This is a genomic window from Actinomadura sp. KC06, assembly GCF_004348735.1.
Classification (GTDB): Bacteria; Actinomycetota; Actinomycetes; order Streptosporangiales; family Streptosporangiaceae; genus Spirillospora.
Genome location: NZ_SMKT01000032.1, coordinates 1 through 55048, shown reverse-complemented (window position 1 = coordinate 55048; position 55048 = coordinate 1). Strand labels below are relative to the sequence as shown.

Genomic DNA, 55048 nt, shown 5'->3' with positions numbered 1-55048 from the left:
GCACGTCCAACTCGGTCGCCAGCGCCGCCAGCTGACCAGTGATCAATTCGCTCTGCTCGGCATCGATGACCCAAACGGCGTCATAGTCCGAGGCGAATCGGTGCGCGTACTCGATCGCTGTCTGCGTCTTTCCGAAACCGCCTCCGCCGTAGAGGACTACCACTCCGCTGATCGACACGGTCAACGCTTCGCGAATCTCCACGAGCAGCGAGTCCCGTCCGGCGAAGGACGCGTTTCGAGCGGGGACCCGCCACACTTGCGGCCCGGCGCCGGGCAGCCGCGGCCCCAGCCCGCGCGGGACGCCGCTGCGCCCTGGGCCGGGGAAGACCGGGCTGCTCGCGGGGTGCCCGGGCTGCTCCACGAGCTCCAGCAGACGGCGTCGCGCCTGGTCCTCCTCCAGACCGAAGAGGTCGAGCGTCGTCATCGCCCGCAACGCGGCGGGGAATCTCTCCCTGGGAAGGTTCTCGATCCGTACCGGCACCAGCCGCGGGCCGTACTCCTTGATCGCGATTGTGGACGTCCACTCATCGGTCGTGAAACGGTCCTGCTCGAAGTACGACGCGGAGAAAAGGGCGAGCACCTGGTTTGCGGAACGCAGCGCTTGGTCCATGCGGAGCACGAAGTTCTCGCCCGGTCCCCAGTCCCACACATCGAGTTCCACATCGTGTTCCGCCTGTTCGAGCTGCCAGCCGATCCACTCGGCCCACAGCCGGTCAGGTCCGGCGTAACTGATGAAGAATCTCTTCCGACCTGCGTCGTCGGTCGTGCTCACGCCGTCAGGATCGCCTAACAGCAGAAGTGCCGCCAGTCAGAACGGGTTGAGCGGCCGTATCAGGTCAGTTCCCGCCAGTGTGACACGCGGGGTTGACGCATTCATTCGGGCCGAAACGTCGCCGAATGGATCAAGCGGGTTGGCCGCGATGCAACTTTCATTCTGCCTTAGCCTGACTACGCCATGCCATCCGGTCCGATTCCGGATGAGGCCAAACACGTCGGGCGGCAGGCGCGGGCCGGTCGGCGTGCGTGGAACGTCAACTAGCGTGCGGTGAAACACAAGAGGGCCTGCGGACGGTGATCGATACATTGACCGGCGTGGAGCCCGGGAATGACGACCAGCCTATCCGTGAGATGAGCGCACCGAGCGCGACCGGACAGGTCGTGACCGTCACCGGGCCTGTCGATCCGCGTTCCCTCGGGCACACGGTCACCTCCGTCCACCTGGTCAGCGACCTGAACGGCCTCTCCGAAGCCGACGCGAACGGTCTCTCCGAAGGCGGCGCGAACGGCGTCTTCGAGGCAGGCGTGGACGAGGAGCCTGTGAGCATGGAGCTGCTCGGCGCGCTCGCCCTGGGCGCGCTGAACCGGGACGACCGGCGGCTTACGGCGGCGGACGTCCGTCCCGAGCTCGCCGACTTCGCCGCCCTGGGCGGCGGTGCCGTCGTCGAGGTGACCGGCGCCGACCTCGGCCGCGCGCCGCGGGTGCTGGCCGACCTCGCCCGGGCGACCGGGGTCGCCGTGGTGATGGGGTGCGGCGGATACTCCCCGTCCCGGACGCCCGGACTCGCGGACAGGACGGTCGAGAGCCTCACCGCCGAGATCATCGGTGAACTCCGTGAGGGCGTGGACGGCGTCCGGGCGGGCGTCATCGGTGAGATCGAGGGGCTGGACCCCGATCGTCCCGCCGACCGCGTCCTGGTCGCCGCCGTCGCGCACGCCGCCCGGCGCACCGGGGCCCCCGTGCTCATCGACCGCGCCGCGACGGCGGCCGCCACGCACGGGCTCCTCGACCTGATGGACGCGTCCGGCGCCGGCCTCGGCCGCGTCGCCGTCGGGCACTGCGACGGGCTCGCCACCGACGCCGACGCCCTCGCCCGGCTCGCCGATCGCGGCGTGTTCCTGCAGTTCGACGGGCTCGGCCGCCTCCCGACCGTGAACCGCGAGGTCGACGACCAGGACGTCGCCGCCGCCGTCCTGGACCTCGCCGAGCGCGGCCACGCCGAGCAGATCCTGCTGTCGCCTCGCGTCGCCCGCAAGATCGACCTCAAGGCGTTCGGCGGCGGCGGATACGGTTTCGTCGCCGAGCAGTTCGTCCCCTACTTGGGGTATCTGGGGGCGGACGAAGCCCTGCTGAGCACCCTCACGGAGTCGAATCCGCGCCGCTGGCTGACCATGACGGAGGGCCGCGGATGAAGCGGATGAAGCCGATGGACCTGCCGTCGGCCGTTCCCGACCTCGCCGGTCAGGTGCTCACGGTCACCGGGCCGGTCGATCCTTCGGCCCTCGGCCCGACGCTCATGCACGAGCACCTCTTCGTCGACCTGCGCCGTCCGGCCCACGCGCTGCGTCCGGGCGAGGACTCCCCGCAGGCGCGGGAACCGCTCACCCTCGCCAACCTGGCCCGCACCAGGCACGGGGCCGTCAACGCGGACAACGACGTCCTCGCGGACTTCGACGAGATGCTCGCGGAGGTGCGCGAGTTCCAGCGCGCCGGCGGCGGGACGGTCGTGGAGGTGACCAACCTCGGCATCGGCCGCGATCCCGGCTCGCTGCGGCGGATGTCGCGGGCGAGCGGGCTCCACATCGTGATGGGCGCCGGCTGGTACACGCCGACCTTCCACCCGCCCGACATGGACGAGCGGACCGTCGACGACCTCACCGCCGTGATCGTCCGCGACATCGTGGACGGCGCCGACGGCACCGGGATCCACGCCGGGATCATCGGCGAGGTCGGCGCGGAGTGCGCGCCGCTGACGTCCGGCGAGCTCAAGAGCGTCCGGGCCGCCGGGCGGGCGAGCCGCATCACCGGCGCTCCGATCACGTTCCATGTGGGCGGGGTCGGCGAGGAGAAGTTCACGGTCCTCGACATCCTGGACGAGGAGGGCGCGGACCCGTCCAACGTCGTCATCGGCCACGCCGGGACCTTGGCCGTCGACCTGCCCTTCGCGCGGCGGGTGCTCGCGCGGGGCGTCTTCATCGAGTTCGACTTCCTGGCCTCGCCGGGCAGCCCGTGGGGCCATCTCGTGCTGCTCGGCGACCACAAGATGGCCCGCGGCATCGCGGACCTGGTGGAGGACGGGTACTCCGGGCAGATCCTGCTCGGTCACGACGTCTGCCAGAAGATCCAGCTCAAGCGCTACGGCGGGCAGGGCTACAGCTACATCCCCGACCATTTCCTGCCGGCGCTCCGGCGCCTCGGGGTTCCGGACGAGGCCGTCCACAAGATCATGGTGGAGAACCCGGCCCGCGCGCTGACTTTCACCGCCCCGGCCCCCTGACGAGCGCGGCCGGGCTCAGTCGGCCAGGGCACGGCGCAGGGCGGCGCCGAGTTCGGCGATCTGCCGCCGCGACACCGCAGACCAGCTCCACCTGCACCACAGCAGCGTCGCCCGCCGCCTCGAACAGATCGGACGGACCCTGGGCGCCGACCTCACCGAGCCCGCGGGCCTGACGCGGGCCAGGCTCGCCCTCACCGTGTGGCGGCTGCTCCGCGACTGACGAGTGGTCGGGCGTCAGCGCGGGGCGAGGCCGTCGAAGATGATCCCGAGCGCGCGGGAGCGGACCGGCTCGTCCAGGCGGAGGTGGGCGGCGGCGCGGGAGGCGCCGACGAGGAGCGCGTAGACCTCGTCCAGGCGGACGTCCGCCCGGACCGCCCCGGCGTCCTGGGCCCGACCGAGCAGGACGCCGACGGCCTCGCGGAGGTCGCGCGGCCCCTGGGCCGCTCTGCCCTCGGCGTCGCCGCCCGCGTCGGTGAACGCCTCGATGATGGCGAGCTTGCCCGCGGCGTCCGCCACGAGCCGGCGGAAGAAATCGAAGAACGCCCGGCCCGGATCGGCCGAATCGGCGAGGCCCCGCGCCTCCCCGCACAGGCGGTCGAAATGCTTCACCAGAACCGCTTCCACCAGCACCCGCTTGGTCGGGAAATGGCGGAAGACGGTGGCGATGCCGACTCCGGCGAGCCGTGCGACCTCCTCGGTGGAGGCCGCCGAGCCGCCCTTGCCGAACACGTCCTCCGCCACTTCCAGGATCCGGGCCCGGTTGTCGCGGGCGTCGGCGCGCGTGGGTTCCATTGACATCCGAAGTCTCCACTCCGTATATTCGGAGTCTCCACTTCGGAAGCCTACCGTGTCATCGGGAGGGATCATGGCGCCCAGTCCTCGCGAGGTGTTCCTCGAGCTCGTGTGGGGAGTCTCGGAAGGCCGCTGGGACGAGCTGCCCGACCTGTACGCGGAGCAGACCCGCGTCGAGCATCCGTTCTCGCCGTTCGAAGACGGGCCGATGCGCACCCGCGAAGAACTGCGCGAGCACTTCGCGGCCGGCAAAAGCCTGCCGCCTCCCCGCCAGGAACCGGCCGACATCATCGTGCACGAGACCGCGGATCCGGAAGTCATCGTCGCCGAGTTCGCCTACCGCGGGACGACCGAGACCGGGGAACCATTCCGGGTGCCGTGCATATTCGTCCTCCGCGTCCGCGACGGAGAGATCGTCGCCTCCCGCGACTACATCGACCACATTTCTTCAGCCCGCCGCCGCGGCGCACTCGACGATTTCATCCAGGCCATCCCTCACTCCACCTCGTAGTCAGGGGTGATCCGCGCCCGGTAGAGCCCGGTGAACGGCGTGGCGCCGGGCGCCACGCTGAGGACGGCTGACTTCACGCGGGTGGCGACCCGACTCACCCTGGACGGGTTGAGCGGTGGTGGCGCCATAGGCTGCGGGCCGTCACCGTTCCGGCCGTGAGGACGCCGAAGGCGGCGGCGATCCACCAGATTCCGATCCGGTCGATCCAGTCGGACAATGCGCCTTGGATCTCGGTGGCGGTCCGGACGACGGGGGAGTCGGCCTCGGCGCCCGCGTTGACGCGTGTCTCGTACCAGCCGTAGTAGGCGACGTAGGCCCCGGCCAGGAGCAGCAGGGCACCGCTGACGCGGGAGACGTACGGCAGGATCCGGCGGGTGCGCGCCACGGCGGCGTCGTGCGCCAGCGCCACCAGCATCGACAGGAACCCCACGACCAGGCCCATGCCGACGCCGTACGCGGCGAACGCCGCCAGCCCGGCGACGATGCCCGTCCCGTCGGACACCAGCCCGGTGACGGCCAGGAACGGTGCGATCGTGCAGGACAGGGACGCGACGGCGTACGAGGCGCCGTATCCGTACAGCCCGGCCAGCGAACCCGACAGCCCGCCCGCCTGGAGGCGCGGCAGCCGGAGCATCAGTTCCCGCCCGGTCACCAGCCATCCGCCGAGCGCGACCAAGACCAGGCCCATCACGATGGTGACCCAGGGCAGGTACTGGTGGATCGAGCTCGTCAACGCCGAGATCAGCAGGCCGAAGGCGCCGAAGACAGTAACGAACCCCGCGGTCATCGCGGCCGACAGCCGCAGCGCCCGCCAGACGCCGCCCGCCCCGGGCGCGGCGATCAGCAGCGTCAGGTAGGACGGCAGGAGCGCGAAGCCGCACGGGTTGAACGCCGCCACCAGCCCGGCGGCCAGCGCGAGCGAGATCTCCTCCATCGACCGGTCAGCCGAGGAGTTCGCCGACGTGCCGGTTCAGCTCGGACTCCCCGAGCGGTCCGGAGTCTTTGCTCGTCGTCCCGTCGGGCTTCATGAACAAGAAGGACGACTGCGAGGTCACCTTGAAATGGGAGTACACCTTGCCGGTCCGGTCGTCCAGGTGGGTGAGGTTCTCGGTGCCCGTCCGGGAGACGAAGGCGCGCAATCGGCCTTTGTCCTTCTCCAGCCCTCCGATGCCGACGAAGGAGACCCTGCCCTTGAATTTCTCGGCGACCTTGGCGACATCGGGGCCTTCGGCGAGGCACTTGGGGCACCAGGGGGCCCAGAACCAGAACACCACGGGCTTGCCCGCCAGACTTGTGCCGTCGAAGGCGTCACCGGCGAGCGTCTCGCCCTTGAACCGCAGCGTCTGGGGCGCGTCCTGGCCCGCAGGGCTCTGCGCAGCGGGGCTCCGGGACGCGGAGGCCGTCGGTTCGACGGCGGTCGTCTCATCGCCGGCGCCCCCGCATCCGGCGAGGAGCGACACCGCACTGATCACGATCGCGAGCGCCTTCTTCATGCGGGTCACGCTAATGGACGGCGCGGTTCCCGGTTCTTACGAAGAGATAACGTCCGCCTGTCCGTAATCAGCCCGTAAGGACGGCGATCCTCCGCAGAGATCGAGCAAAGTGACAGGCTCAAGGCGCTAGGGGGTTAATTGCCATTTCCCAGACTTTGGGAGGTCGATTGTGCGTAGTTACGTCGCGGAGTTCATCGGCACATTCTTCCTGGTCTTCACCGTGGGCTGCACCGTCCTGGCGAAGGCTCCGTTCGCCCCGCTGGCCATCGGCGCGGTGCTGATGGTCATGGTGTACGCGGGCGGGCACATCTCCGGGGCCCATTACAACCCGGCGGTGACGCTGGCGGTGCTCCTGCGCGGCCGGATCCGCTGGACGGACGCCGCCGCCTACTGGGCGGCCCAGCTCATCGCGGGCGTCGTCGCCGCCATCGCCGCCCGGTACGTGGTGGATCCGGGCGAGATCGCGGAGCTGTCGCCGTCCGGCCGCGCGCTCGGGACGGCGCTCCTGGCCGAGGCGGTGTTCACCCTCGCGCTCGCCTACGTCGTCCTCAACGTGGCCACCAGCCGGGACCACCCGGACAACAGCTTCTACGGGCTGGCCATCGGGTTCACCGTGGCGGCCGGCGCCTTCGCGGTGGGCGGCGTCTCCGGGGGAGCGTTCAACCCCGCGGTCGCCACCGGCGCGGCGACGATGGGCGTGTTCGCCTGGACGAAGCTCTGGATCTGGCTGCTGGCCGACCTGGCCGGGGGAGCCCTGGCCGCGGTGGCGTTCCTGGCCCTCAACCCCGAGGACCGCGCCCCGGCGGAGACCTCCGCGGCTTGATACCCATGCCGCCTCGCGAAAGGAACCTACGCGTGAGCGGACAATCCTTCTCCGTAGAGGAGGCCCAGCGTCAATGCGGGTGTCGCCATCATTCCGCCGCAGAATGATTTGCCCATGAGCTGTCCGGAACCCAGCAGTTCGCCGGCCGCGCTGAGGTTCGTGAACGGCTCGCCGGTGGCGTCGAGGACACGCAGATCGGAGTCGACGGCGAGGCCGACGGTGCTGGTCACCGATGCTCCCTGGACGCGGATGGCGTAGAACGGCCCTTCGTCGATCCGGGTCGGCCGGTGCCGCCGTCCGAACGGGTCAGGCCGTCCGGAGTCGAGTGTCGTGTTGTATTCGGCGACGGTCTCGGCCAACGCGGGGGCTGGCAGTCCGGTTTTCGCGGCGAGGCCGTCCAGTGTGGGGGCGCTGGTGAACATCGGGTGGACGTCGAACAGGTCGCGCAGTTCGTGGTTGGTCCGGCCGCTGATCATCGGTGGGGATTCGCGCAGGACCCGGGCGTCGAACACGACATAGCGGCGCAGCTCGGGCTGGTCCAAGAGGGCGTGCTCGCGTGCGTTGACGCTCGGCTCGTCCTCGGCCACGAACCGGCGGCCTTCGGTGTTGACGTAGATTTCCCAGGGCGGGCGGTCCTGCGGGTGGTGGATGTGGCGGAATTCCAGCTTCGCGCCGAGTCCCGGACGGTCCATCACCACGCCGAACGAACTCAGGTAGTTCTCGTGGCCGCGCAGCGCCGCTCCGGCGCGGCGTGCCGCCTCCAGTCCGCCGCCGGTGTTGTACGGGTAGGAATTGGCGCCGTAGGCCGGGCGCCCGCTCAGTTCGTGGAACAACTCGGGATTGGCGTTGTAGCCGCCGGTCGCCAGCAGTACCGATGACGCCGGGTAGGTGCGCTCACCGTCCGGAGCCGTCGCCGTCACGGCCGTCACGCGGCGGCCGGACATGACGAGCCCGATGAGTTTCGTGTTCAGCGACAGTGTGATGCGGCCCGCGGTGACCTGCGCGTCGAATGCCTTCCGCAGTATTTGCAGGATTGAGCGGCCGAAATCGGGGCCCCAGTAATAGCGCGCCACCGTGTACGGCTCATGCGCGAACCCTTCGACGGGGTGGTCCGGCATGAACTCCATGCCGTTCTCGGTCGGCCAGTCCAGCGTCCGGGCGGCGTTGTCGACGGCGAGGCGCACGAGCGTCGGGTCGGCTGTGTTCTCGCTGATGCGCATGATGTCGGCGTAGTGCGCGTCCGGCGAGTCGACGATGCCGCGCCGTCGCTGGAGCAGCGTCCCGGCCGCGCTGAGCTGCCCGGACGAGATGTTCAGCGACCCGCCCACCGCGTCGGCGGCGTCCAGGACGAGGACCGGCACCCCGCGCTCGGCGGCGGTGAGCGCGGCCATCATGCCGGCCGCTCCCGCACCGACGATGACGTGCGCCGGCGGTGTCACAGGCTCCTCCACAGGTCGCGCACGACGGCCGCGAGCGCCGCCGGGTCTTCGGTGAGGACGAACGTCCCGCCCGGGATGCGGGTGACGGGCGCGTCGAGGACGTGCCCGACCTCGTCGGCCAGCGCCGACAGCGCGTCGCCGTCCGGTGCGACGACGGCCGTCGGACGCCCCGGCGACCTCGCCCCGGCCAGGACGGAGCGCAGGTCCGTGTTCCAAAGGGCCACGTAGCCCTCGTACCAGACGCGCCCGGCCCGGACGCGGTCGGCGAAGGCGTCGAACACCAGATCAGGGTCGGCGCCCTCGGTGAACGCGCGGGCCATGAACCGCCACACGTCCGCGACGCCCTCGGGTGTGGCGGGCACCGGATTCAGCCGCTCGTACTTGAACAGCTTCGTCCGCCAGTCGAAGTACGCCGGGTACCCGACGAGACCGAGGCCCACGACGCTGTCCGGATGCTCGGCCGCCATGACCGCCGCCAGCGCCGCGCCGGTGTGGTGGCCGACGACGACCTTCGGCCCGGGACGCGCCTCCTGGACGGCTTCCCACAGCAGCCCCGCGTGTTCGGAGAGGCTCAGCGGGCGCGACGTGGCGTCGGACTCGCCGAGGTTCAGCATGTCCGGCGCGACGCACGGCAGCCGCGCCAGCTCCCGCATCACCGGCAGCCACAGCCGTCCGGACGCGGGCACCTGGTGCAGGAGCAGCAGGTCAGGGCCGTCGCCGGGCGTGGCGCGCAGGTGGACGTACCCCTCCGGCGTGCGGACGAGCCGGCGCTCCACCCTCGGCCCGTCCATCAGAAGCACAGGCAGCCGGGCTGGTCCGGGAGGGGTTCGGCGCCGTAGGCGGCCAGGTCGGGCGGCAGGATCGGGCGGTGCTCGGGCGTCCAGGTGAAGTCGACGTCGTGCTCGGTGTAGACGGTGCTGAGCGGGCCGCCCTTGGTGCGGAACAGCATGAGGTTGCCGGTGGGGGAGCCGAACGGGCCGTGCCACTCCTCCGGCGGGCGCCAGAAGTAGCAGCCCGCGCGCATCAGGCCGAGCGGGCCGGCGAGTTCCCCGGCCAGCAGGTACATCTCCTCCACGACCGGGTGCTTCTCCGGCTTGCGGCCCGACCGCAGCGGCATCGTGCCGAGCAGCCACGTCTCCTCGCCGTCGACCGGGTCGCGGCGCAGCCACTTGCGGCCCGCGCCGGGCGGGAACGTCGGATGGAAGTTGCCGCCCCACTCCCCGGCGAACCCGTCGACCTTGGTGACGAGGCGGCGCTCGTCGAGCATCCCGGCCGGGGCCTCGCCGTCGCGGAACCGCGGCTCGCCGGAGAAGAACGCGAGCACCACGGCGCCCGTCCGGGACGCGACACCGGACGTGTTCGTCCCGGCGGGGAAATGCGCGTAGGAGTATTTGCCGTATTCGACGCCGGAGACGGTCAGCGAACCGTGCAGGACGAGGAATTCCTCGTCCACGTCCAGATGATGGACGCCCTCCCCGCGCGTATACCCGGCCGGGTAGCGGACGAGGAGGCTGGACGCGCCGGTCTCCTCGTCCAGGCTGAGCAGTTTGCTGTCGATTCCAGGGTCGTTCCGGCCGTAGAGGCCGTCCTGCCACGGCAGGGCCTGCGACTGGATGAACTCGATGAACGGGCGTCCCACGGTCAGCTCCCCGTCCGGTCGGCGTGGAGAGGCGCGCGGGCGTCGTCGCGTTCGGCGGCGATGGCGAGCAGCCGCGCGATCGACCGGTTCAGCTCCTCGGTCAGGTCGGCGCCGGACGGCACCCCCAGCCGCCGCTCCAGTTCGCGCACCCGCGCGCGTTCCTCGTGCAGTTGCGCGGCCAGCTCGAACACCATGGCCGCGAGCTGGTCCACCTGGGCGGAGCCGAGTGCGCGGAGTTCCGGCACGGGGGGCAGGGGCTCGATGTCAGGCACGGGCGTCCTCCGGCTTGCGTGCTTCCAGGACGGCCCAGGGGAAGTGCCATTCGGCACGGTCGGGCCATCGCGTCGTCTCCAGGCGCCCGGCGCCGCGCTCGTCGAACGCGACCCAGCGCGCGTCCGCGAGCCCGGCGTCCGCGCACAGGGCGAGGCAGTCGGTGCCGAACAGCATCGGCAGGTACGGCTCGTTGTTGCGGTCGCCGTGCTCGACCAGCGCGAGGTCGCGGACGACGTCGCCCGTCGGGTGGAAGTCCAGGACGCGCAGCAGCCCGCCCGGGGCGAGGACGCGCGCGGCCTCGGCGAGCACGCCGGCGATCACCGGAGGCGGCAGCTCGTGGACGAGCATCGTCGCGGTGACGAGGTCCGCCGAGCCCGCCGGCAGCCCGGTGTCAGCGGCGTCGGCCTGGACGTACCGGATGCCGAGCCCTGCCGTCCGGCGCGCGGCCAGCCGCAGCACGGGCGCGGACAGGTCGACGCCGATCACCTCGGCGTCCGGCCAGCGCCGCTTGAACGGCCGGGTGCTCTTGCCGAACCCGCAGCCGAGGTCCACGATCCGCTCGTACGGCCGGTCGGGGACGGCGGTGTCGGTGAACAGGGTGTGGAACGCGTAGTCGTCGTTCTCACCCAGCATCACGAGCTTGGCGCCCGCCTCGTACACCAGGGCGTCGCGGTCGGCGCGCCAGATGCCGCCGGGCTGGATGTGGATGTCCACGTCGGTGTACCAGGCGGGCAGCCGCAGGTCGGGGTTCAGCTCCAGGCCGGGTGCGGACGCGGACAGGGCGTCCTCGGCGCCGGCCGCGTCGGTCGCGTCGACCGCCTCCTCCACCGCGCGCCACAGCATCTTCTGCGCGGACCGCTCCAGCCACGCGAACCATGGGTACACCGGCGCCGCGTGGACGGACGCGCGGTCCGGGTCCGCGCCCGCCTGACCGACGAGCGCCGGATACAGCGATCCGGCCCACTGGCGGCGGAGCGCGAGCGCGAAGTCCACCCGCGCGCGGCGTGCGACGTCGTTCATCGGGCCTCCTCAAGGCCGAGTCCGGAATCCACCTCGCCGGGGAAGAAGCAGGCCACCGAGCGTTCCCCGGACACCGTCAGCGGCGGCACGTCGGTCGCGCACACGTCCCGCGCGACCGGGCACCGGGTGTGGAACACGCACCCGGACGGCCGGTCGATCGGCGACGGCGGGTCGCCCGACAGCACGATCCGTTCCCGCGGCCGCTCGTCGGTCGTCGGCGTCGCTGACAGCAGCGCCGCTGTGTACGGGTGCTGCGGCGACGCCACGACCGACGTCGTCGGCCCCTCCTCCAGCACCCGCCCGAGGTACAGCACGACGACGCGGTCGGAGATGTGGTGGACGAGCGACAGGTCGTGCGCGATCAGCAGGAACGCCAGGTCGTCGGTCCTCTGCACCTCGCCGAGCAGGTTGACGATCTGCGCCTGGATGGACACGTCGAGGGCGGACACGGGCTCGTCCGCGACGATCACCGAGGGCCGGGCGGCGAGCGCGCGGGCGATCGAGATCCGCTGCCGCTGCCCGCCGGAGAACTGCGCCGGGTAGCGGCCGGCGGCCGACTCCGGGAGCCCGACCTGGCCGAGGACCTCCGCGACGCGGGCGCGGATCTGCTCTCGCGTCCCGAACCCGTGGGCGCGCAGCGGCTCGGCGACGATCCGGTCGACGGTCATGCGCGGGTCGAGGCTGGCGTAGGGGTCCTGGAGGATCATCTGGAAGTGGCGGCGCAGCGGGCGCAGCCGCCGCTCGGGCATGTGGGTGATGTCGCGTCCGTCGAAGGTGATCCGCCCGGTCTGCGGGGACGTGGCGCGCATCAGCGCGGTCGCTGCCGTGGACTTGCCCGATCCGGACTCGCCGACGAGCGCGAGCGTCTGCCCCCGATACAGCGCCAGCGAGACGTCGTCGACCGCGGTGAGCGTCCGCCCGCCGACCGGGAACCGGACGGAGACGCCGGACATCTCCATGATGGGCCGGTCCTTACCGGTCATGTGCGGGCCGGCCGCGGGCGCGTCAGTCATGGGGGTTCCAGCAGGCCAGGCGGTGCGAACCGGACACGGTCAGGACGGGTTCCTCCGTGCGGCAGGCGTCCTGCGCGCGTTCGCACCGCGGGTGGAAGGGGCAGCCGTCCGGGCGGGCGAACGGCGACGGCGGAGCGCCGGAGATCGCGGCGAGCGTCCGCGTCCGGTCGAAGTTCGGCGCCGCCGCCAGCAGCGCCGCCGTGTAGGGGTGGCGCGGGCGCCGCAGCAGCTCGCGGGTCGGGCCCTCCTCCACGACGCCGCCCGCGTACATGACCGCGACGCGGTCGCACAGCTCGGTGGCGACGCCGAGATCGTGCGTGATCAGGATCATCGACGCGCCGCGCGCCTGGATCTGGTCCCGCATGAGCTGCGTGATCTGCGCCTGGATGGTGGTGTCGAGCGCGGTGGTCGGCTCGTCGGCGAGGATGACCGACGGCTCGTTGATCAGCGCCAGCGCGATCATCGCGCGCTGCCGGAGGCCGCCCGAGAGCTGGTGCGGATACGCCCGGACGCGGTCGCCCGGCGAGGGGACGCCGACCGCGGCGAGCGCCTCGACGGCCTTCTCTCGGGCGGCGGCGCGGGACACGTCCTGGTGCCGCAGGATCGTCTCCACCAGCACCGACCCGATCCGGCGCACCGGGTTCAGCCCGGTCATGGGGTCCTGGAACACCATGCCGATCCGCGACCCGCGGACGCGCTCCAGCTGCTTCTCGGAGCGTCCGGTGAGGTCCTCGCCGCCGAGCCGGACGGTCCCGGTCCGCGTCAGGCCCGGCGGCAGCAGCCCGATCAGGCTGAGCGCGGTGAGGGACTTGCCCGACCCGGACTCGCCGACGAGCCCGAGGATCTCGCCGCGTCCGAGGCGGAACGACACGTCCTGCACGATCCGGGTGCCGCCGTCGTGGACGACCGAGAGGCCGTCCACGTCGAGCAGGGCTTCGTCCATCGTCTGCTCTCTCGGTTCGACGGGCGCGGCTGTCACGGGCCCACCGACTTCAGCCGCGCCCTGCTGCGGGCGGCCATGCCGTCGCCGACGAGGTTGGCGGCGGTCACGGCCAGGACGATGACGGCGGCGGGCACGAGCACCAGCAGCGGCGACCCGACCAGATGCTGGCGGCCCTCGGACAGCATGTTGCCGAGCGACGGCGAGCCGAGCGGCGCGCCGATGCCGAGGAAGGACAGCCCGCTCTCGGCGACCAGCAGGTCGGCGAACACGAACGCCCACATCACCATGATCGTGTGCCGCAGGCCGGGCAGGACGTGCGCGATCAGGATGCGGGGCCGCGTCACGCCGAGGAGCCGCGCCGCGCGGACGTACTCGCGCTGCATCAGCCCGCGCGTCTCGGCGTAGATCACGCGGGCGAAGATGGGCCAGCCCACGACGCCGAGAGTGATCGACAGCGGCAGGAACCCGCGGCCGACCGCCGCCATCGCCGCGACCGCGATGACGAGGTAGGGCAGCGACAGGCACACGTCGATGACGCGGGAGATCGCGGCCTGGACGTAGCCGGTGGTCGACCCGGCGAGGACGCCGAGCGTCAGGCCGATGACGGTGACGATGCACGCGGCGGTGGCGGCGACCGACGCCGTCCAGCCGAACCCGGCGATCGTCCAGGTCAGCAGGTCGCGGCCGACGCCGTCGGTGCCGAGCAGGTGGCCGTCCTCGCCGGGCGACAGCAGCCGCGACTCGACGCCGGTCTTCACGTCGGTGATGCCGCCGAACAGCAGCGCGACGAGCGTCCCGCCGACGAGCACGACCGCGATGCCGAGGCCCGCGATCAGCCGCGCCGACTCCGCGCCCGGCCGCCGGGGGGCGAGCCGGCGCCGCACGAGCCCGCGCGGGGCCTCCCGGACCGCCGTCATCGCCGCCCCCGCAGCCGCGGGTCGAGGACGCCGAGCAGCGCGTCGGTGGCGGTGTTCGTCAGGAACACCAGGCCCGCGATCGTGAACACGGCGGCCTGCACGATCGGGAAGTCGAGCTGCCGCACCGAGTCGATCATCAGCGCGCCGAGGCCCGGCCACGCGAAGATGACCTCGATGATCAGCGCGCCGGAGACCAGGATCGCGAGCTGGGTGCCGACGAGCGCGGCGGCGCCGAGCAGGGCGTTCGGCAGCACGTGCCGGAGGATGACGGTGCGCCTGGACGCCCCGGCGGCGCGGGCCGTCCGGACGAAGTCCTCGTCCATGGTCTCGGCGACGTTGGCCGACACGACGCGGGTCAGCCGCGGGACGAGGAACGCCGCGAGCGACACCGCGGGCAGGATCGCCGCCGAGGCCGTGGCGTTGCCGATGCTCGGCAGCAGCCCGAGCTGGACGGCGAAGATCTGGATGAGCACGAGCCCGACGACGTAGCCGGGCATGCCCTGGCCGATGAAGACGAGCCCGGAGGCGGCCGACTGCGCGCGGCCCTCGGGGCGCGCGCCGATCCACGCGCCGAGCGGGATCGCGATCAGCATGTTGAGCAGCACCGCCAGCATCGCGAGCTGGAGCGTGGCGGGCAGCCGGTTCAGCACCTCGGTGAGCGCGTCCGCGCCGGACTGGACGGACGTCCCGAAGTCGAGCTGCGCGGCGCGGACGATGAACGTGGCGTACTGCTGGGCGAGCGGCTCGTCCAGGCCGTACTGCTCCCGGACCGCCGCCACCTGGTCCGGGGTGGCGTCCTGCCCGGCCAGCGTCGTCGCCGGGTCGCCGGTGAGGCGCAGCAGGAAGAACAGCAGGGTCGACACCGCGAACAGCAGCACCACGAGCTGGGCCAGCCGGGACGCGAGCATCCGGGCCAGGCTGCCGGCCCGTCCCCCTTTGCGGACCGGCGCCCCGGCCGCCGCGGAGGTGCCCGCGGCGGCCGGGACGGATGCCGTGTCCGTCACTTCTTGGCCATCTGGTCGTAGCGGAAGAAGCGGTTGTTGTCCTTGGCGCCCTCAAGGGACGAGGACTTGCCGACGATCGTGATCTGGTGCACCAGGAACAGCGCCGGCGGGTTGTCGTGCATCTCGGCGACGACCTTGCGGAGCTGCTCGTCGCGCTTCTGCCCGTCCATGTCGGTGAGGGCGGCCGAGAGGTGGTCGGCGGTCGGCTTGTCGCAGAAGAACGTCGACGGGCGCAGGCAGGTGAAGTTGGTCATGGCCCGGCCCGCGTCCATGGTGGGCAGCGCGTTCCAGGAGAGGCCGAACGCCTGCGTCTTCCAGGTGTTGCCCGTGTAGTTCTGCAGCCATGTCGGGAACGTCATCTGGTTGAGCGTGAGGTTCACGCCGACCTTGGCGAGATCCTGCTTGACCGACTGGTAGATGTCGGCGTCTCCGGGGAAGGCGCCGACGACGACGTCCGCGCTCATCGCGAAGCCCTTCGGGTGCCCGGCCTCGGTCAGCAGCGCCTTGGCCTTGGCGGGGTCGTGCGGGTACGCCTGCACGTCCGGGTTGTGGCCGCGCACCTTCTCCGTCGGGCCCTGGCCGACCGGCTTGGCCTTGCCGAGCAGCAGGTTGTCGGTGATCGCCTGCTTGTTCACCGCGTAGTTGAGGGCCTGCCGGACCTTCTTGTCGGTGAGCGGCGAATCGACCGGGTCCTTGCCCTTGACGGTGCGGAACGCCAGCGACATGACCTGGTTGCCCGGGTTGACCTCCGCCTGGATCGACCCCTTCATCTGGTCGACCTGGTCGGGCGAGACGCCGGTGATGAGGTCCACCTGGCCGGACTGCAGGGCCTGCAGCCGGGAGGCGGGGTCCTGCATCGCCTGGATCTCCAGGCCCGCCTCCTTCGGCGCGCGCCAGGACTTCTCGAACGCGGTGAGGGTGATCTTGTTGCCGCCCCAGTTCTTGACCTGGAACGGTCCCGTCCCGACCGGCTTGGCGGCGATGCCCTTCACGCCGCCCGCGGCGAGGGCCTTCGGCGCCGGGATCATCAGCTCGGTCACCTTGTTCGGCAGCACCGGGTCAGGGACGGCCGTGGTGATCTCGACCGTCTTCGCGTCGGCCGCCTTGGCGGACTTGACCGTCGCCAGGTCGTTGGACACGACCGACCGCTTGGCCTCGGGATTCTGCTTCAGGAAGTTCACGACGTCCGCGACGCCCTGGGCCGTCAGCTTCTCGCCGTTGGAGAACTCGACGCCGTCACGGAGCGTGAAAGTCCATGTGGTGTCGGAGGTGTTCTTCCATTCGGTCGCCAGCCACGGCTTCACCTGGCCGGTGTCGTCCACGAACGTCAGCGGGTCGTAGATCGCGGCGTAGGTGTAGATGCCGGGGGAGACCGCGGAGTTGAACGGGTTGCCCTGGGACGCCGGAAGCGAGTCGACACCGATCTTCAGCGTCTGCGCGCCGGCGGTCCCGGAGCCGCCGCAGGCGCTGAGCGCCGCCATTCCCAGGACGAGGGCCATGCCGCCCCGCACTGCAATGCTTCTGCCCACCAGGCCCTCCATTTGTTCCACTGAACGGAACAATAAAATCGCTCAGTGGAACGGTAGATTGACGTCCGGCACAGTGTCAAGGGTTCGAAAAGAAGAAACATGCAGGTAACAGACCAGAATTACGCAGAGCGGCGGCGCGGGCGGATCAGGCGCACGCCATCAGCGCGCCGCCCGCGCCCGGAACGGTCCACGTTTTTCCCGGACCATCCCCGCGCAGCGTGACGGCGACGATCCCGCCGTCGTGCGGAGATCTCCGGGCCCGGACGGCCGGGTCGTCCACGGGATACTGATCGACTTCCACGGCGCAGCGGTCTGGAAGCTGGAGCGTGCTGATGCGGTGGAGCGTTCCGGCCGGACGGCCGAGCTGCGCGTTCAGCGCCCGGACCGGCAGCGGATGGTCCGTCACCCGCCGCGTGGGCAGCCGGGCCTCCAGCGCACCGCGCGCCGTCTCCAGATCGCCGGCCGCGAGGACGGCGATGAACACCGGGCCCACCGGCCCGCGAGGGCGCGGCAAGATGAATCCCGCCGGGGCGCGGTCGACCTGCGTCAGATAGAGCGCCTCCCCGGCCGGGCCCGCGACCTGCACGGCCCGCAGCCCGCCGCCCGCCCCGACCGGACGCGGCTCGGCCAGGACGCGCAACCCGGCGGCGCGGGCCCGCTCGGTCGCCTCGTCCGCGTCGGCCACGAGGATCTCGGCGGCGGCCCAGCCGAGCGTCGTGAGCGGCTCGGGCGTCCGCGCGCCCGGAAGCTCCACGACGTGGACCACGCCGCCCGTTCCGGTGCCGGACAGGACGACTGAGCGGCGCCCGTCCAGCCCGGGGAGAGGGGCGCCGGACGTCCGCTGCTCAGAGCCCGGCTCCAGACCGACGCCGTCCCGGTACGCGGAGACGGCGGCGTCCAGGTCGGCGGTGACGACGGTGACGGACGCGATCATTCCGGGGACGCGCCGTCGGGCCGTCCGCCGACCCGTTCGGTCAGGGTCGCGGCGGCCTCCTGCAGCAGCTCCACCAGCCGGTCGACCTCCCCGCGGAACCGCTCCAGCGGACCGGCGATCGAGATCACGGCGAGCGGCGCCCCGGTGGGCCCGAACACCGGCGCGGCCACCGAGCCCGCGCTCGGATCCCGCTCGCCGAAGGAGATCGCGTAACCGACCTCGGCGATGTGGGCCAGCTCGTCGCGCAGTGTGGGCGGCTGGGTGATGGTGTTGCCGGTCAGCTTGCTCATCGGCTGCGACGCCAGGTACTGCTCGCGTTCGGCGGGATCCAGGAACGCCAGGAACGCCTTGGACGACGCGCCCGCGTGCAGCGGGAACGCCGCACCGAGCTGCACCATCATCTTCACGTCGCGGTCGGGGGTGACCTGGTCGACGTAGACGCGGTGCCAGCCCGAGCGGGTGGAGAGCGTCGCCGTCTCCTGGGTCTCCTGCGACAGGCGCGTGAGGACCGGACGCGCCTCGGCGCGGATGTCGATGCGGTCGAGGTAGCCGAGCGCGAGGCTGACGATCCGCGGGCCGAGGCTGTACCGGCGCGTCGACGGATGGAACGTGATGAAGCCCTTGGCGCGGCAGCTCGTCAGGCCGCGGTGCACGACCGCCTTGGACAGCCCGAGCCCTTCGGCGATCTCGGTGACGCCGAGCGTGGGCTGCTCCGCCTCGCCGAGGAAGATGAGGATGTCGAGAACCCTGTCGATTCCCGTGACCGTCTGCCCCTTGACCGGTTCGGCGCTGCCGGCGCCGTCGTTGACGCGCACAGTGGACATCCCGTTCACCCCACCATGTGGAAGCTCTGGTACTGGACATACGCCTCGAACCCCTCGGGCCCGAGTTCCGTGCCGAGCCCGCTCGACCGGCGTCCCGCGAACGGCGCGGCGGTGTTGAAGCCGAACCCGTTGATGCCGACCGTTCCGGTGTCCAGGCGCGCCGCCACGGCGAGGGCGCGGGACTCGTCGGCGCTCCACACCGAGCCTGCCAGGCCGTAATCGGTGTCGTTCGCGATGGCGACGGCCTCGTCCTCGTCGGAGGCGGGGATGAGCGTCACCACGGGCCCGAAGACCTCCTCCTGGCAGATCCGCATGCCGCTGCGCGCGTCGGTCAGCACGGCGGGCGTCAGGTAGAACCCGGCGTCCAGATCGGGCGGACGCTTCCCGCCGGACACCAGCCGGGCGCCCTCGGCCAGGCCCGACGCGATCAGCCCCTCGACGCGGTCGCGGTGCGCGGCCGAGATGAGCGGGCCGAGCCGGGTCGCGGGGTCGAACGGGTCGCCGACGGGCAGCGACTCCGACACCGCGGCGACGCGGTCGGCGACCTCCGCGAGCAGCGGGCGCGGGACGATGACGCGGCTCTGGATGAAGCAGTTCTGCCCGCTGAAGGTGTAGGCGAGGAAGGGGAGCGCCGCGGCGAAGCGGTCGAGGTCGGCGTCGTCCAGCAGGACGGCGGCGGACTTCCCGCCGAGTTCGAGGACCACGGGAGTGAGCGTCTCGGCGCAGCGTGCGGCGATGCGCCGTCCCGCCTCGGACGAGCCGGTGAACCCGACGATGTCGACGCCCGGATGCCCGACGAGGGCCTCACCCGTCTCGCGCCCGCCGGTGACCACGTTGACGACGCCCGGAGGAAGACCGGCCGCGGCGGCGCACTCGGCGAACAGGAAGGCCTCCAGCGGTGCCTGAGGTGGCGGTTTCAGCACCACCGTACCGCCTAGCGCGAGGGTCGGTCCGATCTTGTACATGCCCATGGGGAGCGTCCCGTTGTAGGGCACGATCGCCGCCGTCACCCCGCGCGGGCCGCGCCGCACGATCGACCGCCTGACGCTGCCCGGGCCCCGCGGTTCGGGGACCGGGCGCAGCTCGTCCACGACGAGCGAGCGGGCCATCGCCGCGTAGTAGCGCAGCAGTTCCGAGGCGCGGTTCGCGCGTCCGGGCGCGCCGCCGACCGGGCGCCCGATCTCGTGGGCGAGCAGGACGGTCAGCTCGGCGTCGCGCTCCTGGACCAGGTCGGCGAGCCGCTCCATCGCGGCGGCGCGGTCCGCGGGCTCCCAGCTCCGCCAGCCGCGCGGGTCCTGGAAGGCGGCGCGGGCGGACGCGACGGCCGCGTCCACGTCGGCGGCGGACCCGTCCGGGACGCTCCCGACGACCGTCCCGTCGGACGGCGAGACGACCTCGACCACCGCGCGGGACCGTGCCGGGACGACCTTCCCGTCCACGAAGACGCCGTCGCGGTGCGCGATCTCGGGCGCGAGTGCGGGACGCATCTCACTCCTTCCGGTAACCGGCGGGCACGCCGGGGGAGGTGGAGAGCCACACGCTCTTGGTCCAGGTGTAGAGGTGGACGGCGTCGGTCCCGCCCTCGCGCCCGTACCCGGACGCGCCGACCCCGCCGAACGGCACCAGGTCGGACAGGACGCGGTACGTGTTCACCCAGACCGTCCCGACGCGGAGCGCGCCGGCGAGGCGGTGGGCCCGCCCCGGATCGCCGGTCCACACGCCCGCGCCGAGCCCGAACCGGGTGTCGTGGGCGAGGCGGACGGCGTCGTCCTCGCCGTCGAACGGCTCAGCGCACAGCACCGGCCCGAAGACCTCCTCGGTGAGCAGCGGGTCCCCGGCGGCGACGCCGCTGAAAACGGTCGGCGCGACCCAGTTGCCGCCCGCCAGCTCAGGTTCGTCAGGCGTCGCGGCCTGGGCGACGATGTGCGCGCCCCGCGCGGCGCCGTCACCGACGAACGCGCGGGTCTTGGCGGCCTGGGCGGCGGTGACCTGCGGCCCGACCTGGACGCCGGGCACGCGCGGGTCCCCGACGCGCAGCTTCTCGACGCGCCGCGCGACGCGGTCCAGGACGTCGGGGAACGCCTCGCGCTGCACGTACAGGCGCGATCCGGCGATGCACATCTGCCCGCACGACCCGGTGAAGCCCTCGACGATCCCGTCCGCCGCGGCGTCCAGGTCGGCGTCGGCGAACACGAGCTGAGGGGACTTGCCGCCCAGTTCGAGCGCGGACGGGGCGAAGTGCGCGGCCGCGGCGGCGCCGACCCGGGCGCCGGTGGCGTCCGAGCCGGTGAACACCACCAGCCGGACGCGCGGGTCCTCGACGAGCGCGCGGCCGAGGTCTCCGCCGCCGTGGACGACCTGCGCGACACTCTCCGGATGCCCCGCCTCGGCGAGGACCTCGGCGACGATCCGGCCGAGGAGCAGCGCGGTCAGCGGGGTCTCGGCGGCGGGCTTGAGGACGACGGCGTTCCCGAACGCCAGCGCGGGCGCGATCTTCTTCGCGGCGAAGAAGTACGGGACGTTCCACGGGATGATGCCCGCGACCACCCCGTACGGCTCGCGCGTCGTGTAGGTGTGGAACGGGCCCGAGACCGGCACGACCGTGCCGTGCGCCTTGTCCGCCCAGCCGCCGTAGTACTCGAAGCACGCGGCCGCCCGCTCGGCCTCGCGGCGCGTGTCGGCCGGCAGCTTGCCGGTGTTCAGCGTCTCCAGCTCGGCGATCTCGGCGGCGCGCGCCCGCATCCGGCGGCCGACCTCCACCAGAAGACGGCCGCGCTCGGACGCCGGTACGTCCCGCCAGCGCGGCGCGGCGTCCTCGGCGGCGCGGAGGACGGCGTCCAGGCCGCTCGGCGTCGTCGCGGGGACGTCCTCGATCAGCTCGCCCGTGATCGGCGACAGGACGGCGGTCAACGGCTCGCTCCTTCGACTGCGTCGAGCATGCTCATGGCGCTCACGTGGCGGAGTGCCGCCGCCGGGTCGGCGGCGGTCGCGGCCAGATCCCGGAGGCGCGCGAGGCGGGCGTCCCGGCCGGTCGCGTCGACGCCCGCGCGGACGGTCCGGGTCGCCGGCTGGACGACGCGGACGGCGGCATCCCGGCGGGCGGCGGCGTACGCGCCCGCCTCGGCCTCGCCGTCGCCGCCCGCCCGCAGCGCGGGGCCGAGCCGGGCGGCGAGGTCGAACGCGTCGTGGACGCCGGAGTTCAGCCCCATCCCGCCGGTCGTGCTGGACAGGTGGGCGGCGTCGCCCGCCAGCAGCAGCCGGCCGGCGCGGAACCGGTCGGCCACCCGCTGGTGGCTGCGGTACAGCTGATGCTGCTGGAGCGGGTTCGCGGCCCAGCTCCGATCCCCGACGAGCAGGTCGAGGGCGGCGGCCAGTTCGGGGTGGGTCCCGCCGGTCCCTTCGGCGGACGCGGCGGCGTCGACCGTGGTGCTGGTTGCGACGCGCCACACGTCCGGGGTGCGGATGAGTGACAGCCGCCCGTTGGGACCGCTCCAATAGGAGATGGGGCCGAGGTCGTCCACGACGTCCTCGAAGGGGAACGGCGTGGCGGCGACCAGGCTCTGCGACGGGTAGGTGTCGCCGGGGAAGCCGATCCCGGCGAGCTTGCGCAGCGCGCTGTGCGCACCGTCGGCGGCGACGACGTACGGCCCGGTCAGGCGCGTGCCGTCGGCCAGCGTCACGGTCGCGTCCGCCGCCCCGTCGTCCGCGCCGGTCAGCCCGGTGACGCGGTGCTCGTGGCGCAGGTCCACGTGCGGGGACGCCTCGGCCAGCTCGCGCAGCAGCCGCAGCAGCTTGTACTGCTCGTACTGGACGCGGAACGGGAACGGCGTCCGGCCCTCCAGCACGCTGTAGGAGAAGGTGGCGCGGTCGGGCAGTTGGAGGTCGCGGAACTGGAGCCGGTCCACCCGGACCCCGTGCGCGACGGCGTCGGCGGCGGCGCCGATCCGGTCGAGCAGCGCGAGGGTCGGCGGGTGCAGCGTCGAGCCGCGCCATTCCTTGCCGACCCCGGCCCGCTCGGCCTCCAGCACGGTGACCGGCACCTGCTCGGCGGCCAGGGCGAGCGCGGCGGCCAGGCCGACCGGCCCCGCCCCGACGACGATCACGGGCGCGGTCATCCGGCCTCCTCGGTGAGCCGGGCGAGCGCTCCCGTCGCGGATGTGAGCGCGGACGGCGCGTCCGCCGCGTGCACCAGTGCCCACGTCCCGGCCAGGTTGGACGACAGCAGTAGTGAACTGGACGGGGTCAGCTCGTCCAGCACGTCGAGGCTGGCGGCACCGGTCCCCGCGACCACGGCGGCATGCCCCGGCCCGGCCGTGCCGGAGTCCAGTGCGGCCCGCATCGCGTCGCGGACGTCGTCGGCGCCCGTGGCGTAGATCGGACGGCCGCCCTTGATCTCGTGCACGTCCACCTTCATCCCGGCGGCACGCCAGAACCCCGCGCACTCGTCGGTGAGCCAAGACGGGTACGGCGAAACGACAGATACGCGGCGGATGTCGGCGGTGTGCAGCGCGCGGACCAGGCCGCCCGCCGAGGTGACGACGGGGACGCCGGACCGCTGCGCGAGCGCGTCCGACCACTGCCGGTCGCCGTCCGGCCCGAGGCGGTAGGTCGCGCCGGTGCAGGCGACGAGGACGGCGGCCAGGTCGAGCCCGGACAGGGTCTCGATCGCCTCCCCGGCGTTGTCCCGGTACCAGTCGAGGCGGGCGCGCAGGTCCAGGCCGCGCGGCGCCGCCATCCGCGCGACGTACGGGACGACGCCCGGCGGCAGCAGCCGCCGGGTCTCGGGCTCGACGGTGGGGTTCGCGGACGGCACCACGATCCCGACGCGGACCGTCACGCGGTCAGTCCGCCGAAGACGCGCCGGATGAAGGCGTCCCGCTCCGCACGGGCGGCGGCGGGGTCGCCGTCGTCCGGTTCGAGCGCGTCCGGCGATGTGACCACGCCACCTGCCACGAGCTGGGACTCCAGCGCGGCCAGGCGGCGCCGTGTCACCCACAGCTCGGCGGCGAGCTGGACGCTGATGTGCATGAGCTGGTCGTTGACGCCCTCGCCGACGAAGGCGCCGAGCGGCTGCGGGCCGTCCACCCGCCAGGTGTCCTTCTCCTGGGTCATGCCGTGCACACCCACGTCGCCGTCCGGCCGTTGGTGAACTCCACCGTCGAGAACAGCCGCTCCAGTTCGGCGCCGATCCCTCCGTGGACGAACCGGAACGCGAACGGCTCGCCGTTGAAGCGGGTGTCGAAGTCGCGGTCGTAGGTCGCCCACGGCTCGGGCGGGGCGTCGGGCTGGCGCATCTCGTGGACGACGAGGACGCCTCCGGGCCGCAGCACGCGCCGCGCCTCCGCGACCGCGCGCAGCGCGATCTCCCAGGGGACCTCGTGCAGGATCGTGCCGAGGTAGGCGACGTCGAAGGAGCCGTCGGGGAAGCGCAGGTCCTCGGCCAGCCGCTGGGAGAAGACGACGTCGGCGCCGAGCCGGACGGCGCGCGCGTGCGCGTACCGCAGCAGCGGCGCGGCGGAGTCGACGCCCCACACCTCCGCGTCCGGCCAGCGGTCCTTGAACGCCACGGTCATGGCCCCGATGGAGCAGGCGATGTCCAGGACGCGCGCCACGGACCCGTCGGCGGGCCCGGGCACCGCATGGGCGCGGGCGATCTTGGCCTCGTCGCGGTCGTTGGTCCCGAGGTGGAAGACCTTCGTCCCGTAGTGGTAGACGTATCCGGCGAGCGGCTCGTCGTGGTAACCGCCGGGCTGGCGGTGGAAGTGGACGTCGGCGGAGTAGGCCGGGTGCTCCCAGTCATTGGCGAGTTCGAGGCGGCCGGGACCGCGTCCGGCGGCGTCGTCCAGCTCCGCCTCCAGCGCGGGGCGCAGCCGTTCGTAGGCGGCCGTCACCCGCGCCCAGTTCATGTCCTGGGTGGAGCGCAGCAGCCGATTCCGCAGGCCGACCAGCGGCACGGACTCGGCGGCGGCGCGCAGGTCGTCCAGGCTCTCCGGACGCCGTTCGGCGACCCGTTCCCGGACCGCCTCGGCCGCCACGGGGTTGATCTCCGCCAGCGTGAAGCGGCGCAGCCCCTCGACGAAGTCGAGGTGGCTCTCGTCGTCGAACCCCGGCATCGCCGTCATCGTGCCGAGCCGCCCGCGCGGCGCCGCCTCACTCGGACCTGACCCAGGACCCATGGACCGACCCCTCCATCCGATGTGGTCCGCTCAGCGGAACATGTGTTCCACGATTGTGGTGTGATGTGACCTTAACAATCGAAATGCCCCGATGTACATCCCTGACGGCTCAGGTGAGCAGCAGGCGGCGGGCGGCGCGGACCACCGCCTCGTCCACGAGGCGGCCGTCGTCGCCGACGAGGACGCCGGACCCCGCCGCCAGGCTCGACTCGTAGGCGGCGACGAGCGTCCGGGCGCGTTCCAGCTCGGCTGGCGACGGCGTGAAGACCCCGGCGGCGACCGGGAGCTGAGCGGGATGGATGCAGGCGCGCCCGCGGAAGCCGAGGCGCTTGAGGCGCTCGGTCGTCGCGCGGAAGGCGTCCAGGTCGCGGAACTCGGTGGAGACGGGCGCGAGCGGCGGGCTCAGCCCGGCGGCGGCGCACGCTGCGACGATCTGGGAGCGGGCCCAGAGCAGCTCCGACCCGTCCGGGGACGGGGTGACGCCGAGGTCGGCGGCCAGGTCCGCCTCACCGAGCTGGAGGCCGGTGACGCGCGGCGCGGCGGCGATCGCCGGGGCCGCGAAGACGGCCGCCGCCGACTCCAGCAGCGGGACGACGGGCAGCTCCGGCATCCCCGCCGCCGTGAGGACGCCGTCCAGCGCGTGCATCTCATCGGCGGTCTCGGTCTTTGCGGCGAGGACGCCGTCCAGGCCAGGCCCGGCGAGGGCGCGGACGTCCGCATGCCCGAGGCCGCCCGGATTGATCCGGACGGTCACGAGCGGACGCTCCGCGGGCAGGGCGCGCAGCCACCCGGCGACGGCCGCGCGGGTGCGTTCCTTCGCCGCCACCGGGACCGCGTCCTCCAGGTCGACGATCAGCTGGTCGGCGCCGGACCGCAGCGCCTTGTCCAGCCGGTCCGGACGGTCGCCGGGGACGTACAGCGCCGTCTTCATCCGATGCTCTCCTTGCCCGACGTCAGGGCCTTGGCGATGACGGTCCGCATGATGTCGTTGGTGCCTTCGCCGATGCTCATGAGCGGCGCGTCCCGGTAGAGGCGCTCGACGGCGAACTCCTTGGAGTACCCGTATCCGCCGTGGATCTGCATCGACGCGAGCGCGCAGTCGATCGCGGCCTCGCTGGCGAACGTCTTCGCCATGCCCGCCTGCATGTCGACGCGGTCGCCGGCGTCGGCGCGGGACGCGGCCCAGTACACCAGCAGCCGCGCCGCCTGCACCTTGATCGCCATGTCGGCGATCTTGAGCTGGACGGCCTGGAAGTCGTGGATCGGCCGCCCGAACGCCTCGCGCTGCGCCGCGTACCGCAGCGCCTCGTCGTAGGCGGCCTGGGCGATGCCGAGCGAGCGCGCGGCGATGTTGATCCGCCCGGTCTCCAGCCCCGACAGGACCTGCTGCATGCCGCGCCCCTCGACGCCGCCGAGCAGGTTCGCGGCGGGGACGCGCACGCCGTCGAACACCAGCTCGCACGACTCGGTGCCCTTGTAGCCGAGTTTCGGCAGGTCGCGCAGCACCTCGAAGCCGTCCTCGACGAGCAGCACGGACATGCCGCGATGCGCGGGCGTCGTGGCCGGGTCCGTCTTCACCAGGACGGGCAGCGGGCTGGCGTGCCGGGCGTTCGTGATCCACGTCTTGCGGCCGTCGACCACGTAGTGATCGCCGTCGCGGCGGGCCACGGTCGCGATGCCCTGCAGGTCGGTGCCCGCGCCCGGCTCGGTGAGGCCGATGCCGGTGCGGCGGCGCCCGGCGGCGAGGTCGGGCAGGAAGCGCTCCTTCTGCTCGGAGGTGCCGTGCCGGGCGATCATCCAGCAGGACAGCGAGTGGCTGCCGAGGATGCCGGCGATGCCCATCCAGCCCTTGGAGATCTCCTCGAAGACGAGCGCGAAGGAGACCATGTCGGCGCCGAGCCCGCCGTACTCCTCCGGGACGGTGAGCCCGAACAGCCCGAGCCCCTTCATCCTCTCCACGATCTCGGTCGGGTACCGGTCGGTCGCCTCCCACTCGTGGACCACGGGACGGATCTCCCGGTCGACGAAGTCGCGGAGCGTGTCGCGGAAGAGCCGCTGCTCTTCGGTGAGTTCGAAGTCCATCAGGCGTCCTTGACGAATATGGGGAGGTTGCGGCCGTCCGGGAGCGGGCGCCAGCCGAGCCGGACGGGGTCGTCGCAGGTCCACGGGCCGGGGCCGGCCAGCCGGGTGAGCACGATCGGGCCCTCGGCGAGCCTGACCCGGGCGATGACGTAGGGGGTCTCGACGTCCGGGGACGGCGCGCGGTGCACGACGGTGAACGAGTCGACGCTGCCGCGTCCGGACGCCTCGGCGAACGCCAGGTCCGTCCCGCCGCAGCGGGTGCACAGGTCGCGCGGGTAGTGCTGCGCGTGCCCGCACGAGCACCGCTGGACGAGGAGGCGCCGCTCCCGGGTGGCCTCCCACCAGTCGTCCTCGATCACCGGTCCACCCCCAGCAGGACGGTCGCGTGGCTGGACAGGATCCCGCCGGTGCCGTGCGCGAGCGCGATCTCCGCGTCCGGGACCTGCCGGTCGCCGGACTCGCCCCGCAGCTGCCGGACGGCCTCGATCAGCAGCAGCAGCCCGTACTGGCCGGGATGGCAGTACGACAGGCCGCCGCCGTTGGTGTTGAGGGGGAAGCCGCCGCCGGGCCGGATCCGCGCGCTCTCGACGAACGACGCGGCCTCGCCGGGCGCGCAGAACCCGAGCCCCTCCAGCGTCAGCAGCACGGTGATCGTGAAGGAGTCGTACACCTCGGTGACGTCCACGTCGGACGGGTCGAGCCCCGCCATCGCGAACGCGCGCCGCCCGGAGTCGAACGAGCCGGGGCGGAGCAGGTCGTCCGCCGAGGTCATGCTGGTGTTGGTGGCCGACTCGCCGTACCCGAGGACGATGACGGGCGGGCGGCGCAGGTCCCGCGCGCGGTCCAGGGAGGTGACGACGACGGCGCCGCCGCCGTCGGTGACGAGGCAGCAGTCCGCGGCGGTCAGCGGCGTCGACACCATCGGCGCGTCGAGCACGTCGTCCGTGGTGAGCGGGCCCTTCCCGTAGCGGAACGCCTTCGGGTTCAGCAGCGCCCACTCGCGGGCGGCGACCGCGACCTCGGCGAGCTGCTCCCGCTTCGCGCCGTAGGCGTGCAGGTAGCGCTGCGCGGCCATCGCGTAGTACGAGATCGGGTACAGCGGCGCGTACGGCGCCTCGAAGATCGCCTCCGGGGTGTGCGCGTCGGCGACTCCACCGAGCGAACGGGACCGGGCCGACCGCTGGTTGGACGCGAACGTGATCAGCACGGTCTCGCATTGCCCCGCGTCGATCGCCTGCGCGGCCCGCGCCACGAACATCTCGAACGCCGAGCCGCCCGCGAACGTCGAGTCCGTCCAGGACGGACGGATGCCCAGGTAGTCGGCCATCTGCGTGGCGGAGAAGCGGGACACGCCGGTCGTGGCGATGCCGTCGACGTCGGCGAGCGCGAGACCGGCGTCGGCCAGCGCACGGGTGACCGCCTGCGCCTGCAGCCGCAGGATCGACGCGCCCGTCACGCCGAGGTCGGACTCGGCCGCGCCCGCGATCGCCACGGTCACAGCCGGACCTCGCAGCCCGCGGGCGCGACGGCGACGCGTCCGCCGCCGTCGTCCTGGACGACCTCGACCTTCTGCTCGATGGTGAGCAGGCCGCCGTCGACGCCGGTGACGACGCCGGTGCAGCGGACGGTCTCGTCCGCGAAGACCAGGTTCTTGAACCGGAACCGCATCTTCGTCAGCCGCGCGGACGGCCCCAGCCAGTCCTGGACCTGCTCGGCGAGCAGCGCGCCGAACACCTGGCCGTCCACGACGGGGGCGGGCAGCTTCCGGGGCTCCAGGAAGGCGGGGTCGTAGTGCATGCGGTGCCAGTCCCAGGTCGCGCCCGCGTAGGCGACCATGTCGGCCAGCTCGAAGCGCCGGACCAGCTCCGGGACGGCGTCTCCCACCGCCACGCCGGTCATGTGATCTCCACGTAGATCAGGGTCTCCTCGTTGGTCGCGAGCGGCTCGCCGCGCTGGTCGGTGTACTCGGCGGCCGAGGTGACGACGAGCATCGCCTGCCCCCGGCCGTTGACCCGTTCGGTGATGTCGCTGATCCGCCAGGTCGCGGTGATGACGTCGTCCGGGCGGACCGGGCGGTGGAACGCGTAGGAGTTGCCGCCGCGGACGAGCCGCGTCCCCGGCACGTCGAGATGCCAGGAATGCCCGGCGAAACCGTCGTCGTCCCTGGCGAGCCCGGCGTACTGGTTCGTCTCGAAGATCAGCGTCGGCGGGGCGACCACGCCGTCGTACCCGTGCTCGCGCGCGTACGCGTCGTCGGTGTACAGCGGGTTGTGGTCGCCGACGGCCTGGGCGAAGTAGCGGATGGACGCGCGCCCGAGCTCCTCAGGAGCCGTGTAGACGACCTCGCGCCCGATCAGCGCCTTCATCTCGTCGGTCAGCAGGCTCATGGGAGCACCGCCGTGGGCACGACCTCGATGAGGAAGTCGGGGCGCAGCAGCGCCGAGCACACCACCGACGTCAGCGCGGGCGCGTCGCCGAAGTACTTCGCGCGGATCTCGGCGATCTCGTCGTAGCCGCCCACCGCGTCCGGGGTGATGTACTCCACGAGCCGGACGACGCTCCCGTACGGCGGCCGGTCCCCGAGCCCCGCCTCGCGGAGCGTCGCCGCGATGGACGCGTACGTGTACTCCGCCTGCGCGGGCAGGTCGCCGTCGAAGATGCCCTTCTGGGTGGCGGGTTCGAGCGCGCCGAAGCCCGACATGAACAGGGTGTCGCCCGCCGCGACGCCGGGCTTGTAGGTGAGGGTGTCGTACCGCTTCCAGCCCGGGTTGACCGTCCGGAGCTTCGCCGTGGACGCGATCGCGTCCAGCGACACCATCGCGCCCGGCATGACCGGCTGGTCGACGATGATGCCCGCCGCGCCGGGGAACACGCCGTCCTCGGTGCCGAGCAGCTCCTTGCGCGGACGCCCGCAGCGCGGGTACTCGGCGCGGGTCGCGCTCGCCGTGTAGTCGGTCGTCTGGACGAGCGAGCCGAGCCCCAGCCCGGCCGCTTTCAGCAGGTCGGCGGCCTGTTCCAGGCACTGCCGGTACTGCGCGCGGAAGTCGCCGCCACGCGGGTGGATGCTGGGCAGGTAGACGATCCCGCCCGCGATCCGGAGGCTGCCGCGGTGCATGCCGTCGTCGGGCGCGGCCTCGATCAGCTCGCCGCCGCCCGGATACGCGGTCAGCTCGACGGACAGGTCCTCGCCGCCGGGCAGCGCCTCCACCGCCACCGTCGCGACCGGCGCGCGGTGGCCGCCGAGCGCCGCGCGGCGGGCGGCCTCGACGTCCGGATACGCACCGAGCGCGGTCGCGGTCGCGTACTCCACGACGTGGACGACGTCGCCGGGCGCCGTGCCGGCCGCGGCAAGTTCGGCGAACGCCCGCTCGTAGGCGCCGCCGATCGTCCCGGCGAACGCGGGCAGCCGTATCGTCACTGTTCCTCCAGGGCCTTGAGCAGCGGCTGAATCGTGGTGAGGCCGGGCAGGGCGAGGATCCGATCGACGCTGCCGGGGGAGCCGATGTTGGCGAGCGCCTTGTCCCAGACGAGCGCGTCGATGCCCGGATCGTCCGGGCCGCCGCCGCTGCGGGGCACCTCGGCGCGGATCTCTTTGCCGTCGCGGGTGACGGCGCGCAGCCGTCCCGGCTGGTCGGCGGCGGCGCCGCCGAACGCCACGACCTCCGTCCCGACGCGGGCGGCGAGGGCCAGGACGTCGGGACGGTCGATCTCGTCGTAGGTCGCGGCGGTCACCGTCCCGTCGACGACCATCGCGGCGACGCTCCACGGCAGGCTGAACTTGGCGTCGTAGGACGTGCGCGGACGTTCCTTGCCGTCCCCGCAGACGATGGACGCGGCGTCGGGGTGCACCTCGGCGGTGATGCTCGCGACGTCCTTGCCGTGGAACTCGCGGGCGGCGTCGAGCTGGGCGTGCATGAGCTGGCAGGCGGGATACGGCTTGACGGTGATCCGGGTCAGCTCCCAGCGCTCGCCGAGCCCGTCCAGGACCGCCGCCGGCGGGACGCGGCGGCCGAGCAGCGCCCCGTACAACCCGTACTCGCCCTCGACGACCGAGCCGGGCCCGGACGCGCCGTGCGACGCGAGGGACGCGGCGAGCACCCCGCCCCGCGCGGCGAACCCCGGGTGCAGCTGCTTCGTGGACGCGCCCGTGTTGAGGAACTCCAGCAGCCCGCCCGCCTGGCTGCCCGCGATGCCGAGCGCGTCGACGGTCTCGGCGACGGTCAGGCCCCGCAGCCGGGACGCGGTGAGCGCCGCTGCCAGAACCCCGCACGCGGCGGTGGCGTGCAGGCCGCGGGCGTGGAATCCGTGCGGGGCGGCGGCGCCGAGCCGGCACACGGTCTCCAGCCCGGCCACGGCCGCCAGCAGCAGGTCGGACCCGGTGCGCCCGAGCGCCTCGGCCTCCGCGAGCGCGACCGGGACCACCGGCGCGGACGCGTGCACGAGCCCGCCCGCGTGCGTGTCGTCGAAGTCGAGCGCGTGCATCAGCACGCCGTTCGCGAACGCGGCCTCCGCGCGCGTCACGCGCGCCGCGCTCGGCGGCTGGCCGATGATCGTCGCCTCGGGACGCCCGCCCCCCAGCTCGCGCGCCGTCCGGACAGCCGGGTCCGCCGCGCCGCGCCGGGCCGCCGCGACGGCGCAGCCGAGGCCGTCCAGGACGTGCCGGACGGCGGCGTGCCGCACGGCCTCGGGGACGTCCTCGACGCCGAGCCCGAGCGCCCATTCCGCCAGCTCGCACGCGACCGTCATGCCGCCGGCTCCGGCCCGGTCGCCGCCTGCTCCGGGCCGAAGGCCCCGGCCGCGGCCAGCTCCGCGACGCGCTCCCCGGTGAGGCCGAGCACCTCGGACGTGACGTGCGCGAGGTCCTCGCCGCGCCGCGGGGCGCGCCGGTAGGCGGGCGGCTCGGAGCCCGCCCGCACCGGAGAGGCGAGGTTCTTCAGCGTCCCGTAGCGCGGGTGCTCGGTCTCCACGACGAGGCCGCGGGCGGCGGTGTGCGGCTCCGCGAGCGCGGCGGCGACGTCGTTGACCGGCGCGCACGGGATGGACGCGGCGTACAGCGGCTCCAGCCATTCCGCGACCGTCCGGTCGAGGAACAGCGGCTCCAGCAGGGCGAGGAGGTCGGCGGCGTTGCGCTGCCGGTCGGCGAACGTGGCGAAGCGCGGGTCGTCCGCCAGGTCGGAACGATCCAGGACGGCGGTGAGCCGCCGCCAGAACTTCTCCTTCGCGCAGCCGACGACGAGCCAGCCGTCCTTGGCGCGGAAGTTCTGGAACGGCACCAGCGACGGGTGCGCCGAATGCCGCGTCCGCGACGGCGCGAACCCCGCGTTCAGATGCCACACCCCCGGATACGTCAGCATCGAGATCGCCGTGTCGTAGAGCGAGACGTCGCAGTCCATGCCGATGCCGTCGCGCCTGGCCGCGTGAAGGGCGGCGATCATCGACAGCGCCGCCACGTATCCGCCCGAGTAGTCGACGAGCGAGAGCCCGGACTTGGCGGGCGGCCCGTCCGGTTCGCCCGTCAGGTCCATCCACCCGGCGAGGCCCTGCAGGATGTAGTCGTAGCCGGGTTCCTTAGATCGCGGCCCGGTCATCCCGAACCCGGTCAGCGAGCAGCACACGATCCGCGGGTTGAGGTGCTTCAGGTCGTCGTAGGTGATGCGGAGCTTGGCCGGGACGTCGCCGCGCAGGTTCGAGTAGACCGCGTCGGAGACCCGCACCAGCTCCTCGAACACCGTCCGCCCGGCCTCGGTGGACAGATCGACCGACACCGACCGCTTGTTGCGGTTGAACGCCTCGTGGAACAGCGAGTCCTCGCCCTCGGCGTACGGGGGGACGTAGCGTCCGACGTCGCCGCCCGTCCGCGGGTCCTCGATCTTGATGATCTCGGCGCCGAGGTCGGCCAGGTGCAGCGAGCCGAACGGTCCCGCGCCGTACTGCTCCAGCGAGACGATCCGCACGTCCTCCAGCGGCCTCATGCCAGCTCCTTGATCAGTTCGATGATCCGGGCCTGCGCCACCCGGGTCTCGGCGGGCGCGAGCCCGTGGGTGGGGGGAGTCAGCTTGATCGTGGTGGCGTGGCCGTCGTAGGCCGCGATGCGCTCGGCCACCTGGTCGGCGGTGCCGGAGAGGGTGAGCGCGTCGACCATCCGGTCCGGCACGGCGGCGGCGAGGCCATCCGCCCCGGTGCCGCCGCGGAACGCCTCGACGACCTTCTCCTGCTCGGTGGCCAGGTCGTGGAAGGCGAAGAAGTCGGCGTAGGTGCGGACCGAGGCGTAGAACCCGGCGAGCCCTGCCGCGCGGCGGCGCGCCTCGGCCGGGTCCGGGTCGATCGAGCAGGCCGCCGACACGACGGCGTCCACGCCCGGACGCAGCAGCGGCAGCGCCCGCTCCCGGAGCCACGCGGGGGAGCACAGCTCGTGCGAGATCCAGCCGTCGGCGATCTCCCCGGCCAGCCTCGTCATCACCGGCCCCATCCCCGCCAGGTACACCGGGAACGGGACGGCGGGGAACGGCCGCTGGTAGCCGCGCACCCGCAGGCTCGCCAGCTCGCCCTCGACGGTCATCGGCGCGCCGGACGCGGCGTGCGCGGCGAAGTGCCGGATGATCGCCACGGTCTCGCGGAGCCGCGCGGCGGGCCGCTCCCAGCGGACGCCGTGCCAGTCCTCGTTGAGCCGCCGCACGCCGGATCCGAGCCCGAGGACGAACCGTCCGCCGGACAGCTCGGCCAGGTCGAGCGCCTCCAGCGCGGTGGTCATCGGGCTGCGGGTGAACGCCAGCGCGATCGCCGTGCCCACCCGGACGCGCTCGGTGCCCGCGGCGACGGCCGCCGCCTGGACCGTCGCGCTGCGGTGCAGCTCGGGCACCCACACCGCGTCCGCCCCTGCCTCCTCGGCCGCGCGGGCGGCGGCGACCAGCTCGGCGAGGGTCTCGCCCCACGGCCCGTAGGTGATCCTCATGCCGTCAGCGGCCCGGTCTTGGCCTCGGGGAAGTAGTTCTTGTCGTGCGGCGCGTCCCGCTTGTAGACCATGACGGTGCGCGTCCAGGAGACGACCTCGTCGCCGTCCTGGTTCAGGCCGCGGGTGCGGGCGGTGATGATGCCCGCGTAGGGCCGCGACCCCGATTCGCGCATCTCGGTGATCAGCGACTCGGCGTAGACGGTGTCGCCGACGAACACCGGGTGGGTGAGCCGGATGTCCGTCCAGCCGAGGTTGAGCAGCGCGTTCTGGCTGACGTCGAGCACCGACAGGCCGAGCACGAGCGCGACCGTCAGCCCCGAGTTCACGATGATCCTGCCGCTGGGGGAGCGCCCGGCGAAGTCGGCGTTGAAGTGGTTCTGGTTCGTGTTCAGCGTCAGCAGCGTGAACCAGGTGTTGTCGCTCTCGCCGATGGTCCGGCCGAGCGGATGCCGGAACACGTCGCCGACGGCGAAGTCCTCGTAGTACCGGCCGATCTGGGCCTCGTGGACGGTCAAGCCGCACCTCCTCGGATGCGCCCCTGCCGCAGGGGCTCTCCCGAACCTAAAGGTCAGACTTTTATGGCGTCAACCCCTCGGACCCCTTGCGTGGCCGTTCGCATTCCGCTTAGCGTAACGGCGTTCCGACATGGATGGGGAGGTGGGAGGACGTGAACCAGCCGCAGACCGCGGATCCCGCGTACCGGGCCCTCGCGCTGCAGACGCGGACGCGAGCCGTGAACGGGCTGCCGCCGGCCGAGGCGCGGGACGCCATGACCGCGGCGATCGCACGAATCGGCGGCGAGGTCGCCGCCGCGAAACGCTGGGTCGGGGCTGACCTGCGGCTGGTGGTGCTGCCGGAGTACGTCCTCAGCGGCTTCCCGATGGGCGAGCCCATCGAGCGCTGGCGCGACATGGCCGCGCTCTCCCCGGACGGCCCCGAGTACGAGGCGCTCGCCGCCGTCGCCGTCCGCGAGGAGCTGTTCCTGTCGGGCAACGCCTACGAGAGCGACCCGAACTTCCCCGGCCTGTACTTCCAGGCGTCCTTCGTGATCGACCCGTCCGGCGAGACGGTGCTGCGCTACCGGCGCCTGCATTCGCTGTACTCGCCGTCCCCGTACGACGTCTGGGACCGCTACCTCGACCTCTACGGCATGGACGCGGTGCTCCCCGTCGCCCGCACCGAGATCGGGAACCTCGCCTGTATCGCGTCCGAGGAGATCCTCTATCCCGAGCTGGCCCGCGCGCTCGCGCTGCGCGGCGCCGAGGTGTTCTGCCACTCGACGTCCGAGGCAACGAGCCCGGCGCTCACCCCGAAGGCGATCGGCCGCCGCGCCCGCGCCGTCGAGAACCTCGCCTACGTCGTGTCGGCGAACAGCGGCGGCCTGCACGGCATCCCGATCCCCGGCGACTCGACGTCCGGCGGGTCGCAGATCCTCGACTTCGAGGGACGGGTGCTCGCCGAGGCCGCGGGCGGGGAGAGCGTCGTCGCCTACGCCGAGCTCGACCTCGCCGCGCTGCGCCGCAACCGGGCCCGTCCCGGCATGGGCAACCTGCTGTCGCGCGTCAAGCCGGGCCTCTGGGCGGACGAGTACGCCCGGCACGACGTGGAGCGCCCGAACGGGCTGGACGGACGCCCGCCCGAACGCGCCTGGTTCGCCCGCAGGCAGCAGGAGTCGATCGACCGCCTCCACCAGGCCCGCTGAACAGACCGAAGGGAAACCATGGGATCGATCCGCGAAGAGATGCCGCTGCTCGCCAGGCACGAGGGCAAGTGGAAGGGCACCTACACCTACGTCGACGCCGAAGGCGAGGTCACCGACCGGCACGACTCGCTGCTGACCTGCACCCTGCCCGTGGACGGCGAGCACGACTACCACCAGGTCAACGAGTACACGTGGGCGGACGGACGCACCGAGACGCGGGTGTTCCCCGGCGTCTACCAGGGCGCCGGCCGCTGCACGTTCGACACCGAGCGGCTGCGCGGCGAGTTCTGGGAGCTGGACGACCGCGTCATCTACCTGAACTGGATCTACAAGGCCGAGGGCGAGGACCTGCGGCTGTTCGAGCTGATCCATCTCAGCGAGGACGGCACGCGCCGCAACCGCGTCTGGCAGTGGATCAGGGACGGCGTCTGCTTCCAGCGCACCCTCATCAACGAGACGAAGGTCGGATAAGGGAGCTCAGTCGCCGAGGCGGGTGCGGTCGATGGACGTGTAGGTCTCGCGGAGGTTCTCCAGGTGGGCGTGGCACGCCTCGCGCGCGCCCGCCTCGTCCCGCGCCTCGATCCGGGACAGGATCTCGCGGTGGTCGTGGTCGACGCCGTACCAGAACCTGGCGGGCGCGTTCTCCCGCAGGAACCGCTCGTTGAGGACGCGGAACACCGGCTGCGTCACCACCTCCAGGAACGGGTTGCCCGCCATCTTCAGCAGCACCCCGTGGAAGTGCCGGTTCGGCGCGAAGGTCTCGGCCGGGTCGAGGGCACTCGGGTCGAACAGCGACTCGCGCAACTCGGCCAGGCCCTTCTCGTCGCCGCGCAGCGCGGCGAGCCCGGCGGCCGGGACCTCCAGCATCTCGCGGATCTCCAGCAGCTGGTCGACCGTGATCCGGGTGTCCAGGGTGAGCAGGTTGAGGCTGGTCGCGAGGTACTCGGTGATCTGGTCGGGCCGCGGGTAGGCGACGAAGCTGCCGCCCGCGACGCCGCGCGTGGTGGTGACGAGGTTCTGGCTGGCCAGCAGCCGCAGCGCCTCGCGGACCGTGCTCCGGCTGACCCCGTGCTCGGCGGACAGCACGGGCTCGATCGGGAGCCGGTCGCCGGGCTTGAACTCCCCGGCGATGATGCGGTCGCGCAGGCTGGCGGCGATCTCCGCGTACGCGGGCGCACGCCGGTCGGGTGCTCTCTCGGCGGTCACCCGGCCATCGTACCGGTAAACGTCAGACTTTCTGTCCGGAGGGCATTGACGGGCGCCGGGACCACCCGGCAAGCTCTCCGATAACGCTCATCGGAACTCAATTCCGATTTACGGAACACGGAGGTGGTGTCGTGGCACTCCGCCGGGGAGGCGCGCCGCTCTCGATGGCCGGGGGCGTGCGCGAGTTCGCCGCCGCCACGCCGGACACCGTGGCCGTCGTCGAGGGGGAGCGGACCCTCACCTACCGGGCCCTGGACGAGCGGGCGAACCGGCTCGCGCAGGCGCTGCTCGCGCGCGGGCTGCGGCCGGGCGACCGCTGCGCCGTCCGGCTCGGCAACCGGCTGGAATTCCCCGAGATCATCGCCGCCGCGGCCAAGGCGGGCCTGGTGCTCGTCCCGCTCGGGACGCGCCTCACCGAGCCCGAGACCGCCTACATCCTGGAGCACTCGCAGGCCCGCGCCCACATCTCCGACGAGGAGCCGCCGGTCCCGATGGACGTCGTCCTCCGGATCGGCGCAGGCGGCGGGAGCGGCACGAACGGCATGGCCTCCTACGACTACGACAAGGCGCTCGAATCCGCGTCCGCCGCCGACCCGATGGCGCCCGTGGACGAGAACGACCCGTGCTGCCTGTACTACACGTCCGGGACGACCGGGAAGCCCAAGGGCGTCCTCAGCAGCCACCGCGCGCGGACGCTCATGTGCTACCTGTCCGCGATGGAGTGGGGCCTCGGCGCCCGCCGGGTCAGCCTCGCCGTCGCGCCGATGTACCACGGCGCCGGGATGGTCTTCGACTACGCGCCCGTCGTCGCCGGCGGCACCGTCGTCATGCTGCCGAAATGGGACCCGGAGCACATGCTCGTCCTGGCCGAGCGGCACCGGGCGCAGTCGGCGTTCCTCGTCCCGACCCACGCGCAGACGCTCCGCGAGTCCGGCGCGGCCGGGCGGCACGACGCGTCCAGCCTCGACACCCTCTACTTCAACGCGGCCGCCTTGCCCGCCGTGCTGAAGGAGTGGGTGACGGAGACGTTCCCGCACGCGGGCGTCCACGAGCTGTACGGGTCGACGGAGGCGGGCATCGTGACCAACTGCCGCCCGGACGACGCGTCCCGCACCGGCTCGGTCGGCCTGCCCTGGTACATGACGGAGCTCCGCGTCGTGGACGACGCGGGCGAGCCCGCCGGGCCCGGCGAGCGCGGCGAGCTGTTCAGCCGCTCGCCGTTCCTGATGAACGGCTACCTGCACGACGACGCGGCCACCGCCGCCTGCACGACCGATGACGGGTTCCTGGCCAGCGGCGACATCGTCGTCCGGGACGAGGACGGCTTCGTCTACGTCGTCGACCGGAAGAAGGACATGATCATCTCCGGCGGGGTGAACATCGCGCCCCGCGAGGTCGAGGACGTCATCGCCGCCTTCCTCGGCGTCGCCGACTGCGCCGTCGTCGGGCTGCCGGACGAGCGCTGGGGCGAGCGCGTCGCCGCGTACGTCGTCGTCCGGCCCGGCGCGTCCGTCACCGCGGACGCGCTGGACGCGCACTGCCGGGAGAGGCTGTCCGGCCCGAAGGTGCCGCGCACCGTCGAGTTCCTGCCCGTCCTTCCCCGCAACGCCGCCGGCAAGGTCCTCAAACGCGAACTGCGCGACCGCTGACCACCGGCCCCGCCCCATCGGCTCCGTTCGAATTCCCGAATACCGAAAGAGGTGCTCTTCCTTGCGACCCCATGTCGAACTCATCCAGGAGGCCGACTACATCTGGCACGGCGCCGAACTCGCCGGCGGCGAGGGCCGGGCCAGCGAACGCCGGCTGTCGGTCGACGAGGAGGACGGCTCCTGCTCGCTCCGCGTCGACTTCCACACCGACTGGGGCCGCGGCCCCGGCATCCACCACGCCAACACCGAGTACTACGTGCTCGAAGGGTCGATGACCTACGGCGGCAGGGAGATCGGCAAGGGCGGCTACGTCTACGCGCCGAAGGGCGTCCCGACGGAGGCCATCACGTTCCGCGAGGGCACCCGGCTGCTGCACTACCGCGAGTACGGCGACGCCGGGTTCGACCCCGTCGAGAACACGAACGCGCCGCGCTGGGAGGGCGCTCGCGAGGACGTCCTCGTCGTCGACTCCGAGGCCATGAAGTGGGACGCGGTGCCGAACCCCGGCCCCATGCCCGGCCTGTTCATCAAGTACCTGCACGTCGACCCGGTGACCGGCTTCTACACGCGGCTGGTCCACGCCCAGGAGGGCTGGACCGACCACCGCCTCGCGCACCACCCGTGCTACGAGGAGGCGTACACCGTCCAGGGGCACATGGAGTACAACTTCGGGACGCTGGACCTCGGCACGTACTTCTTCCGTCCGGCGCGCGTGAAGCACGGCCACTTCACCAGCATGGAGGGCGGCGCGACGTGGCTGCTGCGCTCCGACGGCGAGCTGTTCAACTGGTACACGCAGAGCGAATGGGTCCGCTGGGGCGGCGAGGCGATCAACTGGGGGCCGGGGGAGTCCCGGCTGCGCTGGTCGATGTCGGCGCACGACCTGGGCGCCGGGAGCCCCGGACGCAGCGACCGGGACCTGGCCGACCTCCAGGCGTCCGTGCGCTACCAGCGCGAGCAGGGGGAGATCGACGAGGACTACGTCCAGCACGGGACGGGCACCGACAAGAGCCTCCTCGCGATCGCGAAGGCCATGGACGCCGCCCGCCTCCAGGGCGGCCACGGACACGACCATGATCACGATCACGACCACGATCACGATGACGCGTTGAAGGCCGACTGGGGCGCCGAGCCCGCGTCCCTCGAACACCCCGCCGACCGCACCGACGAGCAGGCGCACGTCTGGGGCGCGGGCCGGAGCTGGCAGAAGGGCGACCCCATTCCGGCGCCGATCCTGTCCAGCCGCCCCGTCCGCAGCCGCAGCGCGGGACGCTGGAACGGCGACGGCATGTGACACGCGCTCCGCAGGGAAATGCCCGGGCCGTTCGGCCCGGGCATTTCCCTTATGCGGTTCAGGCGGCGGATTCACCGCCGAGGTAGAGCGTCTTGACCATCGGGTCGGCCTCCACTTCGGCGGCCGTCCCGGAAAGGCCGATGCGGCCCCGCTCCAAGACGTAGGCGCGGTCGGCCAGCCGCAGCGCGATCAGCGCCAGCTGCTCCACCAGGAGCACCGAGATCCCGCGTTCGGCGTGCAGCCGCTTGATGTAGGAGAACAGCTCGGCCGCCTTGAGCGGGGCCAGGCCGAGGGACGGCTCGTCCAGGACGAGCAGCTTCGGCTCGCTCATCAGCGCCCTGGCGATCGCGAGCATCTGCGCCTCGCCGCCGGACAGCGTGCCGCCCGCCTGGTCGCGGCGTTCGGCGAGGCGCGGGAACAGCTCCAGCGCCTCGTCCATCAGCCGCTGCGTCCGGGCCCGGTCGCGGCGCCGCGAGAAGCCGCCGAGCTGGAGGTTCTCCAGCACCGTGTGGTCGGGGAAGATCCGCCGGCCCTCGGGGACGTGCCCGATGCCGAGCCCGGTGCGCCGCCATCCGGGGACGCGGGTGATGTCCGCGCCCGCGAAGGACACCGTCCCCGCGGACGGTTTGAGCAGGCCCGACAGGACCTTCAGCGTCGTGCTCTTCCCGGCGCCGTTCGGGCCGAGCAGGACGACGAACTCGCCCTCCCCGACCGTCACGGCCACGTCGTCCAGCACCCGGACGCCCCCGTACCCGGCACGGATCCCGGCCATCTCCAGCAGCGCGGTCATGTCAGGTCCTCCACCAGGTCGGGGCGGCCGAGGTAGGCGTCCAGCACGGCGGGGTCCGAGCGGACGTCCGCGGGCGGGCCGGACGCGATGACCTTGCCGCTGTCGATCACGGTGAGCTCGTCGCACACGTCCATGACGAAGTCCATGTTGTGCTCGATCAGGACGACGGCGAGGCCGTGGTCGCGGAACGCGCGGCACAGCCGGGCGAGCGCGTCGATCTCGGCGGGGACGAGCCCGGTGGCGGGCTCGTCCAGGATCAGCACGCGCGGCCCGGACGCGACCGCCCGCACCACCTCCAGCAGGCGTTTCTGCCCGTGCGACAGCGACCCGGCGGGCTGCTCGGCGCGTCCGGACAGCCCGGCGAACGCGAGCAGCGCGGCCGCCTCCGCGCGGGACGCGGCCTCGCGGCGCCGGTAGCGCGGCAGCCGCAGGACGGCCGACGGCAGCCCGTACTTCTCGCGCCCGCGCATCCCGGCGAGCACGTTGTCGAGAACGCTCTGCTGCGCGAACAGATGCGGCGCCTGGAAGACGCGGGTGACGCCCCGCTCGGCCACCGCGTGCGGGCGGCCCGGCGCGGGCTCGCCGCAGATCAGCACCTCCCCGGCGTCCGCCTGGTGGAACCGCGTGAGGCACGCGACGGTGGTGGACTTGCCGGACCCGTTCGGCCCGATGATCCCGTGCACGCTGCCCGCGGCGACGGAGACGTCGACGCCGTCGACGGCCTTGACGCCGCCGAAGTGCTTGACGAGCCCGCGCCCCTCGAGCGCCGGGACCTCCGGGTCGACGGCGCCGGGCAGCACCGACTCGGGCAGCGCGCCGGACGGCTCGCGGTCCTCGCCCTCGGGCGGGCGGCCGAACCGGGTGCTCCGCCACGTCCCGACCAGGCCCTTCGGGACGAGCATCATCGCGAGCAGCAGGGTGCAGCCGAGGAACAGCGTCGTGTACCGGGCATGGTCCTTGATCAGCTCGACGACGGCGGCGATGACCGCGACGCCGAGCACCGGCCCGGCGAGGGTGCCGATGCCGCCGAGGAACAGGCCGACGAAGAACACCAGGCCGTTGTCGAGGATGCCGACGTCGGGGTTGATGAAGCCGAGCTGCAGCGCGTACAGGCCGCCCGACAGCCCGGCGATCGCGCCGGACAGCGTGAACACGAGCACCTTGGTGCGGACCGGCCGGATGCCCATGGCCGCGGCCGTGTCCGGGCTCTCCTTGACCGCCATCATCGCGCGCCCGACGCCGCTGCGGACCACGTTGCGCTGGACGACGTACACGATCACCAGCGCGGCGAGCGTCACGTAGTAGAACTGGACCTTCGACAGCCCGCCGGGCGCGACCCCGACGATGCCGTTGACGCCGCCGGTGACCCCGTCCCACGCCTTGCCGCCCTCCACCACGATCAGGTTGGCGGCGAGCGTGATCATGCCGAAGTACAGGTAGGTGGCGCGCAGGCTGATCATCAGCACCAGGCCGGAGAAGACGGCGCCGAGCAGCATCGCGAGCGCCACCCCCGCGGGCCACGGCAGCCCCGACTCGACGGTCACGTACGCGACGGCGTACCCGCCGAGCAGCTGCATGCCGGTGTGCATCATCGACAGCAGCCCGCCGAACCCCATCGACAGGTTCAGCGAGATCGTCAGGATCGCGCTGATCGCGGCGGACGCCACGAGCCCGTTGTAGTACGAGGCGTTGTAGCTGTAGAAGTCGGTGATCGACGGCCAGGCGAGCAGGATCACGGCCGCCACGGCGGTCAGGGCCATCGGCAGCCGGCGCAGCGCCGCGTCCAGCACGGTCGTCCCGGTGGCCGCCGTCTTCGTCGGTGCGCTCATCAGTGCGCCTCCATGGGCTTGCCGAACAGGCCGGACGGGAACGCGACGAGGATCAGCGCCAGCAGCCCGAACACGACGAAGTCGCCGGTCGTGGCGCCGGCCAGGTTGCGGACGACGGCGTCCAGCAGCCCGACGACCAGCCCGCCGACGAGCGCGCCGCGCGGCGACCCGACCCCGCCGATCACCGCCGCGGTGAACCCCTTGATCGTGAACAGCAGCCCGGACGCGGGCCCGATGAACAGCAGCGGCGCGGCCAGCACGCCGGCGAACGCGCAGATCACCGCCGCGATCACGAAGCTGAGCAGGATCACCCGGCGGACCGGAACGCCCATGATCACGGCGGCGTCCGCGTCGTGCGAGGCGGCCCGGATCGCGCGGCCGTACGCGGTGCGCCGCAGGAACACGTCGTACCCGGCCATCACCGTGAGCGCGACGCCGACCGTGAGCAGCTGCTGCCAGGCGATGCGCTGCCCGAGGAAGTCCAGATGGCCCGGGGCGAGGGCGCGCGGGCGGAGCGCGTCCACGTCGAAGTAGCGCAGCGTGAACAGCGCCTGGAAGATCATCGCCGCGGCGAGGGTGGCGATGATCCACGCGTACCGGGAGCCGGACAGCCGCACCGGCATCATGATCATCCGCTCGCTCAGCAGCCCCATCCCCGCGCCGAGCAGGAGCGTGACCAGCAGCGCGGCCGGCCACCCCCACTGCCACAGCGCCACCACCTGGTAGCTGATGGCCGCGCCGAGCACGAGCGGCTCGCCCTGCGCGAAGTTCATCACCCGGGTCGGCTGGAAGACGATCGCCAGGGCCAGCGCGACCAGCGCGTACACCGACCCGGCGAACAGCCCGTCGATCCAGACCTGTGCGCTCACGACGAGCTGATCTCCTCCGTGTACCAGCCCTTGCCGTCCTTGTTCCACTGGTAGAGGTGCACCTGGCTGTAGAACTCGTGCTTGTCGCCGGGCTTGATCGCGTTGCCGGACGGGCTCTGCTGCGCGGGGACGTCGAGCTTCTCGATCGCGTCCGCGAGCTTGGCCGCCTCCGTGCTCTTGGCCGACTTCACGGCCTGTTCGAACGCGAACAGGCAGTCGGCGGCGATGGCGGCGCCCTTCGGCGACGTCGCGCCGCTCTTCGGCCCGACGTTCTTGCCGTACTTCGCCTCGATCGCCTCGATGTGCTTCCGGTAGCCCGGCATCCATTCCGCGCGGGGCTTGCGCGTCGGGTACTCGTAGAGCGCGGCGGGGAACACCGCGCCCTTCGCGGCGTCGCCCGCGGCCTCGATGAAGGAGATGTTCTGCATGCCCGAGCCGGCGCCGACGAGCTTGCCCTTGTAGCCGGACTGCGCCGCGGCGGCCATCGTCTTCGCGCCGCCGACGCTGCTGGACACCATGATCGCCCCGGCGTCCGTGAACTTGTCGACGTAGGCGCGGTGGGACTGGTCGTCGGCCCGGCTCTTCTCCCAGCCGAGGTACTCGATGCCCGCCTGGGGGAGCAGGGTCTTCAGCAGCGCGTCGGTGTTCTTGCCGGTGTCGTCGCCCTCGTAGACGAGGCCGAGCGACTTCGCGCCCTCCTGCTTCAGCCAGTTCACGACGACCTGGGCGTCGAGGGCGAAGGGGTCCTGCGAGCGGAAGCCGTACTTGAGGCCGGAGAAGTCGCCGGTGGAGACGGCCGGCTGGCAGTTGAGCTTCGCGTTCTTCTCGTAGGTCCCCTTGGCGGCGTCGTAGAACGCGGTCAGCGACGGGCCGACCACCAGCTTCACCGCGTCGTTCCCGGCCAGCTCGTTGGCCGCCTGGACGGCCTTGCCCGGGTCGAGGGCCGAGTCGCGGACGACGAGCTTCAGCTTGGAGCCGTCCAGCCCGCCCGCGGCGTTGATCCGCTCGATCTCCACGTTCAGCGAGTTCTGCTGCGAGATGCCCAGCACGGCGAAGGGCCCGCTCATCGGGGCGATCAATCCGATCTGCAGCTCCGGCTTGTCACCCGCGGCCTTTCCCGAGCATCCGGCCGCGGTCACGGCCAGCGCCGCGAGCCCCGCGGCGACCGTGACGACTGATCTGCGCATCTGCACCTCCGCCAGGACGTTCCTGTTATCGGAACGCGGTTCCGTAGAGATGGACGCTATAGAGCGCTCTCAACGGGTGTCAATAGGTCTGACTTTTTCGCTCCATGACGTTTCTGTTACATGGTGAGCTGCGATAACGAGCGTGGCGGCGCGCCCGCCGGAGCGGGCGCGAACCGTTGCGGCACGGGGCCTGTCAGCTCGGATCGGTAACGTGGCCCATGAGAGCGGAAAGCCGCCCCGTCACGGCGAGCAGCGCCTCGGCGCACGCCTCCGCCTCGCCGCGGAACCGCTCCACCGGCCCGCACACGCTCACCACCGCCGCCGGGACGCCGTGGTGGTCGAACACCGGCGCGGCGACCGACGCCGCGCCGGACTGCCGCTCGGCGAACGAGCGGGCGTACCCGCGCCGCCGGATCGCGGCCAGCTCGGCCCTCAGCGCGTCCCGGTCGACGACCGTCCGGTCGGTGAGCCGGCTGAGCCGGCCGGCCGCGAGGCACTCGTCGATCTCCGGCCCCGGCAGGAACGCCAGGAACGCCTTCGAGGACGCGCCCGCGTGCAGCGGGAACGGCACGCCGAGCGACACGGACATGATCACCTCCCGGTCCGGCGTGACCTGGTCGACGTACACGCGCTGCGCCCCGGCCCGGACGGACAGCGTCGCCGTCTCCCGGGTCTGGCCGGAGAGCGCGACGAGATCCGGAGCGGCGAGGCGGCGCACGTCGATGTGGTCCAGGTAGGCCAGGCCGAGCCGCATCGCGGTCAGCCCGAGCGCGTACCTGCGGGTCTCCTCGTCCAGCCGGAGGAGCCCGCGGCTGCGCAGCGACGTGAGGATCCGGTGCACGGCGGGCTTGGAGAGCCCGAGCGCGTCGGCGATCTCGGTGACGCCGAGTGTCCGGGAGCCGGCCTCGGCGAACAGCACCAGCACGTCCGCCGCCCGCTCCACCGTCGAGGCCGACTGCCCGCTCCGCTCACCGCCGCGGGCCTGCTCGGTGGCGCGGGTCTGCCGGGGCATCGCGGGGTCCCGGCTCAGTCGCGGCGCAGGCCGACGGGCACCGGCGGGTCGGTGACGATCCGCGTGTCGAGGAACTCCCACCAGTCGTCCTGCGTGACGCGCTCGCCCTCCCACTCGGCGTCGGACTTCAGCCCGCCGAGCGCGGCGCGGTACTCGCCCCACGCGGCCTCGTCCTCGAACGCCGCCCAGTTCTCGATCGTGTACACGTCGCCGATCACGCTGTAGTACCAGCGGACCTCCTTGACCATCGGGAGATCGCGGTAGAACCAGCGCTCGCGGTCCTCCAGCCACGCCCAGAACTCCTTCTGGTTGCGGCGGGACCGCTCGCTGAGCTTCATCCGGTAGACGAGGTAGATCATGCAGAGTCCTCCAGTGTTCCGCTGCGCGCAACGACGTCACGGCGGGTCGTGGAGGCCATTTTGTAACAGCTTTCCGCTAATTGGAATACCTGAGGTGGACGAAGGCGCGGCCCGTCCGTCCGGGCGGGACCGGGTCGCCCGGCCCGAGCGCCGTCCAGCGCGGCCCGTGCGGCGCGGCGAGCCAGAGAACACGGGCGGCGGACCCGAACGAGGCCGGAACCCGCTCATACCCTCGGGTCTCCTCGGACCGCCCCGAGCGGAGCGGCAGACCGCCGTCCGGGATCGGGACCGTGAGCAGCGGCGTCCGCACGGCGCCCGGAGCGCCGCCCGCGCCGTCGAACCAGTCCGGGACTCCGGAGAACCAGGCCAGCGCCGTCACCCCGGTCGACGTGCGCGAATCGGTCCGGGTGCCGCGCGCCGGGATCCAGCCCCGGTCGCCCGGCCCGTATCCGACACCGGAGACTTCGAGTTCGCCGTCCAGGACGACGAACTCCTCGTCGCAGCCGTAGTACCCGGCCCCCGGACGCGTCCACCCGGCAGGGAACCGCACCAGCGAGGTGGACGACCCGTCCCCTCGGTCCACTTCCAGCCTGACCAGCGCCACCGGAGGCGCGGACCCCGGGATCGTGAACGTCCGCCACGGCGACCCGCCGCCGAGCGGTTGCACGTCATCGAGGTAAAGCATCATGCCCTGTTCCTCAGCTCGGAACATCGTTTCGGCTAGTATGCCAGCGCCGAATCCGGTCGTCGATCCTGGAGAGCGCCCATGCTCAGCAGCCCCCGGTACGCGGTACTCGGATGCCACGACCTCCCCGCCGGCGCGCGGTTCCTGTCCGTCCTCGGCTTCGCCGAACGCCGCCGCGGCACGCTGGATCCCGCAGCCGCCGGAGCCCTCTACGGCCTGCCCGGCCCGGCCGAGGAGGTCCTCTATCTCCCGGAGGGCGCCGACACCGGCGGCCTGCTCCTGGTCGCCGCGCCCGTAGGCTCCCCGGCCGTCGCCGCCGGTGGCTACGCCGTCGACGTCTACACCCGCGACATCGAGGCGAGCGTCGCCGCACTGGTCGCCGCGGGCGGCGTCCCGTCCCCGGTCGCCCGCTGGGAGCTCGGCGGCCGCCACTTCGCCGAATGCGGGGTCGTCGGGCCCGGCGGTTTCAGGGTCGTCCTGGTCGAGGGCGACTCCCGCCGCGCCAGCCTCCTGGACGACGACGAGACCCGGCGCCACTCCGAGCTCCAGGCGGCCGTCCACCTCACCCGCGGCTGCGACCACGCCTTCTGGACGAGGCTCGGCCTCGAACCGCTCTACTCGCAGCGCCTGGTCAACCCGGCGGTGGCCGCGCTGATCGGCATCGACGACCCGGACGCCGAGATCGTCCTGGACCTCTTCTGGGACGGCCGCGGCGCCCGCGTCGAGCTGATCAGCTTCCCCGGCCTCGACCTCCCGGAGGGCGACGCGTCGTTCACGTCCGGCATGCACGCGGGCGTCTTCCCCGTCCAAGACCTGGACGCCGCCCACACCCTCCTCACCGCCGCCGGCGCCCACACCGGCGAAGTCATCGAAAACGCCCTACGCGGCGGCCACGCCTTCACCGCCACCACCCCGGACGGCGCCCACCTAGAACTCTGGACCACCTGACCCACCCGGCCGCGGCACGCCGCCGCTCCACCCGGCCCCCCGGGTCCGTGCGGCAGCTGGTCTGTGTGGGCCCGGTCTGTGTGGGCCCGGTTCGTGCGGTGGCCCGTCCGCGTGGTGGGCGGTTCGCGCGGTTGCCGGGTTTGTTCGACGGCGGGACTGTGTCACGGCGGGGCCGTGCGGTTGCGTGGGCGGTGAGGCGAGGCAACGGGTCAGGAGGACGGCTCGTAGAGGGTGACCGGAATGCCGTTGGGTGTGGTCACGGATGTGGCTGTGGCCTTGCCGTGGAAGGGGTCGTCGGTCTCGATCGGTGTGGCGGTGACCTGGCCGTCGGTCCGGCGGACGGCTTCCAGGACCGCGTCTAGGTCGCGGGTGCGGACCGTCCAGCCGCTGTGTCCGAGCGATCGGCCGGGACGCTGGACGGGGCGCCGGTCCACCCGGTGCTCGCCCTCCGCCGACGTGACCTCGATCCGCGCCGTGCGCTCCCCGGCGAGGAACGCCAGCCGCATCCGGGTGCCCGGCGGGAGATCGGCGACGGCGTCGAAGCCCGGCGAGGAGAACACGACGTCGTACCAGAGGGACATGCCGAGGCCGTCCGGCCCCCAGAACGCGATCTCGGCGTCCGCGTCGGGGACGTGGCAGACCACCGAGGTCAGCTCGGTGTAGAGGCGCTCGGGGTCGGCGTCCCAGGCGGCGGTGCCGCGCGCGGCGGCGGGCTGGACGAACACGACGGCCGTCCCGTCGGGTGCCGGGCACACGCCCTGGGTGACCGTCACCTCCTGGTCGCCGACGGCCACGGCGTAGGTGGCGGGCGGCGACGACCAGCCGATGCCCGCCTCGGCGAATTGCGCGTGCGCGGTCTCGATGTCCTTGGCGTACATGTCGATGCCGATCAGGCCGACGTCGAGGTTGTGCGGGCGGACGGCCGGGGCGAGCGGTTCCGGTACCCGCACGAGGTGGATCTGCCCGGTGTCGGCGCCGGCCGCGCTCAGGGCGATCGCCTCGACGCCTGACGGGCCGGTGCCCCAGAGCGCGCCGGCCACCGGGCCCGGGACCTCGCCTTCGGCGGCCACCTCGTAGCCGAGCCTGCCGCAGAAGAAGTCCAGGTGGGGGCCGAAGTCGGTGACGCCGACGAGGGCGGCGGTGATGCCGTCCACCAGCGGGTCCGTGGAGCGGTCGTGCATGGCGGTATCCTCAATGTTCCGTTATGTGGAATCATGTTTCGATTTGTACGGCGGTGACGCTAGGCTCGGCGTAGCCGGGCTGTCAACGTCCGGCCGATCCCGTGGACAGGAGGAGGCCCATGCGCGCCGGAGTTCCGGGCATGCCGATCAGCAGCAGGCACCTCGGGGAGTGGCGGGGCGAGTACGTCCACCTCGACGCCGCGGGGACGGTCGTCGACCGGCACGCCTCGCACCTGCGCTGCTGGGTGCCGGAGGACGGCTCGTACGACATCTTCCAGGTCAACACCTACACCTGGGCGGACGGCCGGGTGCAGGAGCTGGAGTTCGGCGGCCGCATGCGCGGCGACGTCTGCCACTTCGACAACGACCGGATCGTCGGGGAGATGAGCCAGGTGGACGGGCAGGCGATCGTCCTCACCTGGTCGTACAAGAGCGACCCCGGCAACTACCTCTACGAGCTGATCCAGCTGTCGCGCGACGGGCTGCACAAGTGCCGCACCTGGCACTGGATGGACGGCGACCGCCTCGTGCGGCGCACGATCATCAACGAGTCCAAGGTCGGCTGAGCGGCCGGGTCAGGCGCCCGTGCCGAGCGGGCGGGCGCCGTCCGGCCACCAGTCGCCCGCGCCGTACGGGTCGGCGAGCGGCTGCGAGCCGTGCTCGTGGACGACCCGCCACCGGTCCCGCTCCCGGCGCAGCAGCCAGGTCATCCGCATCCGCAGCCGGCCCTCGCGGCCGTCGCCGTGGACGTCGTAGTCGACGACCCCGGTCACCTGGCCGAGGGTGTCGCTCTCGAAGAGGTGCGGGCCCTCGGCCCACCGGAAGGCGTCGATCCCGACGGGCGCCTCGAAGTACGCGCGCCAGCCCCGCTCGATGCGGTCGCCGCCGCGCGTCGTCCAGCGCGGGCCCTCGGGGAAGACGTAGGCGTCGGGTTCGCTGGAGAACGCGTCCAGGACGGCGTCGAGATCGCGGTCGATGACGGCCTGGATCATGTCCTCGACGGCGGCGAGCGGAGTCTTCATCGCTGTTCCTCCCGGATCGGGCGGCGTGATCGTGGATGATGCGGCGAGTGGGCTAGGGTTTCCGAAGCGCTCGGGACCGTCCTGGGAGACGGAACGGTTTTACACTGATCGAAACGGATATCGTCCCGGCGTCCGCCGTGCGCGGCGGCCGGGATCGGGAAGGACCACGTCCATGAGCAGCAGCGCTCAGCCGAGCGAGCGTTCCCCGCGCGGGCCGGAGGCCGCGGACGCCGGGCAGGGCACCGACGCCGGGCAGGGCACGGAGACCGCGCCGGGCTCGCGCCAGACCGCCGGGTCCGGGCAGACGATCGCCACGGTGGAACGGGCGGCCGACGTCCTGATGTTCTTCGCCGAGCAGCGGTCGGCGACGCTCGGCGTCACCGAGGTGGCGAACGCGCTGGGCATGTCGAAGGCGGCCGTGCACCGCATCCTCTCGTCGCTGCGCCTGCGCGGGCTGATCGAGCTGGACGAGGCGACCCGCCGCTACTCGCTCGGCATCGGCGCGATGAAGCTCGGCATGGCGTATCTGGAGCGGATCGACGTCCGGACGGTCGCCCGTCCCGAGCTCGTCGCGCTGTCCGAGCGGACGTCGGAGACCGCGACGCTGTCGGTCAGGTCCGGCTGGACGCGCTCCTACATCGACCAGGTCACCCCGCGCCGCGAGCTGATCATGTCGGTGACGCTCGGCCGGCCGTACCCGCTGCACGCGGGCGCGTCGTCCAAGGCGTTCCTGGCCTTCCTGTCCGACGACGAGATCGCGCACTACCTGGCGCAGCCCGCGCTGGAGCAGCTCACGCCGGCGACGATCGCGAACGCGTCGCGGCTGCGGCGCGAGATCGCCGACATCCGGGCCCGCGGCTACGCCCGCTCGACCGCCGAGCGGCAGGCGGGCGCGGCGTCGGTGGCCGCGCCGATCCTCGACCAGCACGACCGGCCGATCGCGGTCATCAGCGTCAGCGGGCCGGTCGAGCGGTTCAGCGAGGAGGCCGAGGCCTGCGCCGCCGCGCTGCTGCAGACCGTGCGGCGGCTGTCGGAGCGGTTCGGCCACCGCGCCGCCTGACGCCTTCTCCGCGCGCATTCAGTACGCCGTCGTCCCGGGCTTGACGACGCCGAGCAGCGCCGCGACGACCACGAGCGTCCAGATCGCGAGGACGTACGGGATGCTGCCCTGGACGGCGCCGCGGATGTCGCGCTCCACCGCCGGGTCGCTGCCCTTGCTCACCAGCGTCGCCCACGCCGCGCCGAACGGCCGGAGCTTCACCCGGATCATCAGGCCGCCCGCGATGCAGAGCGCGTACGCGACGACCTTGCCCGCGAGCCACTTCGGGTTGGACGTCACGCCGAACGGCTCGTCCGCCGCGAACGTGTAGGCGGCGGCGCCGAGGAGGGCGGCGACGAGGCCGATGCGGACGGCGAGGTCCGTCCGGTGGACGAGGACGCCGAACCGTCCGGGACGCCGCCGGTAGTCGGCGATCACGAGCCAGAGCCAGCCCAGCGCGAGGGTCCAGACGGCGGCGAGCCGCCAGCCGCCGAAGACGTCGCGGCCGAGGTCGTCCGCCGCCATCAGCGTGATGCCGCTCGGCAGGAACAGCACCAGGCAGATCCGCGGCGACATGTCGACCACGTGCATGATCTTGACGGCGATCCCGCGGGCCTCGGCGGACAGCTCCGGCTTCAGGATGAACCGGCTGGAGTAGAAGACGCCGAGGTCCCCGCCCAGCCAGTAGGCGAACAGGACGATGTGCAGCAGGATCGCCCAGCTGTGCAGCGTCCAACCGTGCGTGCCGATCACGAAGCCCTCCGTCGGGAAACGTCAGACTGTTATTCGTACCATCATTCCGAGTGAGACGGAACAGCGTTACTGTCGGCGGAACAGGTTCTCGGGAGGCTTCGATGGGACGACAGCTCGGCGTGCGCGACCCCCGCACGGGACGCGTGGATCACACCCTCATTTGCGCGGGCGCCGACGACGTCCGCGCGGCGGCGGCCCGCGCCCGCGCCGCGCAGCCCGCCTGGCATGCCCGCGGGCCGCGGGGACGGGCCGACGCCCTGCGCGCCCTCCGCGACGCCATCGCCGAAGGAGCGGACGCGATGGTCGCGGCGCTGGTCGACGACACCGGGCGGCTGCCGGTCTCCCGGCTGGAGGTCGACGGCGTCGTCGCGTCCCTCGGCCGCTGGTGCGACCGCGCCCCGGAACTGCTCGCCGCGGACGACGCCGTCCCGACCTCGATGCCGGGCATCGCGCTGCGCCAGGACCCGCTGCCGTATCCGCTGGTCGGCGCGATCAGCCCGTGGAACTTCCCGCTGCTCCTCGCGATGATCGACGCCGTCCCCGCGCTGCTCGCCGGGTCCGCCGTGCTGCTCAAGCCGAGCGAGATCACGCCGCGGTTCGCCGGCGTCCTGCGCGACCGCGTCGCGGCCGTCCCCGAGCTGGACGGCGTCTTCACCGTCATCGACGGCGACGGCGCGACGGGCACGGCGGTCGTTGACACCGTCGACCTGGTCTGCTTCACCGGCAGCGTCCGCACCGGCCGGGCGGTCGGCGCCGCCGCGGCGGCCCGGTTCATCCCCGCGTTCCTGGAACTCGGCGGCAAGGACCCCGCGATCGTCCGCGCGGACGCCGATCTCGACCGCGCCGCGCAGGCGGTCCTCTACGGCGGGACGGTCAACACCGGCCACTCCTGCATGTCGATCGAACGCGTCTACGTCGCCGAGCCGGTGCACGACGAGTTCGTCGAGCTGCTCGTCGCGCGCGCCCGCAAGGTCGGCCTCGCCTACCCGGACGTGACGGACGGCGAGCTCGGCCCCATCATCTCCGCCGCGCAGATCGCGATCATCGAGGACCATCTCGCGGACGCCGTCGCCCGCGGCGCGGCGGTCCGCTGCGGCGGCGAGATCCGCGAGCTCGGCGGCGGCGCCTACCTGGAGCCGACCGTCCTCACCGGGGTCGACCACGGGATGAAGGTCATGCGGGAGGAGACGTTCGGCCCGGTGCTGCCCGTCATGCCGTTCGCGGACGACGACGAGGCGGTGGCGCTGGCCAACGACAGCGAGTTCGGGCTGTCGGCGGCCGTGTTCGCGTCCACCACGGAGGCGGCGCTGGCGGTCGGCCGGCGGCTGGAGGCGGGCGGGATCAGCGTCAACGACGCCTCCCTCACCGGCTTCGTCCAGGACGGGGAGAAGAACGCCTTCAAGTCGTCCGGGCTCGGCGGGTCGCGGATGGGCGCGGCCTCCATCCGGCGCTTCCAGCGGCAGCGCTCCTTCCTCATCCGCTCGCCGGAGGACAGGGCGCCCTGGTGGTTCGCGTGACCGGGACGGCTCAGCCGCGCAGTTCGATCTCGATCCCGGCCGGGCCGCGCAGCGCGTTCGCGCCGAGAGGTACGGCACCGGCCTTGAGCAGGGCGTTCCGGGTCTCGTCCGGGGTGTCGGACGCGAACACCAGGCGGCGCAGCCCGAGCGGGCCGCCGGTGCGGTCCGCGGCGTCCACCCCGGCGAACGACATGATCTCCAGCCGGGCTGGCGGGTGGCCGGACGAGACGAGGAACGTCAGCCGGAGGGACGCGTCCGCGGGCATGCCCGTCATCCGGTCGAACGGCTCGCCCGACATCTCGCCCTCGAAGAGGATCTCCAGGCCGCCCGCCCCGGCGAAGAACGCGACGGCGGCGTCGTGATCGTCCGGGACGATCACCGCGGTGTGCAGTTCGCCGTGCAGCCGTCCGGGGTCGGCCTCCAGGGCGGGGCTCGGCCGGTGCCCGGTGGCGGCGCGCGGGATCGTCCACCAGACGCCGTCCGCGCCGAGCGCGACGAACTCGCTGAGCGTCGCCGCGCCGTACGGGTAGGTCACGCGCGGACGGGACCGGCCCCCGGCGGCGTCGATCGCGGTGGCCGTCCGCTCCAGGTCGCGGGAGTAGATGCCGAGCAGCCGCGGCCCGACGTCCCAGAGCCTGGGGGAGGGCGTCTCAGGCGCCCCCGGCACGGCGGCCAGGCGGAGCAGGCCGGTGTCGCCTCCCGGACCTCCGAGGAGCGCGCCGCCCGCGTCGCGGGCGAGCACGTCCAGGTCGAACGCCCGCGTGTGGAAGGCGATGGACGCGTCGAGATCGCGCGTCCCCACCACGGCCTCGACGACGGCTCCGAGCGGCATGTCACCACCTCCAGCGGGACGGCATTCCAGTAAGTGAGACGGCCCTTGTGTCTGACCTTTAAAGCCACGCAACATATCAGCATTAATGAAACATCGTTCCCATGATCGGAACGGAGGGATCGTGACGACGGCCCAGCGGTACGACCTCGTCATCGTCGGAGCGGGCACCGGGGGCATCCCGTGCGCCGCCGAGGCGGCGGGACGCGGCGCCCGCGTGCTGCTGGTCGAGAAGGACTCCCGGATCGGCGGCACCCTGCACACCACCGGCGGGCACCTGTCCGCCGCGGGGACCCGGCGCCAGCGCGAGCGCGGCATCGACGACACCGTCGAGGCGCATCTCGCCGACATCGAGCGGATCAGCGGCGGCACCGCCCGCGCCGACCTCGTGGAGCTCGCCGCCCGCAACGCGCCCGAGACCATCGACTGGCTGGACGACCTCGGCTTCGAGTTCGCGCCCGAGACGCCGCGCCTCGTCTACGGCCACGAGCCGTACGGCGTGCCCCGCACCTACTACGGCAAGGACGCCGGGCTGTCCATCCTCGCCGTCCTGAAAAGGCTGCTGGACGAGCAGATCGCCGCCGGACGCGTCGACCTGTGGCTCGGCAGCACCGCCGTCGGCCTCATCGAGCACGCCGGCGCCGCGCCGCGCGTCACGGTCCTGCGCGGCGGTGTGGACGAGATCGAGGTGACGGCTCCCGCGATCGTCCTCGCCACGGGCGGGTTCGCGTCCGACGACGTCCTGTTCCAGGAGATCGAGGGCGTTCCGCTGGTCAGCGCCGCGCATCCGACGTCCACCGGCGACGGCCTGGTCATCGCCCGCGACGCGGGCGCCGCGATCGCCGGGCGCGGGCAGTACCTGCCGACCTTCGGCGGGCTCCCGCACCCGACCACGCCGGGCAGGGCGTACTTCGGCGAGCGCCCGCTGCTGGTCGCCACCGAGCGCCTCCCCTGGGAGATCTACGTCGACCGCGCCGGACGCCGGTTCGTCGCCGAGGACGAGCCCAGCATCGACCGCAAGGAACGCGCGCTGGCCTCGTCCACCGACGGCACCTTCTGGACGGTCTTCGACGACACTGCACGGCTCAACTCCGTCCCGATGGTCATCGGCTGGAGCCCGGACGACGTGCTGGCGAAGGCGGGCGTGCGCGCGGGCGTCCACAAGGCGGACACCATCGCTGGCCTGGCCGCGCTCACGGGCATAGACCCATCCGGCTTGGAAGACACTGTCGACCGCTACAACAAGGCGGTCGCGTCAGGCCACGACGCCGATTTCGGCCGCGGTCACCTGCCCGCCCCCATCGCGGAGCCTCCGTTCTTCGCGATGGAGAACCATGCGATCACCCTCGTCACGTTCGCGGGCGTGGACGTCGACGAGCACCTGCGCGTCCGCCGCACGGACGGCACCCCGATGGAGGGCGTCTACGCGCTGGGCGAGCTGATCGGCGCCGCCGCCACCTGCGGCAACAGCTTCTGCGGCGGCATGCTGGTGACCCCGGCCTTGACCTTCGCCCGCCTCCTGGCCCGCCGCCTGACCC

The 55048-nt window shown here is 72.6% G+C and carries 59 protein-coding genes (1 of these 59 cut by a window edge); 14 read left to right on the top strand and 45 right to left on the bottom strand.

Annotated features, from left to right (window positions below):
• Window positions 1-772, bottom strand: the start of a protein-coding gene (fxsT, locus tag E1287_RS13495; RefSeq protein ID WP_131965256.1) for an FxSxx-COOH system tetratricopeptide repeat protein. The gene continues 1775 nt to the left of window position 1, outside the view; 772 of the gene's 2547 nt are visible here — the first part of the coding sequence; the start codon lies at window positions 770-772; its stop codon lies off the left edge, out of view.
• Between the two features lie 356 nt (window positions 773-1128).
• Between fxsT and E1287_RS13490 the strand changes: the two genes are divergently transcribed.
• Genes E1287_RS13490 through E1287_RS46315 form a run of 3 tightly spaced genes read left to right on the top strand, consistent with a single transcriptional unit; the run spans window position 1129 to window position 3495 of the window.
• Window positions 1129-2190 carry a phosphotriesterase gene (locus tag E1287_RS13490; protein ID WP_131965255.1) on the top strand — a complete coding sequence of 354 codons (1062 nt, stop codon included), beginning with the start codon at window positions 1129-1131 and terminating at the stop codon, window positions 2188-2190.
• Window positions 2187-3275, top strand: coding sequence for an aryldialkylphosphatase (locus tag E1287_RS13485; protein ID WP_243718954.1), 1089 nt, complete (start codon window positions 2187-2189; stop codon window positions 3273-3275). Before E1287_RS13490 ends, E1287_RS13485 begins: the two co-directional genes overlap by 4 nt.
• A 58-nt stretch (window positions 3276-3333) precedes the next feature.
• The gene (locus E1287_RS46315; protein WP_131965265.1) at window positions 3334-3495 is read left to right on the top strand and encodes a helix-turn-helix domain-containing protein; all 162 of its coding nucleotides are present in this window, start codon (window positions 3334-3336) and stop codon (window positions 3493-3495) included.
• A gap of 14 nt (window positions 3496-3509) precedes the next feature.
• Here E1287_RS46315 and E1287_RS13475 read toward each other — a convergent pair whose 3' ends face one another.
• Window positions 3510-4073 (bottom strand): TetR/AcrR family transcriptional regulator, encoded by a 564-nt coding sequence (locus E1287_RS13475; RefSeq protein WP_207934192.1) that lies wholly within the window; start codon window positions 4071-4073, stop codon window positions 3510-3512.
• 67 nt (window positions 4074-4140) lie between these two features.
• On the opposite strand from E1287_RS13475, the gene E1287_RS13470 reads away from it, so the two are divergent.
• Complete coding sequence (locus E1287_RS13470) at window positions 4141-4578, top strand: nuclear transport factor 2 family protein (RefSeq protein ID WP_131965254.1); 438 nt, start codon at window positions 4141-4143, stop codon at window positions 4576-4578.
• 94 nt (window positions 4579-4672) lie between these two features.
• Here the strand turns inward: E1287_RS13470 and E1287_RS13465 are convergent, their stop codons facing one another.
• Both E1287_RS13465 and E1287_RS13460 read right to left on the bottom strand, forming a co-directional pair.
• Entirely contained in the window at window positions 4673-5512 is an 840-nt protein-coding gene (locus E1287_RS13465; RefSeq protein WP_131965253.1) for a cytochrome c biogenesis CcdA family protein, read from the bottom strand.
• 7 nt (window positions 5513-5519) lie between these two features.
• Window positions 5520-6071: a redoxin domain-containing protein gene (locus E1287_RS13460; RefSeq protein WP_131965252.1), complete on the bottom strand. Its 552-nt coding sequence runs from the start codon at window positions 6069-6071 to the stop codon at window positions 5520-5522.
• Window positions 6072-6240: 169 nt separating this feature from the next.
• Here E1287_RS13460 and E1287_RS13455 point away from each other — a divergent pair, with 169 nt between their 5' ends.
• Window positions 6241-6894 (top strand): aquaporin, encoded by a 654-nt coding sequence (locus tag E1287_RS13455; RefSeq protein WP_131965251.1) that lies wholly within the window; start codon window positions 6241-6243, stop codon window positions 6892-6894.
• 26 nt (window positions 6895-6920) lie between these two features.
• Here E1287_RS13455 and E1287_RS13450 read toward each other — a convergent pair whose 3' ends face one another.
• The 29 genes from E1287_RS13450 to E1287_RS13310 all read right to left on the bottom strand — a co-directional run bounded on the left by E1287_RS13450 (window position 6921) and on the right by E1287_RS13310 (window position 34154).
• On the bottom strand, window positions 6921-8333 hold the full coding sequence (locus E1287_RS13450; RefSeq protein ID WP_131965250.1) for an FAD-dependent oxidoreductase: 1413 nt from the start codon (window positions 8331-8333) through the stop codon (window positions 6921-6923).
• Window positions 8330-9124 (bottom strand): alpha/beta hydrolase, encoded by a 795-nt coding sequence (locus E1287_RS13445; RefSeq protein ID WP_131965249.1) that lies wholly within the window; start codon window positions 9122-9124, stop codon window positions 8330-8332. Before E1287_RS13445 ends, E1287_RS13450 begins: the two co-directional genes overlap by 4 nt.
• Window positions 9124-9972 (bottom strand): DUF4437 domain-containing protein, encoded by an 849-nt coding sequence (locus tag E1287_RS13440; protein ID WP_165968985.1) that lies wholly within the window; start codon window positions 9970-9972, stop codon window positions 9124-9126. The genes E1287_RS13445 and E1287_RS13440 overlap by 1 nt, the downstream gene beginning before the upstream one ends.
• A gap of 2 nt (window positions 9973-9974) precedes the next feature.
• On the bottom strand, window positions 9975-10244 hold the full coding sequence (locus E1287_RS13435; RefSeq protein ID WP_131965247.1) for a hypothetical protein: 270 nt from the start codon (window positions 10242-10244) through the stop codon (window positions 9975-9977).
• Entirely contained in the window at window positions 10237-11265 is a 1029-nt protein-coding gene (locus tag E1287_RS13430; RefSeq protein ID WP_131965246.1) for a class I SAM-dependent methyltransferase, read from the bottom strand. The genes E1287_RS13435 and E1287_RS13430 overlap by 8 nt, the downstream gene beginning before the upstream one ends.
• Entirely contained in the window at window positions 11262-12278 is a 1017-nt protein-coding gene (locus E1287_RS13425) for an oligopeptide/dipeptide ABC transporter ATP-binding protein (RefSeq protein ID WP_131965245.1), read from the bottom strand. The genes E1287_RS13430 and E1287_RS13425 overlap by 4 nt, the downstream gene beginning before the upstream one ends.
• Window positions 12271-13221: an ABC transporter ATP-binding protein gene (locus E1287_RS13420; RefSeq protein WP_131965244.1), complete on the bottom strand. Its 951-nt coding sequence runs from the start codon at window positions 13219-13221 to the stop codon at window positions 12271-12273. Before E1287_RS13420 ends, E1287_RS13425 begins: the two co-directional genes overlap by 8 nt.
• A gap of 32 nt (window positions 13222-13253) precedes the next feature.
• Window positions 13254-14138, bottom strand: coding sequence for an ABC transporter permease (locus E1287_RS13415; protein ID WP_131965243.1), 885 nt, complete (start codon window positions 14136-14138; stop codon window positions 13254-13256).
• Window positions 14135-15142 (bottom strand): ABC transporter permease, encoded by a 1008-nt coding sequence (locus E1287_RS13410; protein WP_131965242.1) that lies wholly within the window; start codon window positions 15140-15142, stop codon window positions 14135-14137. The genes E1287_RS13415 and E1287_RS13410 overlap by 4 nt, the downstream gene beginning before the upstream one ends.
• Complete coding sequence (locus E1287_RS13405) at window positions 15139-16671, bottom strand: ABC transporter substrate-binding protein (RefSeq protein WP_165968984.1); 1533 nt, start codon at window positions 16669-16671, stop codon at window positions 15139-15141. Before E1287_RS13405 ends, E1287_RS13410 begins: the two co-directional genes overlap by 4 nt.
• A gap of 145 nt (window positions 16672-16816) precedes the next feature.
• On the bottom strand, window positions 16817-17605 hold the full coding sequence (locus tag E1287_RS13400; protein WP_131965240.1) for a VOC family protein: 789 nt from the start codon (window positions 17603-17605) through the stop codon (window positions 16817-16819).
• Window positions 17602-18429, bottom strand: coding sequence for an IclR family transcriptional regulator (locus E1287_RS13395; protein ID WP_131965239.1), 828 nt, complete (start codon window positions 18427-18429; stop codon window positions 17602-17604). Before E1287_RS13395 ends, E1287_RS13400 begins: the two co-directional genes overlap by 4 nt.
• Window positions 18430-18434: 5 nt before the next feature.
• A complete protein-coding gene (locus E1287_RS13390; protein ID WP_131965238.1) occupies window positions 18435-19916 on the bottom strand; it encodes an aldehyde dehydrogenase family protein in 1482 nt (493 codons plus the stop codon).
• Between the two features lies 1 nt (window position 19917).
• A complete protein-coding gene (locus E1287_RS13385) occupies window positions 19918-21339 on the bottom strand; it encodes an aldehyde dehydrogenase family protein (protein WP_131965237.1) in 1422 nt (473 codons plus the stop codon).
• Complete coding sequence (locus E1287_RS13380; protein ID WP_131965236.1) at window positions 21336-22544, bottom strand: NAD(P)/FAD-dependent oxidoreductase; 1209 nt, start codon at window positions 22542-22544, stop codon at window positions 21336-21338. The genes E1287_RS13385 and E1287_RS13380 overlap by 4 nt, the downstream gene beginning before the upstream one ends.
• Complete coding sequence (locus tag E1287_RS43670; RefSeq protein WP_165968983.1) at window positions 22541-23266, bottom strand: hypothetical protein; 726 nt, start codon at window positions 23264-23266, stop codon at window positions 22541-22543. Before E1287_RS43670 ends, E1287_RS13380 begins: the two co-directional genes overlap by 4 nt.
• Window positions 23263-23541: a hypothetical protein gene (locus E1287_RS13370; protein WP_131965235.1), complete on the bottom strand. Its 279-nt coding sequence runs from the start codon at window positions 23539-23541 to the stop codon at window positions 23263-23265. The genes E1287_RS43670 and E1287_RS13370 overlap by 4 nt, the downstream gene beginning before the upstream one ends.
• Entirely contained in the window at window positions 23538-24605 is a 1068-nt protein-coding gene (locus E1287_RS13365) for a class I SAM-dependent methyltransferase (RefSeq protein WP_131965234.1), read from the bottom strand. The genes E1287_RS13370 and E1287_RS13365 overlap by 4 nt, the downstream gene beginning before the upstream one ends.
• Before the next feature lie 109 nt (window positions 24606-24714).
• Window positions 24715-25536: a CoA ester lyase gene (locus E1287_RS13360; RefSeq protein WP_131965233.1), complete on the bottom strand. Its 822-nt coding sequence runs from the start codon at window positions 25534-25536 to the stop codon at window positions 24715-24717.
• Window positions 25533-26687, bottom strand: coding sequence for an acyl-CoA dehydrogenase family protein (locus tag E1287_RS13355; RefSeq protein WP_131965232.1), 1155 nt, complete (start codon window positions 26685-26687; stop codon window positions 25533-25535). Before E1287_RS13355 ends, E1287_RS13360 begins: the two co-directional genes overlap by 4 nt.
• The gene (locus tag E1287_RS13350) at window positions 26687-27046 is read right to left on the bottom strand and encodes an OB-fold domain-containing protein (RefSeq protein WP_243718952.1); all 360 of its coding nucleotides are present in this window, start codon (window positions 27044-27046) and stop codon (window positions 26687-26689) included. Before E1287_RS13350 ends, E1287_RS13355 begins: the two co-directional genes overlap by 1 nt.
• Window positions 27043-28185 (bottom strand): acetyl-CoA acetyltransferase, encoded by a 1143-nt coding sequence (locus tag E1287_RS13345; RefSeq protein ID WP_131965231.1) that lies wholly within the window; start codon window positions 28183-28185, stop codon window positions 27043-27045. Before E1287_RS13345 ends, E1287_RS13350 begins: the two co-directional genes overlap by 4 nt.
• Complete coding sequence (locus E1287_RS13340; protein ID WP_131965230.1) at window positions 28182-28586, bottom strand: MaoC/PaaZ C-terminal domain-containing protein; 405 nt, start codon at window positions 28584-28586, stop codon at window positions 28182-28184. The genes E1287_RS13345 and E1287_RS13340 overlap by 4 nt, the downstream gene beginning before the upstream one ends.
• Window positions 28583-29074: a MaoC family dehydratase N-terminal domain-containing protein gene (locus E1287_RS13335; RefSeq protein ID WP_131965229.1), complete on the bottom strand. Its 492-nt coding sequence runs from the start codon at window positions 29072-29074 to the stop codon at window positions 28583-28585. Before E1287_RS13335 ends, E1287_RS13340 begins: the two co-directional genes overlap by 4 nt.
• Window positions 29071-30105 (bottom strand): RidA family protein, encoded by a 1035-nt coding sequence (locus tag E1287_RS13330; protein ID WP_243718950.1) that lies wholly within the window; start codon window positions 30103-30105, stop codon window positions 29071-29073. Before E1287_RS13330 ends, E1287_RS13335 begins: the two co-directional genes overlap by 4 nt.
• A complete protein-coding gene (locus tag E1287_RS13325) occupies window positions 30102-31433 on the bottom strand; it encodes an MmgE/PrpD family protein (RefSeq protein ID WP_131965228.1) in 1332 nt (443 codons plus the stop codon). Before E1287_RS13325 ends, E1287_RS13330 begins: the two co-directional genes overlap by 4 nt.
• The gene (locus E1287_RS13320; protein ID WP_131965227.1) at window positions 31430-32659 is read right to left on the bottom strand and encodes a CoA transferase; all 1230 of its coding nucleotides are present in this window, start codon (window positions 32657-32659) and stop codon (window positions 31430-31432) included. The genes E1287_RS13325 and E1287_RS13320 overlap by 4 nt, the downstream gene beginning before the upstream one ends.
• A complete protein-coding gene (locus E1287_RS13315) occupies window positions 32656-33639 on the bottom strand; it encodes an LLM class flavin-dependent oxidoreductase (protein ID WP_131965226.1) in 984 nt (327 codons plus the stop codon). Before E1287_RS13315 ends, E1287_RS13320 begins: the two co-directional genes overlap by 4 nt.
• The gene (locus E1287_RS13310) at window positions 33636-34154 is read right to left on the bottom strand and encodes a MaoC family dehydratase (RefSeq protein ID WP_131965225.1); all 519 of its coding nucleotides are present in this window, start codon (window positions 34152-34154) and stop codon (window positions 33636-33638) included. Before E1287_RS13310 ends, E1287_RS13315 begins: the two co-directional genes overlap by 4 nt.
• Before the next feature lie 152 nt (window positions 34155-34306).
• Here E1287_RS13310 and E1287_RS13305 point away from each other — a divergent pair, with 152 nt between their 5' ends.
• On the top strand, window positions 34307-35341 hold the full coding sequence (locus E1287_RS13305; RefSeq protein WP_207934191.1) for a nitrilase-related carbon-nitrogen hydrolase: 1035 nt from the start codon (window positions 34307-34309) through the stop codon (window positions 35339-35341).
• Window positions 35342-35359: 18 nt separating this feature from the next.
• Window positions 35360-35812 (top strand): DUF3598 family protein, encoded by a 453-nt coding sequence (locus E1287_RS13300; RefSeq protein WP_131965223.1) that lies wholly within the window; start codon window positions 35360-35362, stop codon window positions 35810-35812.
• Window positions 35813-35818: 6 nt separating this feature from the next.
• On the opposite strand, the gene E1287_RS13295 is transcribed toward E1287_RS13300, so the two are convergent.
• Window positions 35819-36547 (bottom strand): FCD domain-containing protein, encoded by a 729-nt coding sequence (locus E1287_RS13295; RefSeq protein WP_131965222.1) that lies wholly within the window; start codon window positions 36545-36547, stop codon window positions 35819-35821.
• Window positions 36548-36678: 131 nt separating this feature from the next.
• Between E1287_RS13295 and E1287_RS13290 the strand changes: the two genes are divergently transcribed.
• Complete coding sequence (locus tag E1287_RS13290; protein ID WP_243718947.1) at window positions 36679-38196, top strand: AMP-binding protein; 1518 nt, start codon at window positions 36679-36681, stop codon at window positions 38194-38196.
• 61 nt (window positions 38197-38257) lie between these two features.
• Window positions 38258-39490, top strand: a complete 1233-nt coding sequence (locus tag E1287_RS13285; RefSeq protein WP_131965221.1) for a DUF4437 domain-containing protein — start codon at window positions 38258-38260, stop codon at window positions 39488-39490.
• A 58-nt stretch (window positions 39491-39548) separates the two neighbouring features.
• Here the strand turns inward: E1287_RS13285 and E1287_RS13280 are convergent, their stop codons facing one another.
• From E1287_RS13280 to E1287_RS13250, 7 genes are all read right to left on the bottom strand, one after another.
• On the bottom strand, window positions 39549-40280 hold the full coding sequence (locus tag E1287_RS13280) for an ABC transporter ATP-binding protein (RefSeq protein WP_131965220.1): 732 nt from the start codon (window positions 40278-40280) through the stop codon (window positions 39549-39551).
• Complete coding sequence (locus E1287_RS13275) at window positions 40277-42109, bottom strand: branched-chain amino acid ABC transporter ATP-binding protein/permease (protein ID WP_131965219.1); 1833 nt, start codon at window positions 42107-42109, stop codon at window positions 40277-40279. The genes E1287_RS13280 and E1287_RS13275 overlap by 4 nt, the downstream gene beginning before the upstream one ends.
• Window positions 42109-42978: a branched-chain amino acid ABC transporter permease gene (locus E1287_RS13270; RefSeq protein WP_165968982.1), complete on the bottom strand. Its 870-nt coding sequence runs from the start codon at window positions 42976-42978 to the stop codon at window positions 42109-42111. The genes E1287_RS13275 and E1287_RS13270 overlap by 1 nt, the downstream gene beginning before the upstream one ends.
• Window positions 42975-44165 carry an ABC transporter substrate-binding protein gene (locus E1287_RS13265; RefSeq protein ID WP_131965217.1) on the bottom strand — a complete coding sequence of 397 codons (1191 nt, stop codon included), beginning with the start codon at window positions 44163-44165 and terminating at the stop codon, window positions 42975-42977. Before E1287_RS13265 ends, E1287_RS13270 begins: the two co-directional genes overlap by 4 nt.
• Before the next feature lie 193 nt (window positions 44166-44358).
• Window positions 44359-45177 carry an IclR family transcriptional regulator gene (locus E1287_RS13260; protein ID WP_131965216.1) on the bottom strand — a complete coding sequence of 273 codons (819 nt, stop codon included), beginning with the start codon at window positions 45175-45177 and terminating at the stop codon, window positions 44359-44361.
• A gap of 14 nt (window positions 45178-45191) precedes the next feature.
• On the bottom strand, window positions 45192-45536 hold the full coding sequence (locus E1287_RS13255; RefSeq protein WP_131965215.1) for a hypothetical protein: 345 nt from the start codon (window positions 45534-45536) through the stop codon (window positions 45192-45194).
• Window positions 45537-45612: 76 nt separating this feature from the next.
• Window positions 45613-46224: a hypothetical protein gene (locus E1287_RS13250; protein ID WP_131965214.1), complete on the bottom strand. Its 612-nt coding sequence runs from the start codon at window positions 46222-46224 to the stop codon at window positions 45613-45615.
• A gap of 78 nt (window positions 46225-46302) precedes the next feature.
• Here E1287_RS13250 and E1287_RS13245 point away from each other — a divergent pair, with 78 nt between their 5' ends.
• Entirely contained in the window at window positions 46303-47169 is an 867-nt protein-coding gene (locus E1287_RS13245; protein ID WP_131965213.1) for a hypothetical protein, read from the top strand.
• A 209-nt stretch (window positions 47170-47378) separates the two neighbouring features.
• On the opposite strand, the gene E1287_RS13240 is transcribed toward E1287_RS13245, so the two are convergent.
• On the bottom strand, window positions 47379-48350 hold the full coding sequence (locus E1287_RS13240) for a hypothetical protein (protein WP_131965212.1): 972 nt from the start codon (window positions 48348-48350) through the stop codon (window positions 47379-47381).
• 119 nt (window positions 48351-48469) lie between these two features.
• Between E1287_RS13240 and E1287_RS13235 the strand changes: the two genes are divergently transcribed.
• Window positions 48470-48916, top strand: coding sequence for a DUF3598 domain-containing protein (locus E1287_RS13235; protein ID WP_131965211.1), 447 nt, complete (start codon window positions 48470-48472; stop codon window positions 48914-48916).
• Between the two features lie 9 nt (window positions 48917-48925).
• Here the strand turns inward: E1287_RS13235 and E1287_RS13230 are convergent, their stop codons facing one another.
• Window positions 48926-49372, bottom strand: a complete 447-nt coding sequence (locus E1287_RS13230) for a nuclear transport factor 2 family protein (protein WP_131965210.1) — start codon at window positions 49370-49372, stop codon at window positions 48926-48928.
• 172 nt (window positions 49373-49544) lie between these two features.
• Between E1287_RS13230 and E1287_RS13225 the strand changes: the two genes are divergently transcribed.
• Window positions 49545-50432 carry an IclR family transcriptional regulator gene (locus tag E1287_RS13225; RefSeq protein ID WP_131965209.1) on the top strand — a complete coding sequence of 296 codons (888 nt, stop codon included), beginning with the start codon at window positions 49545-49547 and terminating at the stop codon, window positions 50430-50432.
• Window positions 50433-50450: 18 nt separating this feature from the next.
• On the opposite strand, the gene E1287_RS13220 is transcribed toward E1287_RS13225, so the two are convergent.
• The gene (locus E1287_RS13220; protein ID WP_243718946.1) at window positions 50451-51164 is read right to left on the bottom strand and encodes a hypothetical protein; all 714 of its coding nucleotides are present in this window, start codon (window positions 51162-51164) and stop codon (window positions 50451-50453) included.
• A gap of 101 nt (window positions 51165-51265) precedes the next feature.
• Here E1287_RS13220 and E1287_RS13215 point away from each other — a divergent pair, with 101 nt between their 5' ends.
• Complete coding sequence (locus tag E1287_RS13215; RefSeq protein ID WP_131965208.1) at window positions 51266-52681, top strand: aldehyde dehydrogenase family protein; 1416 nt, start codon at window positions 51266-51268, stop codon at window positions 52679-52681.
• Window positions 52682-52691: 10 nt separating this feature from the next.
• Here E1287_RS13215 and E1287_RS13210 read toward each other — a convergent pair whose 3' ends face one another.
• A complete protein-coding gene (locus E1287_RS13210) occupies window positions 52692-53513 on the bottom strand; it encodes a hypothetical protein (protein WP_131965207.1) in 822 nt (273 codons plus the stop codon).
• 121 nt (window positions 53514-53634) lie between these two features.
• Here E1287_RS13210 and E1287_RS13205 point away from each other — a divergent pair.
• Window positions 53635-55048: FAD-dependent oxidoreductase (locus tag E1287_RS13205; protein WP_207934190.1), on the top strand; the 1414-nt coding region annotated here is incomplete at its 3' end.

What these genes read in the sequence shown, in the direction of transcription:
- E1287_RS13325 (WP_131965228.1), bottom strand. Translation starts at nt 31,433, where the DNA reads ATGACGGTCGCGTGCGAGCTGGCGGAATGGGCGCTCGGGCTCGGCGTC.
- E1287_RS13430 (WP_131965246.1), bottom strand. Translation starts at nt 11,265, where the DNA reads ATGAACGACGTCGCACGCCGCGCGCGGGTGGACTTCGCGCTCGCGCTC.
- E1287_RS13470 (WP_131965254.1), top strand. Translation starts at nt 4,141, where the DNA reads ATGGCGCCCAGTCCTCGCGAGGTGTTCCTCGAGCTCGTGTGGGGAGTC.
- E1287_RS13235 (WP_131965211.1), top strand. Translation starts at nt 48,470, where the DNA reads ATGCGCGCCGGAGTTCCGGGCATGCCGATCAGCAGCAGGCACCTCGGG.
- E1287_RS13425 (WP_131965245.1), bottom strand. Translation starts at nt 12,278, where the DNA reads ATGACTGACGCGCCCGCGGCCGGCCCGCACATGACCGGTAAGGACCGG.
- E1287_RS13240 (WP_131965212.1), bottom strand. Translation starts at nt 48,350, where the DNA reads ATGCACGACCGCTCCACGGACCCGCTGGTGGACGGCATCACCGCCGCC.
- E1287_RS13485 (WP_243718954.1), top strand. Translation starts at nt 2,187, where the DNA reads ATGAAGCGGATGAAGCCGATGGACCTGCCGTCGGCCGTTCCCGACCTC.
- E1287_RS13340 (WP_131965230.1), bottom strand. Translation starts at nt 28,586, where the DNA reads ATGACCGGCGTGGCGGTGGGAGACGCCGTCCCGGAGCTGGTCCGGCGC.
- E1287_RS13230 (WP_131965210.1), bottom strand. Translation starts at nt 49,372, where the DNA reads ATGAAGACTCCGCTCGCCGCCGTCGAGGACATGATCCAGGCCGTCATC.
- E1287_RS13215 (WP_131965208.1), top strand. Translation starts at nt 51,266, where the DNA reads ATGGGACGACAGCTCGGCGTGCGCGACCCCCGCACGGGACGCGTGGAT.
- E1287_RS13300 (WP_131965223.1), top strand. Translation starts at nt 35,360, where the DNA reads ATGGGATCGATCCGCGAAGAGATGCCGCTGCTCGCCAGGCACGAGGGC.
- E1287_RS13400 (WP_131965240.1), bottom strand. Translation starts at nt 17,605, where the DNA reads ATGATCGCGTCCGTCACCGTCGTCACCGCCGACCTGGACGCCGCCGTC.
- E1287_RS13275 (WP_131965219.1), bottom strand. Translation starts at nt 42,109, where the DNA reads ATGAGCGCACCGACGAAGACGGCGGCCACCGGGACGACCGTGCTGGAC.
- E1287_RS13390 (WP_131965238.1), bottom strand. Translation starts at nt 19,916, where the DNA reads ATGCGTCCCGCACTCGCGCCCGAGATCGCGCACCGCGACGGCGTCTTC.
- E1287_RS13420 (WP_131965244.1), bottom strand. Translation starts at nt 13,221, where the DNA reads ATGGACGAAGCCCTGCTCGACGTGGACGGCCTCTCGGTCGTCCACGAC.
- E1287_RS13210 (WP_131965207.1), bottom strand. Translation starts at nt 53,513, where the DNA reads ATGCCGCTCGGAGCCGTCGTCGAGGCCGTGGTGGGGACGCGCGATCTC.
- E1287_RS13280 (WP_131965220.1), bottom strand. Translation starts at nt 40,280, where the DNA reads ATGACCGCGCTGCTGGAGATGGCCGGGATCCGTGCCGGGTACGGGGGC.
- E1287_RS13260 (WP_131965216.1), bottom strand. Translation starts at nt 45,177, where the DNA reads ATGCCCCGGCAGACCCGCGCCACCGAGCAGGCCCGCGGCGGTGAGCGG.
- E1287_RS13370 (WP_131965235.1), bottom strand. Translation starts at nt 23,541, where the DNA reads ATGACCCAGGAGAAGGACACCTGGCGGGTGGACGGCCCGCAGCCGCTC.
- E1287_RS13245 (WP_131965213.1), top strand. Translation starts at nt 46,303, where the DNA reads ATGCTCAGCAGCCCCCGGTACGCGGTACTCGGATGCCACGACCTCCCC.
- E1287_RS13465 (WP_131965253.1), bottom strand. Translation starts at nt 5,512, where the DNA reads ATGGAGGAGATCTCGCTCGCGCTGGCCGCCGGGCTGGTGGCGGCGTTC.
- E1287_RS13255 (WP_131965215.1), bottom strand. Translation starts at nt 45,536, where the DNA reads ATGATCTACCTCGTCTACCGGATGAAGCTCAGCGAGCGGTCCCGCCGC.
- E1287_RS13395 (WP_131965239.1), bottom strand. Translation starts at nt 18,429, where the DNA reads ATGTCCACTGTGCGCGTCAACGACGGCGCCGGCAGCGCCGAACCGGTC.
- E1287_RS13460 (WP_131965252.1), bottom strand. Translation starts at nt 6,071, where the DNA reads ATGAAGAAGGCGCTCGCGATCGTGATCAGTGCGGTGTCGCTCCTCGCC.
- E1287_RS13415 (WP_131965243.1), bottom strand. Translation starts at nt 14,138, where the DNA reads ATGACGGCGGTCCGGGAGGCCCCGCGCGGGCTCGTGCGGCGCCGGCTC.
- E1287_RS13315 (WP_131965226.1), bottom strand. Translation starts at nt 33,639, where the DNA reads ATGAGGATCACCTACGGGCCGTGGGGCGAGACCCTCGCCGAGCTGGTC.
- E1287_RS13250 (WP_131965214.1), bottom strand. Translation starts at nt 46,224, where the DNA reads ATGATGCTTTACCTCGATGACGTGCAACCGCTCGGCGGCGGGTCGCCG.
- E1287_RS13365 (WP_131965234.1), bottom strand. Translation starts at nt 24,605, where the DNA reads ATGGGTCCTGGGTCAGGTCCGAGTGAGGCGGCGCCGCGCGGGCGGCTC.
- E1287_RS13475 (WP_207934192.1), bottom strand. Translation starts at nt 4,073, where the DNA reads ATGTCAATGGAACCCACGCGCGCCGACGCCCGCGACAACCGGGCCCGG.
- E1287_RS13445 (WP_131965249.1), bottom strand. Translation starts at nt 9,124, where the DNA reads ATGGACGGGCCGAGGGTGGAGCGCCGGCTCGTCCGCACGCCGGAGGGG.
- E1287_RS13320 (WP_131965227.1), bottom strand. Translation starts at nt 32,659, where the DNA reads ATGAGGCCGCTGGAGGACGTGCGGATCGTCTCGCTGGAGCAGTACGGC.
- E1287_RS13490 (WP_131965255.1), top strand. Translation starts at nt 1,129, where the DNA reads ATGAGCGCACCGAGCGCGACCGGACAGGTCGTGACCGTCACCGGGCCT.
- E1287_RS13265 (WP_131965217.1), bottom strand. Translation starts at nt 44,165, where the DNA reads ATGCGCAGATCAGTCGTCACGGTCGCCGCGGGGCTCGCGGCGCTGGCC.
- E1287_RS13225 (WP_131965209.1), top strand. Translation starts at nt 49,545, where the DNA reads ATGAGCAGCAGCGCTCAGCCGAGCGAGCGTTCCCCGCGCGGGCCGGAG.
- E1287_RS13360 (WP_131965233.1), bottom strand. Translation starts at nt 25,536, where the DNA reads ATGAAGACGGCGCTGTACGTCCCCGGCGACCGTCCGGACCGGCTGGAC.
- E1287_RS13355 (WP_131965232.1), bottom strand. Translation starts at nt 26,687, where the DNA reads ATGGACTTCGAACTCACCGAAGAGCAGCGGCTCTTCCGCGACACGCTC.
- E1287_RS13380 (WP_131965236.1), bottom strand. Translation starts at nt 22,544, where the DNA reads ATGACCGCGCCCGTGATCGTCGTCGGGGCGGGGCCGGTCGGCCTGGCC.
- E1287_RS13335 (WP_131965229.1), bottom strand. Translation starts at nt 29,074, where the DNA reads ATGAGCCTGCTGACCGACGAGATGAAGGCGCTGATCGGGCGCGAGGTC.